Source organism: Clostridium beijerinckii (genome assembly GCF_036699995.1).
Lineage (GTDB): Bacteria > Bacillota > Clostridia > Clostridiales > Clostridiaceae > Clostridium > Clostridium helianthi.
Genome location: NZ_CP144906.1, coordinates 552,844 through 610,514, shown reverse-complemented (window position 1 = coordinate 610,514; position 57,671 = coordinate 552,844). Strand labels below are relative to the sequence as shown.

Genomic DNA, 57,671 nt, shown 5'->3' with positions numbered 1-57,671 from the left:
GTATTTCTTTTGCATTACTATTAATGAAGTATCTTTCTTAATATTCTCTGCAATAGTTACTGATTTATATCCTTTAAAACTTTGCATTTTTATAGCATCTTTTACAAGCATAAATTTTCTAATATCATTTAAAGAATACCCTTCTTTTAAAATCATATCTGTTAAATCCTTGCCTTCCATTTTAGAATAGACATTCTTCTTTTCTTTTGAGTCATAATCTGGATCTACAAGGCCAATTAAATTATACGATTTAACTAATGCATAAAATGCATCATCAGGAGTTATTTTCAGAAGTTCTTCATCTAGTTTTGCATTTTGTTCATCCGATAATTCTTCAACATCCTTGAACATTTTGTTTTTTAGAGTGTCATTCAGTCCCCTATCCTTTTTAAATCTCAATTCCTCTATATTTTGGGATTGTTTCTCATTAGTTTTATACTCAAAATATATATTATTATTACCATCAATTTTTAAAGGTAACGAATCCTGAATGCCTTCTCCATTTTCATCCAATATTTTAAAAAGTTCTTTCATAGTTATATAAAACTGTTTATCAGCATCTTTTGTTTCCGTATATGTAATAGTGTATGTTTGAATATTAGTTGCTAAAACATTTCCTTTGTCATCATATATTTTACCCCTTGGGGCTTTTTCTGATATAAATCTTGTTGATGTTACATCTGCTTTATCCTTATATTCATCATAATTAAATACTTGAATATATAACAATTTTAGAATGATCACTGAAAATATAGCTATCATAATTATAGATAAAACTGTATATCTAGAAATCTTCTTTTTCTTTTTATTAGTTGGTTTATTTACTATCATCTAAACCTCCATCTTTGCTTTGAATACTCATCATCATAAACATTCATTACTAATTTATACACAAAAAACATTATTACTCCGTTGTATACCCCCATAATGATACTTTTAGAAAATTGTATTTCAATATTAAAAAAATTAAATATCAACATAACTCCTGCGTATTTAATTATTGTTATAAAAAAAGCCGAGATCACAGGTATCAGTCTCTTAGTCTTTATTATTCCTGCTCCAATAAAACTTGCTAGAAGACATAGAAATAAATTCAATAATGAATTTACACCAAAACCATTAAAAAAGAAAATATCTTGAAGTATCCCACTCACAACACCCATAAATACAGCTCGTTCTTTCTTATTGACTAATGAATAAGCTATAGCAAAAGTAAATATTAAACTGGGATAAGCTCCCTTTATTGAAAAAAAAGGAATTAGTGAGTTATCTAATATAACCAATCCTATAGAAATCAAAATAATAATTAATTTTTCCATTATAAACCTCTAATTATATTTAATTTCTCTCGTATCCTTTGGAGAGACAATAAATAATTCTTCTAACTTATTAAAATCTACATATGGTTTTACAACTGCATTCTTCATTACTTTTACTTTATCTTCTTCTACTGAAATTACTTCACCAATTCTAATTTCCTTTGGATAAAGCATTCCTACTCCAGATGTCATTATTACATCGCCTTCCTTAACATCTGAATTCATTGGAAGATCATATACCTTAGCTAAGTTTTCTCCCGTACTATCTTTGAAACCTTTTATATAACCTGTAGCATCTCTAGTACTTTGATCCATAACACTTACTGCTATATTTTCATTAATCAGAGATTGAACTATGCACCAATTACTTCCAACACTGGTTACTTGTCCCACTAGACCTTGAGCCGCTATAACAATCATACCCTTTTGTATATTGTCATTTTTTCCTTTATTTACCACATAACCATCTAAAAAGTTTCCACCACTATATCCTATAATATCACATGCTACATAGTTATAATTGTTTCTTTCTTCCTGAAAATTCAACACTTGTCTTAATCTATCATTTTCTTCTTTTAAATCTGAATAACTAGCCAACTCATTTTCAAGTTCTTGATTTTCTTTAATTAATTCTTTATTTTGCGCTTTTACTTCTGAAAAATTCAAGAAAAAATCTAAGGTCTCTTTAATCCTACTAGTTCCTGAATATAAGAGACTTTGCACTGGATTTAAAGTACTACCGGCACCACTTTCAATAATACTTCTATTTTCCTTTCTAACTGTATAAACTATTAACCCTAAAAAGCTAACTGACAGTACTATAATAGTTACTGCCAGTTTATTCTTAAGAAGCTTCATATTTAACCTCTTTGATCTCTGCTAATTTTATCAAAATCTTCTAGTGCCTTCCCTGCTCCAAGTACTACGCAATCAAGAGGTGCCTCCGCAATATGTACAGGCATGTTTGTTTCTTTATTTATAAGTATATCTAATCCTTTTAGATATGCCCCGCCACCTGCTAACATTATACCTTTTTCCATAATATCTGCTGAAAGTTCTGGTGGAGTCTTTTCCAATGTTGTCTTAATTGATTCTATAATAGCATATACTGGTTCTTTTAAAGCTTCTCTAACTTGAGTTTCTGAAATTTCAACAATCTTTGGAAGCCCAGTAATCATATCTCTTCCTTTAATCTCCATGACTGTTTCTTCATCTGAAGTCCTATAAGCTGAACCTATTTCCATTTTAACTTGTTCAGCTGTTCTTTCTCCAACCATTAAGTTAAATTCTTTTTTAATATAAGATATTATTGATTGATCTAACTCGTCACCAGCTATTCTAAGTGACTTACTAGTTACTATACCACCTAATGAAATAATAGCAACTTCTGTTGTTCCACCGCCAATATCAACTATCATACTTCCTGTTGGTTCGCTTACTGGAAGCCCTGCTCCGATTGCTGCTGCCATTGGTTCTTCCATTAAAATAACATCTCTAGCTCCTGAAAGTTTTGTAGCTTCTTCGATAGCTCTTTTCTCAACTTCTGTAACTCCTGATGGATAACAAACTATTATTCTTGGATTTTTAAATGCATTCTTAGTTGATACTTTTTCTATTAGACTTTTCATCATTGTTTGAGCTGTATCAAAATCTGCAATTACTCCATCTTTTAATGGTCTTATAGCTACTATATTTCCTGGGGTTCTACCAATCATAAGCTTAGCTTCTGATCCAACCGCTAATGTCTTTTTAGTCATAGTGTTCATTGCAACAACAGATGGTTCTCTTAAAACTATTCCTTTACCTTTTACAAATACTAGGGTGTTTGCAGTTCCCAAATCTATCCCCATATCTTTTCCTGATCCAAAAAATCCCATTTATTTTTCCCCTTCCAATTCTATATTAGTCCTCTTTCTTTGAGGCTAACAAATTTATTATTTCCTATTATAATATGGTCTACTAATTGAATTCCTATAATATTTCCACATTCTTTAATTCTTAGTGTTATATTTATGTCTTCTCTGCTAGGCGTCGGATCGCCTGACGGATGATTATGACATATAATTATCGATGCGCTATTCTTACTTATAGCTTGCTTAAAAATTTCTCTCGGATGCACAACCGACGTATTTAAACTACCCTTAAAAACATCTTTAATACCAACAACTATATTCTTGGTATTTAATAAGACAACTTTTAATACTTCTTGATTTAATTCGTTCATTTCTCCCATGAGAAGACTTGATAAGTCTTTTGGTGAAGTTATTTTGATGTCATTATTTATTGCTTTCAATGTTCTAAATCTCTTAAAAAGCTCAGCTAAAGCTAAAATTTGTGAAGCTTTTCCTTGTTTAATACCTTTTATAGATACTATATCATCAAAACTTGCATCTAAAATACCATTTAGCCCTTCTAGCTCAGATAAAAGCCTGCTACACAATTGAAGAACATTCTCTCCTTGTGTTCCAGTCCTAATTATTATTGCTAATAATTCCGAATTACTTAAAGATTCTGCTCCATAAGTTAATAATTTCTCTTTAGGCCGTTCATTTTGTGGTATATCTTTGATTTTAAGGCTACTTTCCATATAATATATTACCTCCAAATATATGATTTCCCCTCTATCCCTAAAATATAATTATTGTATCTCTTTAAGCATAAACTTTAGCTTATTCAGTGGCAGTCCAACAACGTTGTAATAACATCCTCTTATCTCTTCAACAAATATTCCACCTATCCCCTGGATTCCATAAGCACCAGCTTTATCTAAAGGCTCACCAGTTTTTATGTATTCTAATATTTCATCGTCGCTTATTTCAGAAAAAGTAACTTCAGTAGATAAACTCTCTTGAATCGTCAAATTTTTAGCTGTATTAATCACAACAACACCAGAATAAACCAAATGTTTTCTACCTTGAAGTGATTTTATAATATTAAAAGCATCTTCTTCATCTCTTGGTTTTCCTAGTATCATATTGTCTATGGTGACTACAGTATCAGCTGAAATTATAATCGCATCCTCATCTAGCTTATTCTTAACATTCAGTGCCTTTCCTAAAGCTATGTCTTTAACATATCTATCTATAGAGCCCTCAAAAATAACTTTACTCTCATCAAAATTACTGACAATAACATCAAAATTCTTAATTAATCTACTTAAGAGTTCTTGTCGTCTTTCTGAAGCAGAAGCTAATATTACTTTCATATATTCACATCCTAAAATAAAGAATTTTGGCACATGAAAAATAATAGGCGAGCATAATGATCTCCCATTCTTTGAATGTACCTTATTATATATCATTGACAAATAATATATATTGTAGACATGTTAATTTTTTAACCAAAAACTATTAAATTTTAAAGGTGTAGAAATGATATTCTACCATTTCTACACCTTATAGTTTATCATTTAAGATGTTCTTAAACAAGTGTGTTATATTAAGTTATAAGTTTTTTTATATAAATGTAATTTTGTTGTAATAATTATTAACTAAATCTTTCAGTTTTTAATAAGTTTATATAACTCCTGCATATCATTGCTACTGTTCGTTTTATCCATTTCATCAGGCAGATTTTTTACATAATCATATAATTGGCTTATCTTATTTGATTTGGCTGTGCTTCCTTCATTTACAATTCCATCCGTCCAGGCTTTAAATTCTGCTGTTTTTATACTTTTCACCTGATTATCTTGTAACTTATTCACAATTGTCAAAAATCCATTCATAATTTCTATGAGCTTTTTATTTTCCAAGTCATCACTAGAAGCACCTAAACTAATTTTAGCGACATCAATATTATTGGACTTGAATTCTTCTATCTTTTTTAAGCCATCTTCCTCATTGTATATTCCTGCTAAAACTCTATATTTACCATCATCTTCTACTATAAATGGCTGACAGTATTTTGATATTGCAGATAGCGACTCTTTTGCATTCTCCTCTTTTGAATAATAACCACATTGCAGTGCGATGATATTTTTTATTGTACCGTTATAGTCACCTTGAGTTGAAGATTTTGAACTATTTATGCCTACGTTTTGTACACTCTTCCCATCAAAGATAACATTACTAATAAGCACGCCTCCAACTATAGATATCCCAACGATAACGACAACACTACATAAGAATTTCATCCTGCCTGATTTTTTATATTCATATCTTGTGTATCTCATAGTCTCCCCCCTTTTGAACATTCTAAAAATAGCGTGTCAAAAAGTTAAGTTTTATATGTTATCAAAACTTATAGAAAACATTATAAAACAGAATAATATTATATATATTTGACCTGCTATTTTTTCAGATTTCTTATATATTAATATTTATTCTGCAAGTTACACATATATGAATTATGTTAAATAAAAAAATATTATATAGGGCATATTTTAAAAATCTAAACTTATATATTTGCAATATTAAGGCTATAGAAAGTCATATTCCTACACTCCTAGGCATACTTCTATATCATTTCCAACTATATTATATTTACATTTAGCATCTTAAGTTAACTATATCCATTAGCAAAAAATTCTTCTTGCAGTAGCATATCTTTCTGAATAGTATCCATCACACAATGAACTTACCATTACTGGTTTTCCAGACCTTGGCGCATGTATAAATTCTCCGTTTCCAATATAAATTCCCACATGGCTAATTGATCCTTCTGTATTAAAAAAAACTAAATCTCCAGCTCTTAAATTACTTTTATCCACTTTAGTCCCTACATTTACTTGTGTATATGTAGTTCTTGATATATCTACACCAAATTTATTATAAACATATTGTGTTAATCCTGAGCAATCAAAAGCATTTGGACCAACCGCTCCATAAACATATGGCTTTCCTAAAAACTTATATGCATAATTTACGACTTCATTTCCCTTACTAATTGCTCCTCTTGATACTGAATCTTCACCATTTGATACTGTTTCTGAATCTGATGGTGCTTTTATCACTTTAGCTGTTTTAAGTTCACTAGTCTTAATTGTAATTCCTCTATTATGTGTTAATGTAGTATCAGCTTTGGCATGTTGCATATTAATAAGAAAAACTCCCGAAAAAATAAAAGTTGTAATTACACATTTCATAAGCCTATTATTTTTAATTTTCATCTTAAATTCCTCTCCATACCTAATCTATATTACCTTAAAAGGCACCTTAGTTATCGTTTACACTTTACTGTAAATTTTAAAACATGTATCTAGTATAGTGATAAGCTAGGTAAAGGTCAAACCTTTTATACTTTTATATTCTTATTTATACCGAAATATCTCTAATTTCCTCAATATTGCTATCAATAATGGTCATTTACTGTAAATTTATAATTTTCTGACTTTTGTTTTACATTTTGTTATTTCTTACTCATTATCTTTTTTATAAATAAACTTAAAACTCAAAATCCTGAGAATAATAAAAAAAACAGTAAGTTATCCAATAAATTTTCTGGTTAACTTACTGTTCTAATTAATTTTTTATACTAATTTCTAATTTCCTTAAGAACTTCTACTAAATATTCAAAGCATCTACAAGCAGAAGATATACTTAAATGTTCATTTGGAGTGTGTATATCAATGATATTAGGACCAAAACTAATCATATCTAAATCTCCAAGTCTTTCCTTAAGTATCCCACATTCTAATCCAGCGTGGATAGCTACAACTTCTGCTTCTTTTCCATACATTCTAAGGTATACATCTTTGCATATATCCCTTATTTTTGAATCACTTTTATATGGCCATTCTGGATATCCTGCGGCAGACTCAAATGTACCACCCATAATTTCAGTTAAACATTTATTTCTTTCAACTATTTCTTCTTTCAATGAAAACACAGAACTTCTAACAGCACTATGATATTTTATATCACTTTCATTGGTTGTTACCACTCCAAGATTTGATGAACTTTCCACTAATCCTTCTATTTCAGAACTCATTGTGTTTACACCATTTGGATACAAATATGATAAACTAATTGCTTTAGTTGTAGTATCATCTGAAAATACTTTTTCTATTTTATCTTTACTTTCAGATAATGTTATCTTAAGTCCTGGATCTTTTGTGCTCAATTCTTTAGAAATATCACTATCTATCTTTGTTTTAGCTTCAATCAGTTCTTTTTCCTTTGATTGATCAATTGAAATAACCGCCATAGCTTCTCTTGGTATTGCATTATCTTTTGCTCCACCTTTTAATGAAACTAAATTAAAAGATACCTTATTTAAGATTTCCCTTAATACTCTTGCCATTAATTTATTTGCATTTCCTCTTTCTAAATGAATTTCAGCTCCTGAATGTCCTCCAGCTAATCCTTTAACTTCAATCACATATTCTTTTGTATTTTCTTTTTTATTTGTCCATTCAATAGGCAAAGTAGATTCAGTTCTAATTCCACCAGCACAGCTGACCCAAAGTTTTCCCTCTTCTTCTGAATCTAAATTCAAAACAATTTTTCCATCTAAATCTTTTGATCGTACAGCTTTAGCTCCAGTCATTCCTGTTTCTTCATCTGTTGTTATTAATACCTCTATAGCAGGATGTTCTATCGATGTGTCCTCCAATATTGCCATCGCATAAGCAACAGCAATTCCATCATCTCCTCCAAGAGTTGTATTATCTGCATATATATAATCATCTTTGACCACTAAACTTATTGGATCTTTTTCAAAATCATGAATTTTATCGTTATTTTTCTCACACACCATATCCATATGACCTTGTATTATAACTGTTGGAGCTTTCTCATACCCTTTTGATGCAGGTTTTTTAATAATAACATTTAGGGCATCATCTTGAATACATTCTAATCCTAAACTCTTTCCAAAGCTCAATAAATAATCACTTATTTGTTTCTCATTTCCAGAACCTCTTGGTATCTTACTTATTTCATTAAAATGATAAAAAATTCTTTTCCCCGTAATATTCTCTAAATTTTTCATTCTACTCTCTTCCTTTCATCAATTATATGATAGAATATGATTATACATATCTTTTCTTAGTTTATCATAAAATATTGCTATATTATGTATATTTTTATTATTTTATGATTAATTATTTCACACACTATAATATATATACAAAATTTTAATGTGAGGTGTTTATATGCAAAAAACAAAAATGATTTTTACTATTGGTCCAGCAAGCGATAATGAGGAGACTTTAAGAAAGTTCATTGAAATTGGGATGAGCGCTGCAAGATTAAACTTTTCTCATGGTACACATGAAACACACAAAGAAAAAATCGAACTAATCCAACGTCTAAGTAAAGAAATGAATTCTGCAACAGCTATAGTTCTTGATATTAAAGGTCCAAAAATCAGAACTCATAACTTTGTAAACGATGGTGTAACTCTTAATGACGGTGACGATTTCGATTTCATATGTGGCGAAGAAATTCTTGGTGATGAGAAAAGATGCTCAATCTCATATGATGTGCTTTATCAAGATATAAAAGTTGGCGGAAAAATTCTTGTTGATGATGGTCTTCTAAAATTTAAAGTTACTGGTGTTGAAGGTAAAACAATTCATACAAAAGTTGTTGTAGGTGGTGAAATTAAAAATCATAAGGGTGTAAATGTACCTAATGTAGTTATTAAATTACCATCAATTACAGAAAAAGATATAGAAGATATAAAATTCGGATGCAAAATGGGCGTTGATTTTATTGCTGCATCTTTCATAAGAAAAGCCAGTGATATCTTAGATGTAAAGAAAGTTCTAAAAGAAAACCATGGGGAACATATAAAGGTAATAGCTAAAATTGAAAACCAAGAAGGTGTAGATAATATAGATTCTATCATCGAAGTAACTGACGCTGTAATGGTTGCCAGAGGAGATATGGGTGTTGAAATTCCAATTCAAAAAGTGCCTATAATACAAAAAATGATAATCAGAAAATGTAATGAAGCTGGTAAAGTTGTTATAACTGCAACTCAAATGCTTGATTCAATGATTAGAAATTCACTTCCAACTAGAGCTGAAGCAAGTGATATTTGTAACGCTATTTTTGATGGAACTGATGCAATCATGTTAAGTGGAGAAAGTGCTTCTGGTTGTTTCCCTATAGAAGCAGCAAAGACAATGTCAAAAATTGCTCAAGAAGCTGAAGAATACTTAGATTATAACCACTTAACTGCAAGACTTAGAGAACCATCACTTACTGACTACGCAGCTGCAATAAGTTATTCAGCATGTAGAACAGCTAACATATTACATGCAAAAGCTATAGTGGCAGCAACTAAGAGCGGTGCTACTGCAAGACTACTTTCAAGATACAGATCAAAGGCTCCAATCATAGCTATAACACCTTATGAACAAGTAAGAAAAGGATTAAGCTTAAACTTTGGAATCTTCCCAATGCCTTGTAAAATGTTTAACTCAACAGATGAAATATTAACAGAAGCTAAAAACACAGTATTTAGTCTAAATTTCACACAACCTGGAGACGATATAATAGTTGCTGCTGGAATGCCAACAACTCAAACTGGCGGAACTAATATGTTAAAAATAGAAAAAATTTAAGCAGAATACCCAAAAATAAAATAAGTATGGATAATTATCCATACTTATTTTTCATATTTAAACTTCTGTAAATCTACTCAAATTTAAATCCTTTAAGTAAATCTCCTAATGATGTTCCACTTTCATTACTGTTGTCAATGTAATCAAGATATTCTTTATTAGTTTCTACAGCTTCTTTTATGCTCAATGCTATTCTTTTTTCTTCCATATTGATACTTAGAACCTTAACCTTTACTTTTTGATTGGCTTCCAATACATCTGAAGGCTTTGCAATATGTTCGTCTGTAATCTCTGTTATATGAACTAAACCTTCTATACCATCAAATAACTCAACAAATGCACCAAATGTAGTAAGACGCACAACCTTTCCTTCAAATATATCGCCTTCATTAATATCTTTACCATGAACTGTCCATGGCTCTTTAGTTACATCTTTTAATATTAATGATAGTCTTTCATTTTTTCTATCTATATTACCTATAAATACTTCTACCTTATCTCCCTCTTTAACTATATCTTCCGGCTTATTTACTCTTTCCCATGATAAGTCCGAAAGGTGAATTAATCCTTCTACTCCCCCAATATCAACAAAAGCTCCAAACTTAACTATTTTCTTGACAACTCCGTTTCTTTTCTCTCCCTCTTTTAAATTATCCCATATATTTTTCTTATTTTTATTATATTCTTCTTCTTCAATAATTCTTCTTGATGCTATAACTTTTTTGTTCTTAAAGTCTAATTCAGTGATTCTAACATCTAAATCTCTTCCTATTAAATTATTAAGTTGAATTCTTTCTCTGCTTGCAAGAGAGCCTGGAATAAACACTCTTACGTTGCCATAGTATGCAATTACTCCACCTTTGGTTTCTTCTTTCACATGTACTTTAACATTCTTTTTTTCTTTGAAACATTCACTTAATTCTTCTCTTTCCTTTATTTCTAAGGCTTTTATTAAAGAAAGTTCAACATACCCCTCACCATCATTTGGAGATATTACATAAACATAAATTTCATCATCTTTGCTGACTACTTCCCTTGGATCCCTGCCATTTATAGATACTTCTTCTTTAGCTATTAATCCATCGAAAGCATAATCTATATTAACCGAAACCTCCTTATCGTTTACATCTATAACCTTACCTTTTAATACATCTCCTCTATTTAGTCTTTTTACATCGTATTGATTTAAAAGTTCACTCATATTGCTTTCTAATTCTTCATTGGACATAGTATAATTCACTCCTCATTATAATTTTTCTTACTTACAATAATAGTCTAATAGAATCTTTTACACAAGTACGGTTTGCTGTGCTACAAATATAATTATAATATATATGTTACCAAAATAATTCTTCATGATAATTCTAAAAATATTGCAAGAAATTTAGCCTTAATTGTTACTTGCAACATATATACAATCATTTTAAAATTTAATCCTCATATTATCTTAATATAAAAATACACATTGTTTTAATCTAATTATTATCAAAATTATTTACAATTTTGATATGTAGTATATAATACCATTTAAAAGGATAAGAAATAACCATTATAAAAGAGATATAATAACCTTTGTTGCGATATACAATTATAATCATCCTTTTTAGTCTTTTTTCATTGCTTTTCCATATTGTGTATAAGGAATCTTTTTTATATAATAAGTACATAATCTTTTAAGGGGTGATCACTATTCGTAAGATTAAAAAAAAATATGCTTTAACTATATTTTTAACATTCATATTTATATTTTCTAATTTATCTTTAGATGCTATGTCATTTATAGGTATAAATACATCTAACAATACTACAGTCGCCTTTGCTAAATCAACTGGTAGTAGCAGTCGATCAAGCTCTAGCGGCAGCAAATTTAGTTCTAGCAGTTCAAAATCAAGTAGTGGATTTAGTTCAGGATCTTTTAGTGGATCAAGTTCATCTAGTAAATCCTCAACAAGCACAAGTGGTGATTCAAGTAGTTCAAAGAGCGGTGAAGGATTTAAATCTGGTAATTTTTCGAATAGTGATTCTTCAAACTCAAATTCAAAGAATTCTTCTTCATCTTCAAGTAGTGGTGGATCACAAGGATTTAGTAGCGGTTCTTATTCTACAACTGATAAAAGTAGAACCACTGACCCCTCAACTTCTTCTAATACAAATGATAATAAAAATACTAATACTCAAACATATAATAGTGGTTCCAACAGACATTCATTCTGGCCGTTCTTTGGTGGAGGATACTTTTACAGACCATTTTATTTTGGTTCACCAACAAGCTCATTAATTAACACCTTAGTTTTAGCTGGAGTATTCGTACTAGCTATTATATTAATAAAAAAATATTTAAATAATAAAAGAAAATAATAATTATTTGGAGGTATAGGCATGGGAATTTTTTCAAGGATGTCAAATATGATCAAGGCAAAAGTAAACAACTCATTAGATGAAATGGAAAATCCAGTTGAATTATTAGATCAAAAACTAAGAGATATGGATGAACAATTCAATAAAGCAAAATTGAGTTCAGCTCAAATTTTAGGTAATGTTCATGAAATTGAGAAAAAACTAGATTCTGCTAAAAAAGAATCTGAAGATTATGATCAAAAGGTTAGATTAGCACTAAGCAAGGGAAATGAGGAATTAGCAAAAAGAGCATTAGCTAAAAAAGTTGAAACAGATAAAAAGGCTGCTTCTCTACAAGCAAGCTATGATAATGCTAAAATACAAGCAGATACTTTAAAGGCAAATTTACGTGCTTTGGAAGAAGAAATAACAAAGACTAGAAGTTACAGAGATGAGGCAGCTGCAAGATTTGCAAATGCTGAAGCCTCTCAAAAAGTAAATGAGGTTCTAGCTAATGTTCAAACTAAAAGTAACTCAATACAAATTGATAGTATAGAAAGAAAAATTCAACGTAAAGAAGCTCTTGCTCAAGGTTTAGGTGAACTAAGAGACCTAGATGATTTTGATAGTGAATTTAAGAAATTAGATGAAGTTGATTTAGATCTTGAATTAGCAAAATACAAATCTAATTAGGTGATAAAATATGGATAGTGATAAGGACCTAAATTTTATTAACGAAGAACGAAGGTATTGGGGAAAGATTTATACTGATATAGCTTATGCCATAAGTGAAATATCCCCATTTATTTCAGAAAGAGATTCAAAAATAAGAAAATATTTCTCTAAATCACCTATTCTTAAGGAATATATGAAGCTTTTGGATTCTGCAGAAACTGACTGTAAGAAAAAATCTTTATTTTCAATGTTCAAATCTAGTCCTAGCATAAGCTTACTTCAAGATTTCAAAACTAAAAATAGAGAAAACTTTAAACAGTTAGAAAAATGTTCTCATTGTGAATGCTTAAACTGTGCATTTGATTGCAATTTCAAAAAATGTTCAAGCTGTAGAAGCGGTTCTTTAATTTGCTCTTGTGATAAAGAAAGAGTCAATGTAAGAAAGTTTGATAATTTTACGCTAGATCTTACTAACAACGATACTCGAGTTTCTTCAAAATATAATGTTTTAGCTGTCGTTGAAGACTGTACTTTAGATAATTTATATATTCTTCTAGAAAATTTCAACAACTCTAATGATAAGCTAGTACTATACTATTACCCTGGAATAAAAGAAGATAGTTACGGAGAGATAACTGATCCCAACGAGTTTGATTTTGTAGTAGAAACTTATCAAAATGCAGAATAGATTATTAAAAACCTATTATCTAATAATATAAAAGTTATAGCCCGAAATTTATTCATAAAAGCAAATCTTTCTCAGAGTCAGAACCACCGGTCTAACCGGTGGTATTCTTTATACAAATAAAAGGAGATACGGATCTTTACTATAAAAGATGCGTATCTCCTTTTTTACCAGTTGAGTCGCTCATACATTTAAATTTTCAAAATAAATGCGATCTTATATTTATAATACTTTAACCTTCATCATACATTGAAAATTGTTGTATTTCTAATTCTTTTCTCTTTTCCATCTCATTGAAACAATAATTGATTATATCACTTCTTTTTATTATCCCTATAAAAGTACCATTATCATCGGTTACAGGCACAAAATTCTGACTTACAGCTAAAGATATTAAGCTTTCTATATTTGAAGTTATAGAAACAGACCTATGAGTTGTTTTTCTATAAATGTCTTTAACTTTAACAGATTCTATGTTTTTAAAATTTAGATTATGTGTATTTTTCAACTTCCACAATAGGTCGCCTTCTGTTAGCGTACCAACATATTTTCCTTCTCTATCTATAATAGGAATCGCTGTGTATCCGTAGCATTCCATTTTCTCCATAACTTGTTTCATAGTTGCATCTTGATTTTCACATACAACTTCATTTTTTGGTGTAAGAAAAAAGGCTATATTCATAAATAAAATCCTTTCATTCAATGTATTCGTTTTGTTCTTCTTCACAAAACTATTTTATCATATCTCGGATTAAATTTCTTTAACTAAATTCTTACTTATTTCTGAATATATACTGAAATCACCTTTTTTTCTCACTATTCTCTAACTTATAGATATAATTTAAGTACGCTTCATCTTTCAATACACTATTAACTTCGTTATATCCATTCTCTCCTTGAAGAGTCTTTTTAACCAAAACTTCGCATAAAACATTGCACTTACATTTCGGACAAGTGCCTACAGCTGCAAATCTCCAATTTAAAAGCTTTATAGGAGTTTGTAAATCAATTTTTTTTCCACACTTAGGACACTTTAGCATTAATTTTTCTTCTTCTATTTCTATACTCTCAAGATCTGATACCTGTATAGCAGGCATATTATATATATCTTTAACTATATAATTTTTTATCACTCTAGAATTATATACTCTCCTAAATACTTCGACGGTATATTTTGCATCATTTAAAGCATCATGTAATTTTGTATCATCTACTTTAATTTTTAATTCATCTAAAGCTGACTTAAGCCCCAATGCTTTTTTATGAGCTAAAATTTTAGTAACATATTCTTGAATATCGAGATATTCATTTAACCATCTTAAATCATTATAATTATAATAATGGGCGTTAATAATTAATTCTGCAACATCATCCTTTGCCCATGAGCATAAAACATCTCCATCTTCAAACATATCCTTTAATTTACTTATAGCATCTTCAAAAGACACTCCTTTTTCATTAAGTATATCCATATCTATTTTAGTGATTTCTGTTACTATTGGATTAATTACAGGAAATATTTTAGGCTTAATATACTCCCTAATTTCTTTTATAGGTTTCATATATTTATCTACTTTTACTGCACCTATTTCTATAATTTCATTTTCCAGACTTACTGAATCAAACTCGCCATATTTTTCAAAAAAATCTTTTTGATAATTAGTTATATTTTTTAAATTATTAAATTCTAAGTCAATAATAATGTACCCCATGCTTAATCCTTTCTAATGCTAATTTTAATTCTTTAAACTTAATTATTTATACTTCTATTCCTGCAAGCTTCATTAAATGAATTGCATTTTGTGTTGTACTTCTTCCTTCTCTAAGAATATAGTCAAATTTGATTTTATTATTTTCATAAAATTCTCTAAAATTATAATTTATTATCTCTTCACTTTCATTTTCTAAATCACATAATTCAAAGTCATGAGTAGAAACAAGCCCAACCCCTCCGTATTTAATTAACTGTTTAATCAATACAGAGGCACCAGTATGCCTATCTCTTGAATTAGTTCCCTTAAATATTTCATCTAGTAGAAAAAATGCACTTTCTCCTCTTTTACATGCCTCTATTAATATTTTTATTCTTAAAATTTCTGCGTAAAATGATGAAATATTCTCTTCTAAATTATCTTTTGTTCTCATGCAAGTGTATATCTTCATAATTCCACAAGAAAATTTATCTGCATGCACTGGTGCTCCGATGTAACTTAAAACCAGATTAGTACCAAGTGTTCTTAAAAATGTACTTTTCCCAGACATATTGGAACCTGTGATTAGAGAAACCTTTTGATTACCCGTCATTGAAAATGTATTTTTAACTGCTTTTTCTCCTAATAAAGGATGACCTATATTCACTGCACTTATTTCATTTTTATCTAAAATAACAGGATACGTCCAATTTTCATTTTCAAATGACAAATTACATACACTAGCTAATGCATCTATTTTATGCATTACTTCTAACCAGCCTTTAAGCTTATTCCCATTCTTTTCTCTCCACTTTTCTAAACTTCTTAATAGGAATACATCAGAAAATAATAGTATATTAAATAAGAGATAATATGCATTATATGAACTATTTCCCATCCAATCTAAGATATTAGAAAAAGCTCTCATCTCTTCCTTACAACTTAATTTATCACTTTTCAACTTTCCTTGTAAGTTCTTTAAATACTTTGAATCAAAATTTTCTTCTTCTATTAGAAATAAAATTTTACTATACCCATATATGCTATTCTTTATGGATTCAAATAACTTAATCTCTGAACCCATGCTTTTAGATAACACTTTAACAACGATAAAGTTCACCATAAAATTTAAAAGTAGAAATGATTGTGGTATTACCTTTGCTATTGCTAAATATATCGAAAAAATTGTTACTAAAATAAAAGTACATGCAATAACAATTCTCAGTGGACTTGATGATTCTGCATCTTCACTCCAATTAATTAAACTATCTAAGTCTATATCTTTTGATTTTTTCAAACTACCTTCAAGAATTAAACTTTGCCTCCATGCAGCTTTTTTGCTCAGTTCCTTTACAGCTTCTTGTCTTTCAGCAATATCAAGCTTATTCAAATTTCCTTCATTTTTTAATAACTTTACTAGTTCTTCTCTTCCTCCTTTAGTTACTGTATCATTAATATATTGAAAAATCGAGTTATTGCCAAATACATCCAAATCATCTACAAATGGATGCTTATAATCTAAATACTCTGAACCAGAATCCTCGAAACTCGTAAAATCTCCACTTAATCTTTTTATTCCCTTCTCATTAATTTTCATTATCATATTGATCTTTTCTCTGTATTGAATTATATTATTGTGATAAAATATCAAAACAATAAAGATACCAATAAAAAATATAGTTGAGATTAATATTAGACTTAATTTATTCTGACTATATAAAATGTAATCAGTTAATAAACCTAAAAATACTACAAACAACCTGCTCCATCCAATAATATTTACCTTATAGTTCAGGTCTTTTGTTTGTCTTAAACATCGTTGCATGTTCTCTTTATAAAATTCTTCTGCTAAACTCATAATTCCTCCTAACATAATAATTTTATTTTTATAAGCAATCTTCTTATTGACTATAAACTAAACTTCGTAATTTAAAATTAAACAAAGCTCAAATAATTAATATAAATTAAACTAATGTTCCAATTCTATATCATAAATAAAATAAAGTACATTAAGATATCTTATTTTTAATTCAGGATATTTTAATCTACCTTTTATCTTGTGTAATCTATTTTATTATTACCTTATATCTATTTTAGCTGTATGTAGTGAGTTCATCTATAAAATACATATTCTATAAGTATAATATTACCATAATAAATTCGATTTATATTCCTTTGTTTAAATTATTTTTTCATTAAACTTATATATATTGTTAAAACACTAAGATAATTTTTTTATTTAAGTCAGAGAAATCTACCTAATATGTGATTTTATTAACTCCAAGGATTAAAATTAAAAGGATTATTTCCAATATAACCTTGAAAATAATCCTTAATCTTTATTAAAATTAATCTAGTTTATTCTTTAGATAAGCACTTGTATATCTCATCCAAATTGTATCTCATAGCTTCTATATAATTTTTGTCATCTTCTTTTGATTCTAATGTAAGTATTGGAACTACATCAGCTTGAACTTCTTTTGCTAAAGTTTCCGAAACTTTAGGGCTCGCTAACGACTCTGAAAAAACAGTCTTTATATTGTTATCTTTACAAAAACTTACTAAGTCTTTTAATTGCTTAGGAGTTGGCTCACCCTCTGCAAATAAATTTTCTACTGATTTTTGAGTTAATCCGAAGTCTCTGCATAAATATCCAAATGCAGCGTGACCTGTTATGAAATTTTTCTTACTTAATGTATCAAATTTAGGTTTATATTCACTATATAAACTCTCTAATTCCTCTTTAAATTTATTGTAGTTTTCTTCATAATAATCCTTATTTTTCTCATCTAACTTTACTAGTGTATCTTTTATATTGCTTGATTGGATTTCAGCATTTTTTAAACTTAGCCAAGCATGTGGATCAACCGCATCCCCCTCTTGCCTGGTTTCTATACCAGTACTTGAATCTACAACAATTACATTAGTATTCTTAATAGCTTCATTTACTTGACCTACCCATTCTTCCATGCCTAAGCCATTATAAATAAACGCATTACTCTTTGTTAATTCCTGAAAATCTTTGGTTTTAGGCTCATAATCATGTGGCTCCATATTATCAGGAACTAGACATATAACATCAGCTTTATCACCAGCTATCTTCTCTGCGAATTCTTTTAATGGATATATTGAAACTGCAATTTTTAATTTATCTTCAGTTTTGTTTTGTATTCCAGTATTTGCATTAGCTCCACATCCTATTAGCATAAAACTTACTAATACCGCTAACGCTCCCGAAATTATTTTCTTCTTCATATTATACCTCCAGTTTGCATCTGATTTGCATTTGCAACTCTGTTTATAATATTACTGTTAAAGTTTAAATATGTCAAGATTAGTTAAATATTAATTTAGGATAGTATTATCAATTCAGATTAATTAAATTATAATCATACTTATTTCTATCAAGAATAAGCTTTTCTATTTTTTGACATGTAAAGAAAATTACTTGCTCAAAATTTTCATCCATAAGAAGATTTAATGCCCGCTCTCTTCTCTCATCATCATATTGGACAAGAGCATCATCTAAAAATATTGGGATTCTTTTATTTTTAAACAACATATTTATAAATGATAACCTTAATGCTAGATAAAGTTGATCTTTAGCACCATTGCTTAGTATTTCCCCTTCGAATAGTATTCCTTTATTTCTAATCTTTAGCTTATAGTCTTCTGATATCTTAGCTTCTTCATAATCATCATTTGTTAAGAAATTAAATTTCTTTATAATTTTCTTATTCATATCTGGTCCAATATTCTTTTTTATCTCATCAAATGCTTCTTGAATCAAATTACTAGCTAACTCTAATGCTTTAAATTCTTTCTCCAACTTTTTAGTTTTTTCTTCATTAATTAATATTTCTTCTTCTATCTCTGAAATTTCCCTTTTACCTAAATACCTTTTTTCTATAAGGTGTTCTAAATCCTTTATCTCCTTCTCGATTTTCAACAATTCATTAGACTTCGCTCTAATCTCTGAGTCTATTTCTTCTTCAGATTCATAGGAATAGTTTATGTCCTGACTAATAATTTGTTTCATCTCTTCCTTTATTTCATCTATATTTCTATCTTTTATTAGAACCTTATATGTTTCCTCTACACTTTTCAATGCATTTTTAATTTCATTCATTTTATTTATTTTTTCTTTATACTCTCTCAACTTAACATGCATATCTACTATTTCTATATTTTCTAATCCAAGTACATGAGTTTTTTTTCTTATCTCATCATCTTTATCGGCTAATTGTTCATTTGTATTTTCTATCTCCTGATTAATTGTATTAATCTCGTATTCCTTTATAAGTATTTCTTCTTTTTGTTTTTCATAGAATTCCAATTGTTCTAGCACCTCATCTAAAGACTTGCATCCTAAAACATTATACAAAGATGCTATCACACCTTTATTTCTATTATAATTTGATTTTAATTTAGTAATATCATATCTGTTAATCTCCTCTTCCTTATTTTTTATTAATAAAATCATATTATCTTTATAACCTATATACTTATCATATTGATTTATCTTACTAATAAAATCTTCATAAGATACTGAATTAGTTTTCTTTATATAAACATCTAATCTTTTTTCATATTCTTCTATTCTTTCTTTTAGCTCATCAATTGATATATTATTTTTCCTAACAATATCTGAACTTTTAATTAATAGCGAATATTTGAAATATACTATTCCTATTATAATAAATATAGGTATAAACATAATCATAATGGGAATTATTTGCTTCAACATACTGTATATAAAAGTAGAAATACAAATTGCTCCAATAAAATAAATACAATTTATTTTTTTATTTAAGCTATTTAAGTCTCCTTCAGACTTACTATAATCCTGATTCTCCATTTTATATTTTAATTCCTTTAATCCTTCTTTATAAGAATTAAGTAATTTCTCTATTTCTTCTCTATTATTTTTTATAAAATCTAAGTTGCTAATACTAGAGGCCTGCTTGTTTATATCCATCTTGAATCCAGCTATTGAATTTTTTATATTTATGATATCATTGAGTTTTTCTTCTAAATTCCTCTGGTCAACTTTTAATGTGTATATTTTTTCTTTTATATTACTTCCCATCGAAGAAAAAACTTTATAATTTATTATTTTTTCGTTTTTTACTCTTAATTCTTCTTCCAATTTATAAAGTTTATTTAACTTTTCTTGTTTTACATCTAATAAACTTAGATATCTAGCACACCTTTCATTAATTTCCTCCAAATATTCAGTTGTTATATATTCATCGCCCTTTTTAAGTTCTTCGATTATTGCATCCTGTTTTCTTTTAAGCTGCTCTCCCTTAACTAAATAACTACTTATTTCTTTGTAGTCTTTTTGAAGTTTTATCTTCTTAATATACTTTTTATATAAATCTAACTTTTGAATTTGTTCTTTTATACTACTTTTAATATCTTTCTTCCTTAATAAATTTTCCTCATTTTGCACGTTTTCTTCAGCTAATTTATATGCTTCCCATAACTCTGTTTTTAGTGAATTATTTTTCTCTTTTAATAAATCAATCTCTCCACCTTTTCTTATTCCTAGCAATTGCTTCTTTTTCTTTTCTAATTTCTCAATTACTTTTTTTACAGAAGTATTTTCATCTCCCACATTGTAGACATTAGTTAGCTTCTCCATTATCTCTTCTTCTTTATCTTTTGATATAACTACTCCTAATTGTCCTATAAATAATGTCTTTATAAAAGTAGATAAATTTATATCGAAGAAATACCTTCCAGGCTCATTTTTATATTCTATTTGCAAACTCTCTCCCGTTATTTCATCTAAAATTTCGCATTCATCTTCTTTTTTTGTTGTACCAAATCTTCTTTTTATAATATAGCTTTTTCCTTCATGTTCTATTATTAATTCTCCAGAAATATTCTCTCCAGATAGAGGCATGTATCTTTTTCTATCGTTTAGTTTACTTCTAGAATTTTCAATCCCATACAGCCATATCTTGATAAAATTCTCGATTGAGCTTTTTCCCTTTTCGTTTTTTCCATAAATTAAATTGAATCCTCTACTTAAATCTAAGCTTTTATCTTTAATCCCTGCAAAAGCTTTTATATTTATTTTTTTAACTATCAAAAGCTTTCACCTCTTTCATAAAATTTACTTGAATACAATTTCTTCCAATACTATTTTCGAATGTATTAGTTCTATAATATCTAACTCTCTCTTTTATCAATTTACATCTCATTAATTCTTACCTCTTCACCTGAGATGCTTTGAATTCCTATCTTTAAAGCCAAAGAAATAATTTCCCTTTCTTCCTCCGTTTTCACATTCTGTAGCTCCTCATATATTTTTTTTGCAAATATGCTTTTTAATGAGTATCCTTTTATCAATTCGGTTATATCTAACTTAATTTCACTTTTGTCAATAATCTTCACAAAATAGAATTCATCTTTAAGTAGTTCTTCTAGAAACTCTTCATTTAATGAAAATTCATCAGATATTTGTCCTTTTAGAATAATTTTATAAAAATTATTCTTTCTATCATCCTTAGGGATTTCTGATATAATTCTATTTTTTACTTCATTATATCCAAAGCACCCTTCAATATTTATTCCTTTCTCATAGTAATTTCTTACTGATGTTCTAATAAACCGACTTTCTACAAATCTATTCTTAATCTCTAATAATACTATCCCTTTATCTTCAAGCTCATCAAAACCTCTTCCTTGAGGACATCCGCTATAACTGTAATATGTATTACCTATCTTCTTAACTTCTGAAAACTTATGTCTATGTCCTAATGCTATATAATCTAGATCGCTTTTAATTATATCTTCTTCCGTAATTGGATTGTAATTATTTCCTTCCTTTACGCTAGAAACTTCTCCATGTATAACCATTATATTGTTATATTCGTTGATTCTCTCAACATCTTTTAATAAGGATTTACTAACATGTGTGGTATTAAACCCAGCTCCCCAAACAACAGTCTTTAAATCCTCTAATATTACTTTTTCAACACTTCCCTTAAAAATATGAACATTACTTGGCCAATCTACAATGTTATAAAAAGACTTTTCATTAAAAGGATCATGATTTCCAGGGCTTATAAAAACTTTTACCTTGCTAATATTTTCAAAACAGCTTTTTATAAAATGAAGTGTAGTTTTCTTTACAGATAAATTATCAAATACATCTCCTGCTATTAGTAAAATATCTATTTCTTCATTTAAAGTTATTAGCATTATGTTCTCAAAAACTTGTTTTAATTCTTCCTTACTCTTTAGTGCTAGCTTTGGTGTCATTCCACTAAAAGGAGTATCAAAATGTATATCTGCTATATGTAAAATTTTAATTTTTCTCATAATATCACACCTAAACTTTTTTATATAACGAACTTTTGTTCTAATTTTACCACGAAATTTGCGAACAGTCCAAAACGATTATTATGCACGTTTATAATTAAAACATCTATATAATATTAGGATAAAAAACAGGAGATGTACCATACCTTTGTATAATACATCTCCCATTTTTTAGAATATGATTAGACTATCCTAACATACATAGAAACAATATTAAATTATAAAATTTCATTAGATTCTATGTTCATATTCTTCTACCATTCTTTTTACCATTTCTCCGCCTACTGAACCACATTGTCTAGAACTCAAGTTACCATTGTATTCTTTAAATGGTATTCCTAGCTCTTGAGCTACTTCGTTCTTGAATTTTTCCAAGCCACGTCTTGCTTCTGGAACTAATGTCCTATTATTGTTGTTTGACATAACGATCCCCTCCTCGGCTAATTGGTAGAATCAGTAAACAAAACTCTAAAAATTTTATCTACCGATTAATAGTATTTTAACCTTCCGATTATTTATTATTCTCATTAATATAAGGACATTCTTCAATATTTATCCTCTTATTAAATATTAAAATCGAGATCTCTACGCAATATAAATTTATTCATTTTACTATTGCACTACAAAATTGAGTTTATTCTATACAACTATCTCTTTAAATGTTGTCTCTATATCTCTTTTTATATCAGCAAATATATCACTCTTATCTTTAATAAAAGAATTTAGTAAATCAATTGTTATTAAATTCAATTCACTAATATCTTTATCTGTAATTAAATTATCAGCCTTACCTCTTTGTAAATATTTATTCATATCCTTAAAGAATCTATACATTTCATCTTTAATTAAATCCTTTGACATTAAGTCTTCTTTCATATTTAATAATCTTTTTCTAATATCTAATGCTTTTAATGGAAATAATAAATACATATTTTTTTCGCTTAATTGCTTAAAATCATATTTCCATCCTTTGATTATATTAATTTTATAATCTAGACTTTTTTCCTTAGTTTCTGATTTAATTGGATACACATCAGGAACTTCAATATTAGAGTTCAGTATTATCATGGATTTAGAATAGTTCTCCTTCAAAGCATATTCACTTTTATTTACACTCTTCCTCTTTTTGGCATTAAGGCTTATTACATTGTGATTATTCGATAAATTTACCTTATTTATTATTATTGCTATATTTTCAGCATCGTTAACGTGAAACTGTACCCTGTATTCAAACTTCCTATACTCATCTTCTGCTAGTATCCTCAAATCATAATTTGAATCTTCTAACTTAATATCTTCATTTATATCTATATTTTTTTTAGTCTTATTATATTTCATTCTAGTATTAATATTTAAATCATCATTATATAATGAATTAACAAGCTCAATTATTGTTGTATTATTTAGCAAAAAAATTCTCTCAATAATTTTATTTAGGTTCTTTCTACCAGTATTCTTATTGAATTCCTCATTATATCTTATTTTTGAGTTATTAGCTTCATCATCTTCTTTGAAGCAATTAAACTTCTCTCTAAAAGATATATAGGATTTATTGCTTTCTTTTTCATTAATAGTATTATTAGTTGATTTTGCCAATCTATTTTTATTCTCTATTCCTTTTTTTCTAACTTCATTTAGCAAAACTAATTTATTCATATCGTATTCCACCTCACAATGGATTATTACCATAATATGTCTTCAATATTCAAATATTGAATGTATTTTATAATAGCTCATTCACAAGACACAAAATAGTTTTTATAAATACATAATTATTTATGTTTACATATAATTCATTATATTAATAAAATTATATACTTTTTCTGGGAAAGGTCAAGTTATTTTCCACATTTTATACTAAATTATTCTCTTTTTACTTATTTTTAGCTAATTATTTACACAGATATATAAACCAATCAGATACATTTCTGTAACTCTAAAATATATTTTTTTATAAGCCATACATTTTTGTACATAAAAAAGCCGTAGTACAACGTACTACGACCTTTGTGGCAGGGGCAGTAGGATTTGAACCCACAACCAATGGTTTTGGAGACCACTACTCTACCGTTGAGCCATACCCCTAAGACATTAAGTATTGTATCATGTGTTTATCATTTATGTCAACAATTTTATTATTTTAATTTTTAGTAATCATTCAAATGAGTAAATTATTATAATAATCTTAACACCCCAATGCAATAAACAAACTTAACTGAATAGTAGTTTTTTTAAATACTTCTTGTTTAACTACTCATATTATTTTATAATAAAATATAATACTTTGATAGTCAAAATATTTTATTGTCGAATTTTTCGTGAAAGGATATATGTAAAATGAATTTTAATTCTCTTAAAATTGGAAATTTAGTTGCTCCTATTCCTATTATTCAAGGGGGTATGGGAATTGGTGTTTCATCTTCTAATTTAGCTGCTGCTGTTGCTAATGCTGGTGGAATTGGAATCATCTCTGCTGCGCAACTTGGTTATAATGAAGATGACTTTGAAAAGAACCCTTTAGAGGCGAATTTAAGGGCTTTAAAAAAACATATTACTATTGCTAAAGCTAAAGCGGTAAATGGCATTATAGGTATTAATGCTATGGTAGCAACTAATAATTATGAAGATCATATAAAAACTGCAATAGAAGCTGGAGTTGATTTAATAATCTCTGGTGCAGGACTTCCTACTATGTTACCTAAAATAGTAAAGAATTCCTCTGTAAAGATTGCACCAATAGTTTCTTCTTTAAAAGCAGCAAAAGTAATTTTGAAACTTTGGGATAAGCACGATAATGTAGCTCCAGATCTTGTTGTAATTGAAGGACCAAAAGCTGGTGGTCATTTGGGCTTTAAAGTTGAAGAGTTAGAAGATGAAAATTTAGATTTTGATAAATCTGTTGTAGATATAATAAACGAAACAAAGAAGTACGCTGAAAAATATAATAAAGAAATCCCAGTAGTAGTTGCTGGCGGTGTTTTTGATGGATATGATATTGCTAAATATTTAAAATTAGGTGCTAGCGGCGTTCAAATGGCAACGAGATTTGTAGCAACTGAAGAATGTGATGCTTCGGATGAGTTTAAAAATGCCTATGTTAACTGTAACAAAGATGATATTCAAATAGTAAAAAGTCCCGTTGGAATGCCAGGTAGAGCTATGAAGAATACATTTGTAAAAAGAACTAGCTCTGAGAGAGAGAAAATAACTCATTGTTATAATTGTTTAACACCTTGTAACCCTGCTAACACACCTTATTGCATAAGCAAAGCTTTAATAAATGCAGTAAAGGGTAACCTTGATGAAGGTCTAATATTCTGTGGCGAGAATGCAAGCAGAATAACAAAAATCACAACGGTGAAAGAACTTATGGATGAATTAGTATCTGAAATTAAGAAAGCTTAAAAAATAGACTATTTCAAAGAACTTCCTTATTACGAGGATATCTTTGAGATAGTCTATTTTATTTACAATAATATTATTTTAGCATTTCATCTATAAACTATACATTTTTGAAAGCTATTGCTTCAACCTCGCATAATACTCCTTTAGGAAGCTCCTTTACGGCAACGCATGAACGTGCTGGATTACTAATAAAATACTTAGCATATACTTCATTAAAGCTAGCAAAATCACTCATATTTGCAATAAAACAAGTAGTCTTAATTACATTTTCAAAATTAATATCATTAGCTTCTAATATAGCTGATATATTTTTCATTACCTGAGTTGCCTGCTCTTCTATATTACTTCCTACAACCTCACCAGTTGATGGATCTAACGGTATTTGTCCTGATGTAAATAATATATTTCCAAATCCTATTGCCTGAGAATATGGCCCAATTGCTGCTGGTGCCTTTTTTGTATTTGTTACTTCTAACATTTTTAATTCCTCCACATCAAATTAATTTAATAATTTATTTATTTAAAACCTTAAAAGAAAATTTAAGAATGATCTTACATTTTCCTTAAGTTTTATCTCTTATTTACAATTAAACTCATATTATGCTATGCGTTTAATATATACACTCTTAATACATATGATTAGCCCATACTCAACTATTTTGTTATAGTCAAATCAACAATATTATTATCACATAAGTTTTGTATTTCATCACGTAAAACTTTTTTGTTCATCTGTAAGGATTTTATAAACTTTAATCCTATATCCTTATTTCTTTATTATTTCTGCAGTGGCTTTTCCACTTTTATCTTCTCTCTGACCAGTATATCCTTTGTCACTTGAAGTTATTATTCCTACTCTATACAACCTTCATCTCATCTCCACATCTTATTTTTCCTCCAACAATAACTTTTGCAAACACACCATTTCTAGGCATAATACAGTCTCCCATTTTCTTATAAATCTCGCAGTGATTGTGACACTCTTTCCCTATTTGAGTAATTTCTAAAACAACATCGTTGCATCTTAATATTGATCCAATAGGCAGCTTAATAAATTCAATTCCTTCTACCACAAGATTTTCACCAAAGGCCCCATCTATTACGTTGGCCCCCTTATTATTAAATTCTTCTATTTTTTCATAAGACAATAAGCTTACTTGCCGATGCCAATTTCCAGCATGAGCATCACTTTCTATTCCAAAGTTTTCTATAAAATTTCTCTCTTGAATATTCTTCTTTTGTGTGCCACGTTTTTCACTAATACATACAGCTACTACTTTCCCCATAATTATCCTCCAATCTGTGACATTTTCTTTATTTCAATGTTACTAGATTTCTTTTCTTTGTTAAACTCATGCTTTTCTGGTTTACTTAATATGCCTTTTCTTATTGCATCTATTAATTCTTTTTCATTAATTCCATTTTTGATTAAACTTTTTAGATCAATTCCAGTACCATAGCATAAGCATGGCTTCAAGAAACCATCAGCGGTAATTCTAATTCTATTACACTTTTCACAAAACTCGCTACTTACCGCACTTATAAATCCTATATGCCCCTTAAATTGTTCATTCTTATAATATAACGCTGGTCCATTTCCATTATCACCTTTTAATTCATGGAATTTTCCATACTTCTTCTCAAGTATATCTAATATTTCTCTGCTTGATATTCCTTTAAAAGATTCTCCTAATCCAATAGGCATCATTTCAATGAATCTAACATCTATATTTTTATCTTTACTTATCGCTGCAATATTTGCTATTTCATCAAAATTAAAATTCTTAATTGGAACACTATTTATTTTTATTTTTATTCCTACTTTTATAGCCTCTTTTATACCTCTAATAACTTCATCAAATTTATCTCTTCTAGTTATATCGTTGAATCTGTCTTTTATTAACGTGTCTAGACTAACATTTATGCTATCAATTCCTGAACTTTTTAATTCATGAATTTTATCGTAAAGAAATACTCCATTTGTAGTTAATGTAACATTTTTTACAAGCGGTAGCTCCTTTATTGATTTTATTAAATCTGTAACATCATCTCTAAGTAACGGTTCTCCACCAGTTACTTTAATCTTTTCAATTCCTAATTCGGAGGCACTTTTGCAGATTTTAATAATTTCATCAAAAGTTAAAATCTCATTATTCATCAAAGTGTCAACTCTTTCTTCTGGCGTACAATATTTACACCTAAAATTGCATTTATCAGTTATAGATATCCTAAGATAATCTATATTACGTCCATATAAATCTAACAAAATCAGTATACCTCCTTATATACTTAAATTGACCCTATACTTAATTATCTTTAAAATTTTATCTATCTATTGTTTTCTATATCTCCACTTTTCCCTCCTGTTTTTTTATGTAAATAAACTTGATTTATTTCCATACTCTTATCCATGGCCTTACACATATCATATATAGTAAGAAGTGCTACAGATACTCCTGTTAATGCTTCCATTTCAACTCCTGTTTTGCCACTTACCTTAACAGTGCATGTAGCTTCAACTTCGAATCTTTCTTCAAAAATTTCAAAATCAATACTACTTTTTGTAATCATTAGAACGTGACACATTGGTATTAACTCTGATGTTCTTTTAGCTGCCATTATTCCCGCAACTCTTGCAACACCTAAAACATCTCCTTTTTTAGATGTCCCATTTTTTATTGCTTCAAATACATCTTTATTTACTTTGATTCTTCCTTTCGCAATAGCTGTTCTTTCTGTCACTTCCTTATTTGTTACATCTACCATTATTGCATTTCCCTTATTATCAAAGTGAGTTAAATTCATTAGTATTCTCCTCCTTTTTTATATTCCCTTTCCGAATCCACAATTAGGATAAGTACATATATCACATGATAAGCACAAACCGCCATGACCCATTAAAGCTAAATCCTTACTACTTAACTTTATATCTGCCATTATTCTTGGTAGTACTAAATCAAAGATAGTTCGCTTAGAATACATTACACAACCTGGTAGTCCAATTATAGGAATATTATCTTTATAATATGACAATAGGAACATTGCTCCTGGCAACACAGGTGCTCCATATGATATAATTTCAGCTCCTGTATTTTTTATTGCACTTGGTGTTAGATCATCAGGATCCACGCTCATACCTCCTGTACAAACTATCATATCTGCACCTTTTTCTATAAATTTGTTTATGGCTTTACCAATATTTCGAAGATCATCATTGACAATCTCTTGTCCTAAAATCTCAACATCATATTCTGATAATTTTTCTATTATAACAGGCCCAAAAGAATCCTTAATTCGTCCATAATGCACTTCATTCCCTGTTGTAACAATTCCAACTTTCTTACGCTTAAACTTTATAATATTGAGCAGCGGCTCATTTCTTCCTATTTTTATAGCTTCATCCATCTTTTCTTTTTCTATAATTAATGGAATAATTCTAGTTCCAGCTAATTTATCTCCTTTTTTAACCGAAAAATTATTATGACGTGTGGCTATCATCATTTCGCCTAATGAATTAACCATATTTAATCTATCCACATCAACCCGTAGAAGTCCATCAACGTCTGCTATAAGATCAACTTTTCCTTCCCTAACATCACTTCCACTTATGTTCTTTCCTTTACAGATGTTGAATAAAATATCTGCTGCTTCATTTTCATGAAGCATATCTTCACTTTTTTCCCATATATAAATATTATCCTTACCTAGTGAAAGCAATATTGGTACATCTTCTTCCCTAATGATATGCCCTTTTTTAAAAGCAATATCTTTAGTTACATCTTTTATTATCCTAGTAATATCATGACATAAAACATGCCCAACAGCCTCTATAGTTTTTATCATCTTCATTGCTATGCTCCTCCTCTCCAATCACATTTCTTATATATAATAAATCTAATTCACTTTCTTTAGTTTTGTATTATAAATAAGTATTTTATATATCAATAAACTCAAATAAAACTTTTATTGTTCCTCCACAAGCCATACCAAGTTTTGAAGCAGCTGAATTTGATAAATCATATTTCTCTACTAATGACTTTTTACATTTAACTAAATCTAACGCTTGTTCATACACTGCATTTTCTACGCTTCCTCCACCTACGGTCCCTATGAATTCTCCATTCTCATATACAAGCATCTTAGCTCCAACCCCTCTTGGAGACGACCCATGTTTTTCAATTATTGTCGTAAGAACCATAGATTCTTTTCTATTGAGTATTTCATTTAAAATATTATCCTCTATATTGCTGCTTTCTTTTTTATTCTTCTCTAAAATTATTTCTCCAGCTATACTTACAGCTATTTCAGCCGGAGTTTGTCCTCCTAAACTAAGTCCAATTGGGGTATGAACTTTGTCTATTTGTTCCTTTGTATATCCACTTTCTAACATATTATTGATAACAAAAGCAACTTTACTTTTACTTCCGATCATACCAACATAAAAGAAATCATTTTGTAGTATCTTTTCCAAACATTTTCTATCATCTTTATGTCCTCTAGTAATAATCACAAAGTAAGTACTTTTATTAGGCTTTATTTCTTCTATTGCTTCATTGAAATCATTACAAAAGACTTTATCTGCTATTGGAAATCTTTCATTATTCGCAAATTCAATCCTATCATCTATAATAGTCACATTAAAATCTAGCATCTTAGCAATATTGCATAAAGGTAATGCAATATGTCCACCACCGCAAATAACTAAATGAGGTTTACCTACAACATACTCTATAAACAATTCTATATTGTTTTCTAATTTGACTACACAAGTTCCTTTAGTAAAATCTAATGTTTTCAACACAAAATCCCAAAAATCTTTTAAACTCTCATCCTCTATAATAATGTCATTCTCACTTTTAAGAAGCTTCTGACCCACAATATCTTTCCCATTGTAAATCCCGTTAATTATAGTAACTACATTGATTCCGCCTCTTTCATGTAGTACATTGACTAAATTACCATAAAAAATTTTTTTCATATTAGATCACCTCATATCTTTATTTATTATGCTTAGTTAATTGCGTTAAATATCCACAAAAGTTCAACTTACACTGAACGCATACTTTTATTAATATTTTTATCCTTATAAAAAATTCTTTAATTCTTCTCTAGTATCGATATCTTTCAATTCAATTTCATTCATTATTCTAACCCGCTCTAAATCATCAAGGTGTTTTTTCATAATGGACTTACCTCCAACATCTCCATTTAAACTTAGTAGCTCATTTTTATATTTCTTAGAGAATATAGTTGGATTTCCGAGGTTGTCCTCATATTCTAAACAGGCCATTCCCTTATTACTTTTTATAAATCTATTAATTAATATTTCAATACTCCGCAATGATATAAACGGCTGATCACATACCATAAACATATAAGCATCAGCTTCCATATCTTCTTCAATTCCAAGTCTTATAGAATGAGATATTCCAAGTTCACTATTCTTATTCATAACAACTTCAATTTTTTGCTTCAATAAATCTTGCACTATTTCTTCATATTGGGTAACTAAAATTATCTTATTAAAATTTATTCCTAATACTTTTTCTACCACATTCATGTACATAGGCTTATTGCTTACTATAGCTAATAATTTATTTCCTTGAAATCTACTACTATTTCCTGCAGCTAGTAAAATTAAATTTATCTTCATAACTTCCATTCTCATTTATACCTATGATTTTTTTGCATAACTTTCCTTTCATTACTTCATTTAATTTTTTTATATCCAATTGCAGCCGCTCCAATTGCACCTGCATATTGACACAACTCATTAGTTATCACTTTTTTGTTAAGATAACTTTCAAGAGTTGTTCTAAATGTTTCCGATAATGCTAATCCTCCGCTAAAAAATATGTCTCCTTGCAAATTTAATTTTTGTGCAAAGTTAGCTGTTCTTTTGGAAATTGAATGAATTATTCCAAGGGCAATATCACCTCTATGAATATCTTTTGCAAGAAGACTAATAATTTCACTTTCAGCAAAAACAGTACACATGCTAGATATACTTACTGGATTTCTATCTCTTACAAAATCATCGATATTCTTCATATCTTCTTCTAAAATTCTCATCATAACGTCAACAAATCTCCCCGTCCCAGCAGCACATTTATCATTCATTAAAAAATCCACAACATTTAATGAGTTATCTAATAAAATAACTTTAGAGTCCTGCCCTCCTATATCTATAACTCCTCTAATAGTAGGATTAAGAAATACTGCACCTTGCGCATGACAAGTTATTTCAGTGATGGTTTTATCTGCTTCCTCTAATAAACCTCTACCATACCCGGTAGTTATAGTATATTTCACATTCTTAGAATAGAGTTCATCATAGACTTTACGAATGCTATCTTTTGGTTTTGCAGATGTCTTTATAATCATAGTCTTAACAATTGTTTTGCCATCAAATAATACACCTTTTGTAGTTGTGGAACCAGAATCAATTCCTAAAGTATATTTGCCCATAATCTACCACCTTATATTCTTAGCTATGCTTAAAGCATCTCTATAAACGCCGCCATTCTTGTATTTAATTGTCCTATATCATTAATAGAAAAATCTGTTTCAACACTCATATATGGTATATTTTTTTCATTGTTTACAAATCTCTTAATTGATAAAGTTTCTACACTATACGTATGACAAGCTGTTAATATTATATCAATTACAGCATCTATTTTATAATCATCAATCATTTTATTAAGAAGTTTAATTCTATTAGGATTAGGACTCATACAAGAACAACCAATTGATAAATATTTATCTGAAAGAGCATCGTAAACATCAGCATTTTCTTCATCTACTAACTCATCAACTGCTTTCGCAACACTGCAATTTTCAAAAGCAACTACGTACGCTCCATTATCTTCAATCGCTTTAATAACTTTTTCTGCTGCACCACCAATAGGACAACCAGTAATTAATATACGCGGTCTAGATTCATATTTTCTTTCCATTTCATATTCAGATTTAATCTTTTCAATTAATTCATCCATTTGTTTTGGAATTTGTTCTTTATCAAAACTAAAAGTTGTCCCATTTATAACCTTAAATATATCTTGACCAAGTATTGCAACCGGTTCTTTTTTACCTAATTCATAAAACTTCTTTAAGGCTTTACGTTCGTTATTTTTTATCCTGATGGCTTTTCTTATATCATCTTCACTTATTTCCACATCAAACATTTCTTCTAAATTCGACTTTAATTTTATAATTTCATGCCTCCACAATTGAAGTCCTGATTCACTTTGAGAATTTGGAAGCTCCATAACATGTACTGGTTTAAAATCTGAAAGATATTCATACATTTTCTTTTTCCCATCACAAGTTGTCTCACCAACAATCAAATCTGAAAAGAAAAAGAATGGACATTTATCGGTTTTAGCAAAACCATAGCTTGATTTAATTAAAGGACATAAATTACGTGGGAGATCTTGTTCAGCATCGGCAATAGTTTCATCTGATGTTGCACATAATGAAACAGTAGCGGCCCCCATAGCTAATGCTATTTCTTGTGGAAAGTAAGTACAAAACACACCTATTAGTGGTACATCCTTATCCTTAAGCTCCTTAGCTTTAATAAAGGCATTTCTCCTTCCTTCAGCAAATTCTTCAAATATTTCAGGTAATTTCTTTTGTAATTCCATAATTGCCTCCATTTATTTTATATAACTTCTAAATAAATACTTTTCCTTTAAATAAAGCACCTACTTAATCACTATAGATTTATCGCCTTTATCAATTACTTGGCCAATAACTCTCGCATATGGCGTAAACTCTTCAATTCTTGATAAAAATTCTTTAACATTTTTTTCTGGAATTGAGAGTAGCAATCCACCTGATGTTTGTGGATCTATCAACACATCTTGCAGCTCCTGTGCAACTTTTGAAGCTAAAGTGAATTTATCTTTTAAATAATCAAGATTATTGTACATCCCTTCAGGTATAATTCCCATTTTGGCATAATCTAACGCTCCATCTATAATAGGTACAGACTGACTAAAAATCTCTATTGTTTTGTTGCTGCCACTTGCCATTTCATAACTATGACCGATTAAACTAAAGCCAGTTACATCAGTACATGAATGTATATCAAGTTTAGAAGTACATTCTTTAGCATACTTATTTAATGTAGACATTATCCATGTAACTTCTTTAATCTTACTTTCATTCAATAATTCTGCTTTGGCAGCAGTATTCATTATTCCAATACCTAAGGGTTTTGTAAGCACAAGCATATCTCCAGTTTTAGCATTACTATTTGAAAGAATATCACTTGGATGTGCAAATCCACTTACGCAAAGACCATATTTAGGAGTTGGGTCCGCTATTGTATGACCACCAGCAATTACTGCACCAGCCTCTTTAACTTTGTCATATCCGCCAGCAAGTATATCATGCATGATTGATATATCTAAACAAGAAGGAAAGCAAAGTAAATTCATAGCCGTTGCAGGATTTCCACCCATTGCATAAATATCACTAAGGGCATTAGCAGCTGCAATTTGACCAAATATATATGGATCATCAACCATTGGTGGAAAAAAGTCTACTGTTTGAATTGCTACTGTATTATCATTAATTTTATATACACAAGCATCGTCATTAGTATCAAATCCAACAATCAAATTGGGATTTTCAAACTTAGGTAAACTATTTAAGACATTATGAAGTACACCAGGTCCTATTTTTGCAGCACATCCTGAAGTTTTAGTTAAACTAGTAAGTTTTACATTTCCAGGCAAATAAATCTCCCCCTTCTTAATTAGTTGACAATTAAGAGTTAACTATAAATGTTTATAAAATTAGTTGTCTTTATATATTTTAATTCCTTTAAAGCGTAATAACCTTTGATGCCTCTTTCATGCAGTTTGTTATGTAATACATGTTACTTACTTTTCCTACCTTTAACTTTTCTTCAAGCCCGTAAAAGTTCAGGCATGCGCCACAAACTAGTATTTCAACACCTTTGGTTTCTAAATCTCTTAAGTGCTCTGCTGCTTGATGATTTAATGTTGGTACCTTTACACCATCATTCATAAACAAGATTGATTTTGGTAAATTATCAGACTCTGAAATTGTATAAAGATACATTTTTATTAGAGACTTTCCAAGCTCTTCATTACCTGCTCCAATAATTTCTTTTCCAATAAATACTGACCAGTTGCCTATTTCCGTTTTATTTTCTTCTAATTTGTCAGATGTTTCATTAAACACTTCAACTTCACTCAACTTATCTAAATCTTTTGAGAAATATACTTTAAATAAAGAATTCTCTTCTTCAACTGATACTGCAAAACCTTGATTATTAGCTAATTTCTTAAGATTTTGCACAGCAATATCGTTGTCTACCTCAACTACAAAACTATTATTTCCACTATCTATCTCTTTCTTTGCCATTATTACTGGCATTGGGCATTCTTTTCCTTTTGCATCAAGCACTTTATTCATTTAACATTCTCCTTAATCATTTATGATAATTCAGTATTTTTTAATATTCATAAATAAACATTCTATACTTTCTTATAACTCTACCTGAAATGACACGTACTCTTTTGTGCAGAGTTACACTGAGAAAATTGGTATAGAATTTTTCTTTATTAGAAATTCATAGCCATTTTCTCTATCAATCGAAACAATAGAGTATTTGTTATTTCGGCTAATTAACCATAAAGCCCAAATATACATTGTTTATCTATAACATGGATTTTAAATATAAAATTGCTTCCAGTACGCCTCCCCCAATAGATCTGGCTTTATCTGAAATTGTAAAACAATGATTTTTTTCACACCTAGGATCAATATCTCCACTTTTCATTCCTTTAAATACATTAACATCCTTTTGAAGCATTCCACGAACTATCCCGCTTATTTCCGCAAATATTGGAATTCTATTTACATAAGCTACAATATCACCTTTTTCCACATAGTCTCCTATTTTATATACCGGAAATATCTTTCCATCACTTATAGCTCTAATTATTCTTTCACTAGTATATCCTCCAATATCTCCTGGTACACCAGTATTAGGAATAGCACTTCCGCTATATATTGCCTTTCCTAAATAATGACCTCTTTGAGTCTCAACAACACAGTGACAATCAAAACCAGCTGTAAATCCTGGTCCGAGGGCAATAACAATCGGAGCATCATTAATCCTTGTTCCTAAATTTTCTTTCGCAATTATAGCATCCACTACTACATCTGGATTAAGATCCTTTATAATTTTTGCTTTTTCATCTACTAATACAGGAATATTCCCTTCCTTAATAACCTTGTTGGTTTCTTCCATTTTAGAGACAAGGATTGCTTTTATCCCTTCAACTTCTACAGTATTATCATATACGGCTTGTGAAAATGCTACTGTTCTTCTGACTGTAGTAGGTTCTGAAATCTCTGTCATAACTATGTCTAATCCACATCTTTTCAATCTATGAGCTACCCCTGTTGCTATATCTCCAGCACCTTTTATTAATACAATCATTATTACTCCACCTTCTCATTTAAGACATATAAAATACTCTCCAATGATGACTTGTTATTTTTCAATATGCCTAAAGTAATTATTGACTTTATATTATAATTTATCTTTAAATGTTGTTATTATTGTTTCATTTATTCCTAAATCAGATAATTCCTTAGATATTTTCTTGGCATTCTCCAGCTCCATTATTGTATCTGCTTTATTTATAATAACTTTGTAAGAACATCTTACATCTTTCCTTTGACCTTTAGTACTTGCTAATATTTTCGCAACATCCCAAGCATTAATGATATGTTCTTCATCTGTATTCAAAAATCTTGAAACTAAATTTGACCTATGGCATATTTCTTTAATTTTCTTTCCTACTGCATCAATGCCACATACTCCTATAACTAAATTACTTTTTGTTAAAATTACAGGCTCATGCTCAGCTGGAACCTTTAATGGTAATCCTTTTGCTCCATCAGCCTCCACTAGTACGAAATCAGCTATTTCTATAAAACTCTCAGCTATTTCTTTTGATACTCCACTTATTTTTCGTGGAATATGTTCTTCACAACTCTCTAGACTACCCCTATCTTTCAATTTATTATAGTCAAATTTTTCATTCTTATCGTCACATAACAACCCAACTGTAATCATATCTTCATCATTTAATAATCTAATAATGTCCTCTTTTTTCCCCGTAATAACCGTATTACTCTCAGGCATAAACATACGAGTGGTAGTAGTTATAATAACTTTCTTACCTAACGCTTTTAATTCTTCACCTAATTTATATATTGAACTTGTTTTACCTCCTCCTCCAACAAATGAAATTATGTTCTTCTTATTAATGTCTATTTTTAACGCCTCTATTAATAATATTTGTTCTCCTATTTTTCCATTACTATATTTTAAAATCTTCATAGATTAACCTCAGCAACTTTTGAAGCAAAGTCTACATTTTAACTTTGCTTCATGATATACCTTTCAAAGTCAATTCTTATTTTACTTTTGAAGCAGCAGGTTTTGGTTTACGGTAATAAGTATTTTCCAAAGGATAACTATATCTGAATATACCATCTTTTTTGTAGTATGCATTTTGACATGCTGGCGCGCCCATCACGCATACTATCTCACCAATTCCTTTAGCGCCAAAGGCAACACTGTCAGGATTATTCTTTTCTATTAAGTGCACTTCAACGTTCGGCATTTGATTTGCTCTGAAAACTCCTAAAGTACCAAGCTTTGCTTGTGGAATACCATCTTTCAGTGGAAAATCTTCTGTTAACCCATATCCAAGTCCCATTGCTACACCACCCTCTACTTGACCTGTAGCAGAAAGAGGGTTAATTATCCTGCCAATATCATGAGCCGCAACAACTTTTACTAATTTACCATCCTTATCAATAACAACTAATTGTGTTGCATATCCATACGCAATATGACTCACTGGATTTGGTTTTGACGAACCAATTGGATCTGTCTTAAATTCAAATTCTCCGATATACTCTTTTCCTTCTAATTCTTCCAATGTATGTCCATTATCTAAATCAACTTTTAATTTTAATGATGATTGACGTGCTGCCTCCCCAGCAAATGTTGTTTGGCGAGATGCTGTCGTTGTTCCTGAGTCAGGTGTATATTTAGTATCTGGATGCTCAACAATTATCTTATCTGGTGTTAACCCAGTTGTTTCACATATTATCTGAAGCAGTACAGTTTGTATTCCTTGACCTATTGCACCAGCAGAGGACCTAGCATGAACTTTTCCTTTTACTATCTTTAAATTACAACGTCCTATATCTTGAACCCCTACACCAACACCAGCATTTTTCATTGCAGATGCTATGCCCACATAGTAATTAGTATCTGATTCATATTTTTCGAATTCTCCTTTAACTGCTTCTAAAGTTTCTACCATGGCGGTCCCCTCATCTGCAAGTTGTCCATTTGGTAGTGATTGACCAGTTCTTATGGCATTACGGTAACGAATTTCCCATCCTGAAATACCGACTTTTTCAGCCAATTTATTTATCAGAGGTTCCACAACAGCACAGGATTGTGTTACTCCGAAGCCACGAAATGCACCAGCTGGTGGATTATTTGTGTAATAAGCGTTTCCTTCAATATCTACATTTTGATAATTATAAGGACCTCCAGCGTGTGTGCAAGCTCTTTGGAGAACAGGCCCTCCTAAGGAAGCATAGGCACCAGTATCAGAAGTAAGCCTAGCTTTCATCCCTTGTAATATACCATTTTCATCGCATCCTATTTTGCAATAAATCTCCATGGCATGGCGTTTAGGATGATAATTAATACTTTCTTGACGACTAAAAAACACTTTTACTGGTCGTTTGGTTAGATATGCACAGAGAGCTGCTTGATGCTGCACGCTCATATCTTCCTTGCCTCCAAATCCACCTCCAACAACTGCACTTTGTATTCTAACCTTTTCCATTGGAATTCCTAGGTAATTACTAATCTCATGATATTCATCATATATACCTTGAGCCCCAGTAATAACAATTACTCCATCTCCATCAGGCAGCCCAATAGCAGTTTCAGGTTCCATGAAAGCATGTTCAGTCGGCGGAACGTAAAAAGTGCCTTCTACTATAAATTTAGAATTTGCAAGTGCAATTTCTGCATTACCTCGTTTTACTTCCTCATGATCAAATACATTGTTCTCTGGAATTCTAAACTTTCCAAATTGCATAAAACCTTCCCCATGGACTTGGTGTGCACCATCAACTGCAGCCTCTTTCGGATTACGAATAGGCTCTAATTCCTCATATTCTATTTCAACAGCCTTTACTGCAGCCATAGCCTCTTCTCTTGTTTCCGCCACAACCATTGCAAGAGTATCTCCACAACACTTTGTTTCTTCTCCCACATCAATCATTCCTGGCCAATCTTGTGCTAAGTGGCCAATATATCTCTGACCTGGAATATCCTTTGCAGTATATATGGCAACAACTCCTGACATTGTTAAAGCCTTATTTATATCAATAGATAATATTTTTGCACGCGCATATTTACTAAATACATTCTTTCCATATAGCATATCATCAAAAGTATAATCATCTACATACTTTGCTGTTCCTAGTGTTTTATCACGAGCATCCACTCTACATGTTCTCTCTCCAACCCTACCAGTTTGCTTTAATTCAGGTATTTCTAAGTTTTCTCTTAGCATTTTTGCTGCTAAAAGAATGCCATCCTCAATCTTTGCATAACCCGTACAACGGCAAATATTAGTACGGATTGCTTGCTTTATATCTTCTCTTGATGGATTCGAATTTTGGTCTATTAAACATTTACCACTAATAACCATTCCCGGAATGCAAAACCCACATTGTACAGCTCCTGCAGCTGCAAAAGCATATGAAAACACATCCCTTTCTCTCTCTGTAAAGCCCTCTATAGTCTGTACCATTTTTCCTTCAAGTCTAGAAAGTTTTTGGATACATGCACGTGTTGTCTTTCCATCAATAATAACAGTACACGTTCCGCATGCACCTTCTTTGCATCCGTTTTTCACTGACGTTATCTTAAGCACATCTCTTAGAAAGTCCATTAATGCCATATCCGTTTGCGACTCATATTCTTTTCCATTTATACTTACTTTAAACATTTAAAGCACCTCTCTCATAAAACATTGATAATTCAACAGCTATAAATTCATACAGATCAAATTGGATTAAACTCTAAACGAAACTTCTAATTATGTATATTTAAAGAAAAGCCCATATAGGCTTTTCTTCATTTATTATTAACTGTTAGTTATCAGATTCTAACTTGATTTTTTACCTGTCTTCTCTAAAGTATGCTTCTCCGAGAGCCTGTGGTGATGAATTTAAATTATTCTTCTTTAATCCGCCTAAGACCAATACTATTATTGTAGTTGCATACGGAAGCATTGTTATAAAATATTGGTTTACTTCTATTCCTGTTCCTTGCAATCTTAGCCCTAGTATATCTAATCCACCAAACAAAATAGCCCCAAAAATAGCTTTTACAGGACTCCATCCGATAAAAATTACTAATGCTACAGCAATCCACCCTCTACCTGCTGTTACATTTTCCTGCCATGAAGGTATGTAAACTAAAGATAAAAAGCTTCCACCAAGTCCACATAAAGCCCCACCAATTAATAAATTAATATATTTATATAGTGAAACATTTATTCCAGCTGCATCTGCTGCATAAGGATTTTCTCCAATCATTTTCATATTCAGCCCATACTTTGTAAAATTAAGATAAAAATAAATTAATATAGCGCATATATATCCTAAGTACACAAACATGCTTTGATTAAATAAAGCTGACCCTATAACAGGTATATCACTTATTAAAGGTATTTTTATAGGTGCCAAAATATTTTTAAGATTATCTGATAATACTTGTCCAACATAATCTTTTCCAATAAAACTTGAAAATCCACTCCCGAATATTGTTAATGCAAGACCTGTAACAACTTGGCTTGCTCTAAGCGATACTGTAAGAATAGAGTATATTAGTGATCCAATAGCACCAAGTAACATACTAAATAAAAGTGCTAAAAACACATTTCCTGTTGTGTAACCCAATATAAATCCGCCAATAGCACCCATTAACATCATGCCTTCAATTCCTAAATTTAAGTTTCCAACCTTTTCTCCCAAAATACATCCAAGTGTGGCGAAAAGCAATGGTGTTCCTGCTATAACCGCTGATGATAAAAACAAACTAATGTCCATATGTTTCACCTCCCTTAGTCACATCTACTTCACTTTCGGATTTAGTTGAAATTTCAATTACAACTTTATATTGTAAGAAGAATTGACATCCTAATACACAAAACAAAATCATAGCTTGTATGATATCTGCTGCAGCTTGAGGTATTTGAAATGCTGTTTGTATATAAGATGCCCCCTGAATCAAAACAGCAAAAGCTACGGAAACTAATAGAGTCCATATAGAATTAAGCCCTGAAAGCCAAGATATTATTATTGCAGTGTTACCTACATTAGAAGTCAATTGGGTACTAAGTGTATTTGTAACAGCAGAAGCTTGGATAACACCCGCAAGTCCAACTAATGCACCACTTATAAAAGTTGTTAATAGTATTATCTTTTTTACACTCATTCCAGAATATTTAGCGGTATTTTCACTTTCTCCAAGTACAGAAATTTCATATCCCTTCTTTGTGTAATTCAAGAATGCATGTACTACTATTACTAAAATAAGCGCTATTACCCACCCTATATGAATGCCAAATACCTTTGGCAAGGTTGCATTATCACTAAAATTAGCTATCTTTGGAAACCCGAGTGATGCTGGATCTTTCCAAAGTTCATATTGAAGATAAACAATCCATTTTAAAGCAATATAGTTCAACATTAGTGTTATTATAGTTTCATTTGTATTAAATCTTGACTTTAAAATTCCTGCAAATAAAGCCCATAAACCTCCGCAAATCATCCCCACTATTATCATTAAAATTATTACTAGAAATTTAGGAGAATCCTTAAAATTTAAAGCTATAAAAGTTGCGCCAAATCCTCCCATGAGCATTTGTCCTTCTCCTCCAATATTCCAAAACTTCATTTTAAATGCTATTCCGATACCTAATCCAGCTATAACGAGAGGTATTGTTTTTACAATCGTCTCCTTAATTCTATGTCCACTTCCAAAAGATCCATCTAACATTGACACATAAACTTTAATAGGATCATGACCCATAAGCAAAATGAAAATACCAGTTAATACTAAAGCCAGTAAAACTGCAAATACTTGAAGCAATATCTTCTTTTTCTTACTTAGCTTCTTTGCTTTTACTATTCTCATTCTAATCATATAAGCCTCCTCCTTTCACACTCGTTACTTTTTCAATTTTATTATCTTTAAAATCCAAAGCTGCTTCTTCCATATGTCCTGCCATCATCATACCAATTTGTTCTTTTGTTGCATCTTTTGTATTTACAATACCTATTAATTTTCCGCCACATAAAACCATTATTCTATCACATAGTTCCAAAAGAACATCTAAGTCTTCTCCCACAAATAATATAGATACTCCTTTTTCCTTTTCCTTATTTAAAAGATCATATATCTGATATGTAGCCCCAATATCTAATCCTCTTACTGCATATGAAGTAATAAGTATATCTGGGCTTAAACTTATTTCCCTACCTAATAATATTTTTTGTATATTTCCACCTGATAATTGCTTTACTGGATGGTCTATGCCTGGCGTTTTTATCTCTAACTGTTCAACCATACTTGTAGCAATATCTGTTAATTCATTTCTTTTTAAGAACAATCCTTTTTGATCATAATATTTTCTAAGTAATAAATTATCAACAATACCCATACTTCCAACTAAACCCATACCTAATCTATCTTCTGGTATAAGTCCCATTTTAATTCCCTTTTTATAAACTTCTCTTGGAGATTTATTAGTAATATCTTCTCCTTTAAATATAAGATTTCCACTCTCTACTTTCTGTAATCCAAATAAAGCTTCGCAAAGCTCTTTTTGACCACTTCCCGCAACTCCAGCTACTCCTAAAATTTCTCCTTCATTCATACTGAAGCTAATATTTTTAAGTACTTGTACTCCTAATTTATTTCTGACTGAAATATTTTTTACATCGTATATCAATGTATTTTTATTTGATGATACTTTATCTATCTTCAAATCGCTTTTATACCCTACCATAAGCTCTGTTAATTCATTTACGTTTGTATCAGCTATATTTAAAGTCTTTATGTTTTTTCCTTTTCTTAATACTGATACTTTATCACATATAGCCATTACTTCATGCAGCTTGTGAGTTATTATTATAACTGCACATCCTTGTTCTTTCATTCGTTTTACTATATTAAATAGTCTACCTACTTCTTGAGGCATTAGTACCGCTGTTGGCTCATCTAGTATTAAAATATTTGCACCTTTATACAATACTTTAATTATTTCTAGCATTTGTTTTTCAGCTATAGACATTTCACTTACTCTTTTTTTTAAATCTATTTGTAGATTATATTTCTCGCATAAGCTTAGTATGTTTTGATCTACTTCTTTATTTTTGGTAAAAAATTTTCCCTTATTACCAGCAATTATATTCTCTTTTGCCGTAAATCTCTCAACTAATTTAAAATGTTGGTGAACCATACCTATTCCACATTCAATGGATTCCTTTGGAGATTTAAACTGAACTCTTTTTCCTCTTATATAAATTGAACCACTATCAGGATTGTAAATTCCTGATAGCATGTTCATTAGAGTACTCTTTCCAGCCCCATTTTCTCCGAGGAGTGCATGAATTTCTCCACTTTGTACCTTTAAATCTACATCTTCATTAGCTATGACAGATCCAAAAGTCTTTGTTATTTTTTTTAGTTCAACACTCACACATTGTTCCATAAAGAGACCTTCTTTCCTCATTATTATTTACTAATTTGACCTTCTACTCCTTCAACAAGCCAGTCAAAGCTTAGCAATTCCTTATCTGTCATTTTTTGACCTTCAGCAACCTTTATAGCTCCTGATTGATCTTTGATTGGTCCTGTAAATACATCCCAAGATTTGCTTACCATTTTTGCTTTAGCTTCGTCAACTTTTGCTTGTGCTCCTTCTGGTGCATTCTTAGTTAATGGTGCTATGTCAACTATTCCTGTATCTATACCACCCCAGTAGCTTTCTGATTTAAACTTTCCATCCATAACAGTTTTAACAGCTTCTACATAATAAGTACCCCAATTCCAAACAGCACTTGTCATATTAGCCTTTGGCGCTGATGCTGACATATCTAAATCAGATCCAATAGAGAACGCGCCTCTTTCTTCTGCTGCTTGTTGTGCAGCTGTAGTATCTTGGTATTGCCCAATTACGTCTACACCTTGATCAAGCAATGATATAGCAGCTTCTTTTTCTTTTGCTGGATCATACCATGTGTTAGTCCAAGTTACCTTTACTACTGCATTTGGATTTACTGATCTTACCCCTAAAGCAAATGCATTCGTTGCTCTAACAACTTCTGGAATAGGGAATGCTGCTACATAACCAATTTTACCGTTTTTACTCTTCATCCCTGCTACGATTCCTGTAAGATATCTAGCTTGATATTCTCTACCAAAATATGTGCTCATATTATCAGTTGTCTTATACCCCGAGCAGTGGAAAAACTTTACGTCTGGATATTCTTTTGATACTTTTTCTATATAATCCATATATCCAAAAGAGGTTGCAAAAATCACCTTAGCACCTTGATCAATCATATCTGTAGCAACTTTTTCTACTTCTTGACCTTCCGGTACAGATTCTTTAACTATAGTCTCAACATTTGGAAGCTTTTCTTCTAAATATTTACGACCATTATCGTGTGCTTGGCTATACCCTCCATCCGAAGCTGATCCAATATAAATGAATCCTACCTTAAGCTTTTCGCCCGAAGCCTCTGTCTTTGTTTCCTTTCCATCATCTTTTGAAGTTTGTGTAGATGCTGACCCACATCCAACTAGCAGCATAGTAGAACATGCTACTGCAGCAATTACTGTTAGTAATTTCTTTTTGATGTTCTTATTCATAACTATTTCCCCCTTTAAAATTAATTTGCTCTATATCCTAATATTTAAAAAATATTGAATAAGCCTTAAAGCTACTGTTTTTCTATAAACAGCTGTGGATCTTTGATCATCAATAGGGATTATTTCTTTAGAATAAATGTTGCGTATTTCTTCCATCTCTGATTTTATATCCTCTAGATTTTTTTCTTTTATAAAATTTTCTGCCTCTATTACTCTGACTACCTTAGGAGCCACTGAACCTATTGCAATTCTTATGTCTTTTACTTTTCCATCTTTTACTTCTGCAAGACCAATAAAAGAAAGTTTTGATATAGCAGAAGCTTTTCTAGCTCCAACTTTTTCATAATATACTTTATTGAATTCTGCTTTTGGTATAATTATGCTTTTTAAAATTTCAGTTCTTTCAAGGATAATTTTCCTTGGTCCTAATATAAAATCTTCTATATGAACTTCTCTTGATGAACTTTCGCCAACCAATTTAAGCTTCGCATCTAATGCATATAGTATAGGTAAGGTATCCCCAGCCGGAGATGCATTACATATATTTCCTCCAATAGTCCCCATATTTCTTATAGCTGGTGATGCTATTTGTCTTATGGACTCTTTTAACACTTCTGGAATCCCTTTTGCTCTTAAAAGCGCTGATAGAGTACAGGCTGCTCCTATTTCTAAGCTATCATCCGACTCTTTAATTCCTTTTAGTTCTTTTAAATCTCCTATATATAACAAGTCTTTATTAAATTTTGGGAGAAGTGATGCAGCATTTTTATTCCTAACCATTAGGTCAGTTCCTCCGGCATAAATAGTTACATCTTTTTCATTTAATATTTTTAATGCTTCATCCAAATCTTTTGGTAAATATCCATTTACCATAACCCATCACCTCTTTTAGATGCCATAAGTATTGCATTAATAATCATGTTATATCCTGTACATCTGCATAAATTTCCTGAAATTCCATTTCTGACATCATCTTCTGTTGGCCTTGGAATTTTAGATAACAGTGCATGTGCTGCCATTATCATTCCTGGTGTACAGAAACCACATTGTACAGCCCCTGCTTCTGCAAAGCACCTTTCCAAGACACCGAATTGTTTTGTCCCTTTTAATCCCTCAACCGTTATAATCTCTTTTCCTTGTACAGAGCCAATTGTTACTAAACAAGAATTAATTAATTCTTTATCTATAATTACAGCACAAGCACCGCATTCCCCTTCACCACAGCCTTCCTTTGGACCCGTTATATCCAAATCTTCTCGAAGGAAATCTAAAAGTCTCTTTGCAGAACTCTCTTCTGTAGCTATTGTTTTATTATTTATCTTTAATGTAATTGTATTACTCATTTACTATCGCCTCCATTATCCATTCTGGAGTTACAGGCAATCTATTCACTTTTACTCCTAGTGCATTTTCTATTGCATTTGCATAAGCTGGCGCAGTTCCTACTAAAGTTAGCTCCCCAGCTCCCTTAGCTCCAAATGGGCCAAGATCACATGGATTATCTACTAATTCATTTTTAATATTTACAACATCCTTTGCAGTTGGGATAATATAGTCAGTTATGCTATGTTGCCTAACTTTTCCCACCTTGTCGTATTCCATGTTTTCGCAAGAACCATACCCAAGGCCTTGTATAACTCCCCCTTGTATTTGTCCTTCCATTATAGTTTCATCAATTGGAATTCCAATATCAAAAACTGTATATATTCCAGTTACTTCAGTAACAGCTGTTACCGTATTAATCTCAACTTCTACAACATTTATTCCCCATGAATAACTTGGATAAGCATCACCATTAAATTTCGTTATATTCCAAGGTATTAAATCTGGGTGTTTATAATTTTCTTCTATTATTTGTTCTTTTCCATCAACCCAATTTTCTTTTAGTCTTAAAGCAGCTCTTTCAAGCAGCTTACCTACTACCATAATTGATCTTGAAGCTACAGTTGGCCCTGAATCTGGCACTCTATCTGTATCTGGATTTTCATAAATTATATCTTGATAATTCTTATCAAGAGCCTTTGCTACAATTTTCTTAAATGTTGTTTGTAGACCTTGTCCCATATCTGTGTTAGATACTAGAATCTCAATAACTCCACTTTCATATTTTAATAACTTTACCTTGGCTTTAATAAAATCCCTCTCTCCGCTTCCAGTAAACCCGCATCCATGTAGAAATATTGACATTCCTATTCCCTTTCTCATAATCCCTTGTTCACTTGAATACTTTTTATATTTTCTGCTAAAATCACTTATTTTTTCAGCTTTTTCTAACATTTCTTCAAGCTTTACATCATAAGTAAACTTTCCGCCAGTACAAGTATCATCACCAGTTTTTACAAAATACTTATTCTTTAACTCTAAAGGAGTGAATCCTAATTCTTTAGCTATATGAGCCATATGTGTTTCAATTCCAAATATACTTTGTGGACCACCGAAGCCTCTAAATGCTCCGGTAGGCACAGTATTTGTTTTAACTACGCGTCCTTTAACTCTGATATTAGGTATGTTATAAACCCCTATAGCACATAACAAAGCTCTTTGGAGAACCACACTAGAAACAGTCGCATATGCCCCACCATTTAATATAATATCTACATCCATCCCAATTATTTTGTTATTTTCATCAAGGAGCGTTTTGTATTTCAGTAAAGCTGGATGCCTCTTAGTTGTAAATGCCATATCCTCAACTCTATCTAAAATTAACCTAACTGGTTTTTTAGCTTTATAAGCTGCCACTGCAACCTGTGCTCCGAGTAGAGAAGGATAATCTTCTTTACCACCAAAGCCACCTCCAGTTGTAGTTTGTACAATTCTTACTTTATCTTCCTCAAATCCTAATGCTTGAACAACAGCACCTTTAACGTAATATGGGCATTGCATAGTTCCATATACCGAAATCTTGTCATCTTCATAATCTCCAACTAATCCTTGAGTTTCTAAGTAAGCCTGTTCTTGATATCCTGTATAAAATTCTTCTTCTATTACTTTTATAGATTTTTTAATTGCATCTTCTATATTGCCTTTTTCGTATTCATATTTATCAAATATTTCCGTTGAATTTCTCATGTCAAAAACAGGAGTGCCCTCTTCATACTCAACCTTAATATCATTTAAAATACTTATAACTTCTTCAAGATCCGGCCCTAACACTAAAAGGATCGGTTCTCCTATATAATTAACTTCTTTGTCGGAAAAAACCGACATGTCATTTTGAATTATCTTCACCTTGTTTAAGCCAGGAACATCTTTTCCTTCAACTACATAATAACCATCTTTTAACTCAGGAATAAAAATTCTTTTTATAACAGCCTTTGATTTTTCTGAACGAAGAGTCTTAGCATATAAACTATTTTTAAATTTAATATCCGCAATATATTTAGCACTTCCGTCTACCTTAATTTTATGATCAGCTTTTATAACTGATTTTCTTATACTATCCATAATCTTTCCTCCATTTCATAAGGAGCTAAAATTAAAATACGTTTTTGATTGCTTTCTTTGGACATTTAGATTCACATAATCCACATCCAAAACATTTACTCTTGTCCATTTCTACTTTTTCATTTTTACTGCTAATTGCAAAGTATGGACATATATTTTCGCATAATTTGCAGTTAACACATTTGTCGTAATCAATAGATGGATAAATAGGATCATACTTTACATTACCAGTTTGTAATTCAGTATTTAATACTTCTTCAATAGAGTTAAATCCATACTTTTCTAAAGCACTTGGAAGATCTTCAACTATCTTTTTATATAAATCCTTTCCTTTAAGCATAGCAGCAGACAACATTTGAACTGCAGTTGCTCCAGCAAGTAAAAATTCTATTACGTCTTCTGCTGAAGCTACCCCGCCTACACCAATTATTTCACATTGTGGAAGGGCTTTCTTAATTTTGTTGATAAGTGCTAAAGCTATTGGTTTTATTGCTGGCCCTGAAGTCCATACTTCTCCTTCTTTATTCCCTATTAATACTTTTCTTGATGCTACATCTATTTTCATAGTTGGTCCTAGAGAATTAATCGCTACAACTCCATTACCACCGTTTTCTATAACCATTTTCGCAAATCCTACTGGATCAGGTATATGTGGACTCATTTTCATATAAACTGGCTTTTTGGTATGCTTTCTTATAGTCATTAACGTTTCTTGTATTGCTGATAAATCTTTTCCTACATAATGAGTTGATATTTCAAAAGCATCAGCATACTTATCTAGCTTTGGAATTAAGTTTTCCATGTCCTCTTTTGAATACCCTACACTTATAAATAATGGTTTATTTATCTCTGCCTTTATTTCTGGTAGAAATTTATCTAACCATACTTCTGGCTCATATTCTGACCATAGCTCAGCATTCATAACAAAGTCTTGTCCACCATATATGCATGGCCTAACTACTTCTGCCCCTTTGCTAGATATTGTTTTTGTGACAATTCCTCCAACTCCAAAGTCAGATATTATTTTCATTTTTTCGCAATCTCCAACTAATGGGCCTGATGCCGGCATTAATGGATTTTCCAAATATATTCCGCTTAAACTTGTACTTAAATTCATATATTATTTCTCCTTACACTTTTCCCAAATCTCATGTGCTATTTGAGTTGATTCTTTGTATATTTTCTCTTCATCCTGCAATACCTTATAATCTTTTAATCTAATTTCACCATTGCACCAAACATTCTTAGGCTTAAAATTATCTAACATTCCATAAAAAAAATGACCGAATAAATTATTTTCTGTTATTGGCGTAGGTGCATTATATTCTAAAGTCAAAAAATCTGCTTCGTACCCTTCTTCAATTTTTCCAAGCTTGCAGCCTAAAATGTTGCTTGCATACTCGTAGTTGTTCTCTATAATCTTCTTAATGTTCCCTAAAGCATATGCTGTAGGATTCTTATACTTTAAATGCATTCCAAACATTAAATTAATCATGTCTCTAGTTAAATTAAATCCAAGCCCATCATTACCTAAAAGACATTTTATTTCCCTCTTCTCAAGTTCCAATACATCTGCTAAACCCACCGCATTATTAAAATTGGAAGTAGGATTTAATGCTACATAAACCTTATACTTTTTTAAAATATCCATATCATTTTCACTTAAATAGATACAATGTGATAAAATCGAGTTTTCTCTAAGCAATCCATGTTCCTCTAATCTTTCGATAGGTGTTTTTTTAAATTTCTCAATACTTTCTATATTATCCTCATCACTTTCACCAACATGAATGTGTATCGGCATTCCTTTACTTCTATCTGCTATTTTCTTCAAAGACTCATCACTTAATGTCAAACATGCATGCATTCCAAATAATCCACTTGTCATAGTTGAATGAATTTTACTAAACTCGATGTTTTCTTCGATACATTCATCTATTGGGAATCTATCGCTACTTTCGAAGCAAAATACTCCTCGAATTCCTATATAATCACATAAAGCCCTTTTTAATAAATTTAAGCTGCCTCTTATTTTTCTCCCACTAGCATGATGATCTACTACTGTAGTTACTCCATTTTTTATAAATTCAATTCCACTTACAAGAGCACTATAATAAATATCTTTTTCATCAAGAACCTTATCTAATTTCCACCACATTTGCTCTAATAAATCTACAAAACTTTTGGGATCAAATTCGGTAATCCACCCTCTAGCAAAGGTTGAATATATATGGCTATGGCAATTTACAAGTCCGGGCATTAATATTTGATTATTACAGTCATATACTTCATCTGCTCCCTTAAAGTTTTCCATGGAACCCACTTCAATTATTTGTTTATCAAATAACACATAAGATTTTTCCTTTAATGAATCAAAATTAAATATATTGACATTTATTAATGCTTTAATCATACTTGTAACCTCCTTGGTAAATACTCACCTTGTCCGCCTAAAAACTCACCTTCACTAACTACAATCTTTCCTTTAGATATAGTTGCACTTATTTCACCTTTCAAAATTTCGTCATGATAAACAGAATTATCATCCGCTATTTTAGTTGTCTTATTTGGGTCAAAAACCACTATATCTCCATCACTTCCCGGCATTATCGTTCCTTTTTTAGGATATAATCCATGAATCTTTGAAGGTTCTACTGTAAATTTAGAAATTATACTTTCTCCAAAAAGAGTAAACATATTTAAAAATGAATATTTTACTCCATCTATTCCCATGGGAATTTCACTTGTATATTTCTTATTTTTTAATCTTTTAGAAAACGGACAATGATCTGTACCTATTACATCAATTGCATCTATATTATTAATCATCTTTAATCTTTCTTCTTCACTTCTTAAAGGTGGCGTCATAGTATATAAATATCCATCTTCTTTTTCATATAATGAAGAGCTAAATCTAAAATAATGAGGTGCGCTTTCTAATACTATCGTTGAATGTAATTCATCTAAATAAACTTCCTTTAGTCTTTCAAGGGTAGTTCCACAATTGGTATGAACAATATATAAAAGGCCATCTCTATATCTTGCCATTTCAGCTAATTTTAAAACTTCTGTAATTTCTGATAGTGCTGGTCTTGCTTTTTCATGATCTTTTACCAAAATATTTTCTTCTCTTATCATGTCATTATTTTCTGCATGAACTAATACTCTAGTTTTCGTTTTCTTTGAATACTTTAGTAATTCATCTATGTAATAATCCTTTGTTTGTCTATTAGTTGATGCATATGTTGTAAATAATTTTATAGTTGGCATGCCAAGTAAAGAACTTTTGTTTAGGAGTTCTTTAACATCTCCATCTGGATTTCCAAGTGTCACATGAAAACCATAATCAACAACACTTTTTTTTGCTAGTTCATATCTTTTATTAAAAGCTTCATCTAACTGATCAACATTATTAATTGGATCTAAAAAATCTATAAATGTTGTTATCCCTCCCATAGCTGCCTTTTTTGAACCTTCAAAAAAATCATCAATTGAAACATTTTCTCCAACACCTAAATTAAAATGTACATGTGCATCTATGAAACCTGGTAAAACCATTTTTCCTTTAGCATCATATTTTTCTTTACAATCTAAAATTGATGTAGATACTGTATCTATAATTCCATTTTTTATATATAAATTGCTGTATATAAAATTTCCTTCTAAATATAATCTTCCATTTAATATCCCCAAATCAAAAATAAAATCTCCTCCTTTTAGATAAGTTTAAAATTTTCTTTTCATATCTGTTATCCTTTTAAGTAATAATTAGCCTATAAATTTTCCATATATTTAATATAACTTTTTGAATTTAAATTCTAAATTTTTATATTATACTTATCTAAAATTCTTCTTAATTTAGCCTTATTAGAATTTTTTGAGTAATAAAAACAAAAAGAGGCCTTACTTCTGATTTTGAAATAAGACCTCTTTGTCTATGCTTAACTTTTATTAAATTTTTTTATTTTTATTAAATATTATATATCGCCCTTCTCTAATAAGTCAATAATATTGAAAATAATTTATTATTATAATTATTTTTCAATAATATTTTTCACATTTTCGTAATCTTCCATAGTATCAACATCCAACAATATTCCTTTATCATCTATATTAAGGTATGAGCACTGCTTCTTACTCAAATATTTTTTTAAATTAGAATCATCAGGTTCTTGTAATATTTCTCTTATTAGATTTCTACCTAATAAAATCGGATGTCCGCCTCTCATATTAAAGCTTGGTATAACTATTTCCTTCTCTTCACTTAGTAATTTCTCTATTATATCTTTATTTATTAACGGATAATCTCCAGGAGTAAGTAAGAATTTTGATGCTGTAACATCTCGTATTCCCTTTTTTATAGAACTAAACATTCCTTTATGAAATTCATCATTATATACTACTTTTGCCTTTGTATAATTTTCTACCAATCTATTTATCTTCTCATGCTTATACCCACTAACTACTATTATATTATTACAGTTATCATATAAAGCCTCTATGCATCTCTGTAAGATTGGCTTATTATTAATTTCAAGTTCCATTTTAAAAGCATTAGCTCTACTTGAATATCCCGCTGCTAGTATAACTCCATCTACATCCATCATTCTTCGACCCTCTTCATCTAATATGTATCATTCTTAGCATATTAATAATATAATGAAAGTTCATTCTAAGTTTCTCACTTTATAATAGCTCCATAGTTGCCAGGAGAGTAATTTTCATTTTCTACAACAATATTTCCATTTACAATTACATATGATATTCCTTCTGGATATTGCTCAGGTTCTATAAATGTACCTTTATCCATTATCTTATCTTTATCAAATATTACTATATCTGCCTTAAATCCGACATCAAGGCATCCTCTATCCTTTATTCCCATTGTGACCGCAGATTTACTAGTCATTTTATATATTGCTTCTTCCAATGTTAAAGCATTAAGCTCTCTGACATATCGACCTAATACTCTTGGGAAAGCCCCATATACCCTTGGATGTGGCTTTCCTCCAAGCAAACCATCAGTGCAAAAATTTTGTTCTGGCCTTTTCATAAATTGGATTATATGATCTTCTGATCCGTAATAATCAATCATGCCAACTGCATTTTCTTCTTCTATTAATAAATCTAACGTTGCTTCTATCGGATCTTGATTCCTTATTTCACCTAGTTCTTTTAAGTTTTTCCCTATTATCTCTTTATTCTTATATGTTTTTACTGAAGTAATATATATTCCATCTATACCTGCAAATTCAATAAAATTATCCCAATTACAATTTGTTTCATATATTTCATTAATAATCTTTTGCCTTAAATCTTTTGATTTTATTCTTTCCAGCATTTTATTAGTTCCACCATTATGAACCCATGGCGGGATTATGACACTAAGCATCGTACTTCCAGCATCATAAGGGTATTGATCAAAAGATATTTTTACTCCTTCTTTTTCTGCTTCTTCTATAAGAGAAACTATATCATCTATTTTATGCCAATTATTTTTCCCACAAATTTTAAAATGAGAAAAATGTATTTTTACACCACTTTCTTTACCAATCCTAATTATTTCTTTCATTGAATCAATAATTTCATTTGCTTCACTTCTTTGGTGTACTACAAAAATCTTATTATATTCCGCAACTACTTTGCAAAGCTCAATTAACTCTTCTGTATCACCATAAGCGCATGGAATGTATATAAGTCCTGAAGATAGTCCAATAGCACCTGACTCAAGCTCTCTTCGTAGAATTAATTTCATACTTTCTATGTCCTCTTTGTCCGCTTTATTTGAAGAAAGCCCCATTGCCTCCATTCTAATATTGCCGTGAGGCACAAGATAACATACGTTAGATACTAATCCTCTATCTTCAATTGCATTAAAATAATCTTTTACTGTTTTATAATCCCACGAAATCTCATCACTGTCACCCTCAAGGCCACTTAGATTTTTTCTCCAATCCTTAACGAATTTACTTGGTAGCGGGGCCATAGATATACCATCTTGTCCCAAAACCTCAGTTGTTATCCCTTGGTAAATCTTAGGCCTTATATTTTGATTACTTAAGATTTCTAAATCTGAATGACTATGTGTATCAATAAATCCTGGAGCAACAGTCAAGCCACTTGCATCCAATACATAATCCATGACTTCCCTTTTACTTTCTAAATCACCAATTTCTATAATTGTATCGTCACTTATTATTAAATCTCCACTGTATGCTGGTTTATTAGTTCCATCAACTATAGTTCCATTACTTATCATCCATTTCATTTTCTTATTCCTCTAATCCTAATAATGTTTCCATTATCTTATAATAACCTTCACATGACTTGGATAACTGTTCTATTTCAATATATTCATCAATAGTGTGTGCTATGTTTTCTTTTGATGGACCAAATCCTATAGTTTTTATGTTAGCTTCTCCAGCATAATGACTTCCATTTGTGCAGAAAGAATAGTTAGTTATCTTTGGATTCAACCCCATATCACATAAACCTTTGAAAGTTTTTTGTACAAATGCTTCATTCTCTTTATAACACCATGCTGGAAAGAATCTCTCTCCTTCAATCACTTCTCCTGTATGACATTTCTCTGTTCCTTTAGCATAGGAGACCTTGTAATTAATATTAGATGATTCATTTTTCAACTCATCTATTAATTTTATTATTGGGTCTAAAACACCTTCTTTAGTTTCACCAACTAGTAACCTTCTATCATAGGTTGCCTTACAATAACTTGGCACAACAGATGCTCCCGGATAAGGTGATGATTTAATATCTGTAAGTTCTAGAATTCCTTTTCCTAAAAACTCATCTTCCTCATATTTAATTTCTTGAAGCTTATTTATTATTTTAGATATGCTATAAACTGCATTTACTCCTTTTTCCGGATTAGCTGAATGAGCAGGAACTCCAAAGGTCTCAACTAAAATTTCAGCACGTCCACGTTGCCCTATTTTAAGATTAAGCTCAGAGGCTTCCCCTATTACCACATAATCTGGCTTTACAAGTTCGCTTATATTTCTCGCTGCAACTCCTTCGAAACATTCTTCATGGACTACTCCAGCAATATATATTTCTCCTGGGAAATCCCTGTTATTGTCCTTGGCGAAATATTCTGCTGCAATTATCATAGCTGCTAAAGAACCTTTCATATCAGACGTGCCCCTTCCATAAATCTTATCTTCATCTATTTCAGCTCCAAAGGGATCATGTTTCCATTCTTCTGGATTATTTACTGGAACTGTATCAATATGGGCATCAAAAAGTACTTTGTTCCCTGGTTTGTTCCCTTTTATTTTTCCAATTATACTTCCATACTTATCTATAATAATTTCATCGAAACCAATACTTTTCATATTCTCTTCCAAGCATCTAACTACCTCTCCTTCGTTACCTGAGTAACTTTGAATTCTAATAATATCTTGGCAAAGTTTTATTAATTTTTCTTTTCTATCCTTATCCATAAATAACCTACCTTTCTTATATTTCATTTCCGCATACGTATCTATTTGTTATATTTTTCTTATCACCTAGATATACTAATCTTTCTAATCTTTCTTCAATTGTTCCTTTATCAATTTTCCATAAGTTATCATCATCTATTACTAAGGCATCAAATTCATATCCTTTTTCAAAACTTCCAACCTTTCCGAAAAAACTTCCTCCACCTTTTGTTGCTAAATAAAAAACTTCTTGAAGTGTTAAAGATTTTTCATCTTCCATAAAGCCTGCTTTTTTTATTTTTGATATTTTAATTGCGCATGCCATTACAGAAAACATACTTAAACTTTCTCCACCAGCTATATCTGATCCAAGTCCTATTTTAACTTTTCTCTTTAATAGTTTATTTATTGGAGATATTCCACTTGATAAATTTACATTAGAAGTTGGGCAATGTGCTACCATAACATTATTTCTTTCAATTGTGTCTATCTCTTCTTCTGTTAAGTGAACACAATGAGCCATTATAGTTTTAGTTTGTCCAAAAAGATTTGATTGATTATATACATCACCATAGTTTTTACATTCTGGGTGTAATTCCCTTACCCATTTAATTTCTGATAAGTTCTCTGATAGATGTGATTGAACTGGCATATTTCGGTTTATTGCGATATTACCTAACGCTTTCATTAGGTATCCTGTACAACTTGGCACAAATCTTGGTGTGATTATAGGTCTTACGAATTTATATTTTTTGCTACAATTCTCCAACCACTTTATAGTCATTTTTATTGACTCTTCACTGTCTTCTCTTAATATATCAGGACAATTTCTGTCCATATTCACTTTTCCCACATATGATATTATTCCTTTTTCTTCAATTAAGCTCATTAAAACTTCTGTAGCTTCAGGGTGAATTGTTGCAAAAATAACAGCTCTTGTAGTTCCTTCTGCATATAGGTCATCAGTAAATTCCTTATACACCTTTTTAGCGTAAGATAAGTCTTGAAATTTTGCTTCTTCTGGAAAAGTATATGTTTTAAGCCAAGGCAACAATTCTTTATCATACCCAATACCTTTTATGGCAAATTGAGAAGCATGAGTATGCAAATCTACAAAACCAGGAATTATAAGTTTGTTTCCATGATCATCAATCTTTATATTTTTATATCTTTCTGGCAACTCCTTATATACTCCCTCAACAAAATTCCCGCAAACTACTATATATCCACTTTCGACTATATTAAACAATTCACTTGTTTCTGTATATACTATATTTCCTTTTAAAATTTTAATATCATTTTTGCAACCTTTCATCTCATTCCACCCTCCTTAATTTTCCGGAATAAAAATTTTATAATTTCGGTAAGCGTCACATGAGTCTAAATTATATATTGTTTATCTATGGCTTGGGTACTTTCCATTCCATACTATATCTCTATAGCTTTCTTTATCTGTATTTCCTTCAGTGCTGAAGCAAAGTATTCTTGAATTTTCATCAAGCTTTAATTCTTCTTTTAACCATTGTAAATCCTTATTCTCGAAAATTTCTGCAATAAGCCCAATGGTAACTGCTCCGCTTTCTCCTGAAATAATCTTTTTATCACTCTCAACAGGATTTCCCATAACTCTCATGCCTTTTGCTGTTACATAGTCTGGACATGATACAAAATTATCACTATAGTCGCGTAGAACTTCGTACCCTATTCTGCATGGTTCTCCACAAGCAAGTCCTGCCATTATTGTATCCATATCACCTGTCACAAAATGGAGCTTTCCATCA

Annotated in this window: 53 protein-coding genes and 1 tRNA gene (2 of these 54 only partly in view); 5 read left to right on the top strand and 49 right to left on the bottom strand. The window is 30.4% G+C overall.

Going from position 1 to position 57,671, the window contains the following annotated elements; all coding sequences use genetic code 11:
* The 9 genes from PZA12_RS03030 to PZA12_RS02990 form a co-directional block, all read right to left on the bottom strand.
* On the bottom strand, window positions 1-831 hold the beginning of the coding sequence (locus PZA12_RS03030) for a penicillin-binding transpeptidase domain-containing protein (protein ID WP_103697893.1). It extends 2,064 nt beyond the left edge of the window; only the first 831 of its 2,895 coding nucleotides appear in the window; it begins with the start codon at window positions 829-831; its stop codon lies off the left edge, out of view.
* Window positions 828-1,319, bottom strand: coding sequence for a rod shape-determining protein MreD (gene mreD / locus PZA12_RS03025; RefSeq protein WP_103697894.1), 492 nt, complete (start codon window positions 1,317-1,319; stop codon window positions 828-830). The genes PZA12_RS03030 and mreD overlap by 4 nt, the downstream gene beginning before the upstream one ends.
* Window positions 1,320-1,328: 9 nt before the next feature.
* Entirely contained in the window at window positions 1,329-2,177 is an 849-nt protein-coding gene (gene mreC / locus PZA12_RS03020) for a rod shape-determining protein MreC (protein ID WP_077868989.1), read from the bottom strand.
* Window positions 2,178-2,179: 2 nt separating this feature from the next.
* On the bottom strand, window positions 2,180-3,196 hold the full coding sequence (locus PZA12_RS03015; RefSeq protein ID WP_011967840.1) for a rod shape-determining protein: 1,017 nt from the start codon (window positions 3,194-3,196) through the stop codon (window positions 2,180-2,182).
* 20 nt (window positions 3,197-3,216) lie between these two features.
* On the bottom strand, window positions 3,217-3,906 hold the full coding sequence (gene radC, locus PZA12_RS03010; RefSeq protein ID WP_077868990.1) for a RadC family protein: 690 nt from the start codon (window positions 3,904-3,906) through the stop codon (window positions 3,217-3,219).
* A gap of 51 nt (window positions 3,907-3,957) precedes the next feature.
* A complete protein-coding gene (locus PZA12_RS03005) occupies window positions 3,958-4,524 on the bottom strand; it encodes a Maf-like protein (protein WP_077868991.1) in 567 nt (188 codons plus the stop codon).
* A 294-nt stretch (window positions 4,525-4,818) separates the two neighbouring features.
* Window positions 4,819-5,493 carry a sporulation-associated protein gene (locus PZA12_RS03000; RefSeq protein ID WP_103697895.1) on the bottom strand — a complete coding sequence of 225 codons (675 nt, stop codon included), beginning with the start codon at window positions 5,491-5,493 and terminating at the stop codon, window positions 4,819-4,821.
* Window positions 5,494-5,835: 342 nt separating this feature from the next.
* Window positions 5,836-6,429: a C40 family peptidase gene (locus PZA12_RS02995; RefSeq protein ID WP_011967836.1), complete on the bottom strand. Its 594-nt coding sequence runs from the start codon at window positions 6,427-6,429 to the stop codon at window positions 5,836-5,838.
* A gap of 365 nt (window positions 6,430-6,794) precedes the next feature.
* Entirely contained in the window at window positions 6,795-8,252 is a 1,458-nt protein-coding gene (locus PZA12_RS02990) for an aminoacyl-histidine dipeptidase (RefSeq protein WP_077304128.1), read from the bottom strand.
* A gap of 163 nt (window positions 8,253-8,415) precedes the next feature.
* Between PZA12_RS02990 and pyk the strand changes: the two genes are divergently transcribed.
* The gene (gene pyk, locus PZA12_RS02985) at window positions 8,416-9,834 is read left to right on the top strand and encodes a pyruvate kinase (protein WP_011967834.1); all 1,419 of its coding nucleotides are present in this window, start codon (window positions 8,416-8,418) and stop codon (window positions 9,832-9,834) included.
* Between the two features lie 73 nt (window positions 9,835-9,907).
* On the opposite strand, the gene rpsA is transcribed toward pyk, so the two are convergent.
* Window positions 9,908-11,062: a 30S ribosomal protein S1 gene (rpsA, locus tag PZA12_RS02980; protein WP_103697896.1), complete on the bottom strand. Its 1,155-nt coding sequence runs from the start codon at window positions 11,060-11,062 to the stop codon at window positions 9,908-9,910.
* Between the two features lie 542 nt (window positions 11,063-11,604).
* Here rpsA and PZA12_RS02975 point away from each other — a divergent pair.
* From PZA12_RS02975 to PZA12_RS02965, 3 genes are read left to right on the top strand one after another with little or no spacing between them, the layout of a single operon-like run.
* Window positions 11,605-12,192 (top strand): hypothetical protein, encoded by a 588-nt coding sequence (locus PZA12_RS02975; RefSeq protein WP_192927455.1) that lies wholly within the window; start codon window positions 11,605-11,607, stop codon window positions 12,190-12,192.
* Window positions 12,193-12,213: 21 nt separating this feature from the next.
* Window positions 12,214-12,864, top strand: coding sequence for a PspA/IM30 family protein (locus PZA12_RS02970; RefSeq protein ID WP_077839239.1), 651 nt, complete (start codon window positions 12,214-12,216; stop codon window positions 12,862-12,864).
* Window positions 12,865-12,874: 10 nt separating this feature from the next.
* On the top strand, window positions 12,875-13,534 hold the full coding sequence (locus tag PZA12_RS02965; protein ID WP_078115853.1) for a DUF1292 domain-containing protein: 660 nt from the start codon (window positions 12,875-12,877) through the stop codon (window positions 13,532-13,534).
* Between the two features lie 229 nt (window positions 13,535-13,763).
* Here PZA12_RS02965 and PZA12_RS02960 read toward each other — a convergent pair whose 3' ends face one another.
* The 10 genes from PZA12_RS02960 to PZA12_RS02915 all read right to left on the bottom strand — a co-directional run bounded on the left by PZA12_RS02960 (window position 13,764) and on the right by PZA12_RS02915 (window position 24,642).
* Window positions 13,764-14,213 (bottom strand): CBS domain-containing protein, encoded by a 450-nt coding sequence (locus tag PZA12_RS02960; protein WP_077839237.1) that lies wholly within the window; start codon window positions 14,211-14,213, stop codon window positions 13,764-13,766.
* A 118-nt stretch (window positions 14,214-14,331) separates the two neighbouring features.
* Complete coding sequence (locus PZA12_RS02955) at window positions 14,332-15,243, bottom strand: 3'-5' exonuclease (protein ID WP_078115852.1); 912 nt, start codon at window positions 15,241-15,243, stop codon at window positions 14,332-14,334.
* A gap of 46 nt (window positions 15,244-15,289) precedes the next feature.
* The gene (locus PZA12_RS02950) at window positions 15,290-17,080 is read right to left on the bottom strand and encodes a MutS-related protein (protein ID WP_103697897.1); all 1,791 of its coding nucleotides are present in this window, start codon (window positions 17,078-17,080) and stop codon (window positions 15,290-15,292) included.
* A 500-nt stretch (window positions 17,081-17,580) separates the two neighbouring features.
* Window positions 17,581-18,477, bottom strand: a complete 897-nt coding sequence (locus tag PZA12_RS02945; RefSeq protein ID WP_011967826.1) for a metal ABC transporter solute-binding protein, Zn/Mn family — start codon at window positions 18,475-18,477, stop codon at window positions 17,581-17,583.
* A gap of 109 nt (window positions 18,478-18,586) precedes the next feature.
* On the bottom strand, window positions 18,587-21,322 hold the full coding sequence (locus PZA12_RS02940; protein ID WP_078115850.1) for an AAA family ATPase: 2,736 nt from the start codon (window positions 21,320-21,322) through the stop codon (window positions 18,587-18,589).
* Window positions 21,312-21,434, bottom strand: coding sequence for a hypothetical protein (locus tag PZA12_RS02935; RefSeq protein ID WP_274596966.1), 123 nt, complete (start codon window positions 21,432-21,434; stop codon window positions 21,312-21,314). The genes PZA12_RS02940 and PZA12_RS02935 overlap by 11 nt, the downstream gene beginning before the upstream one ends.
* Window positions 21,424-22,557: a metallophosphoesterase family protein gene (locus PZA12_RS02930; protein ID WP_078115849.1), complete on the bottom strand. Its 1,134-nt coding sequence runs from the start codon at window positions 22,555-22,557 to the stop codon at window positions 21,424-21,426. The genes PZA12_RS02935 and PZA12_RS02930 overlap by 11 nt, the downstream gene beginning before the upstream one ends.
* A gap of 231 nt (window positions 22,558-22,788) precedes the next feature.
* Window positions 22,789-22,980: an alpha/beta-type small acid-soluble spore protein gene (locus tag PZA12_RS02925; protein ID WP_077839231.1), complete on the bottom strand. Its 192-nt coding sequence runs from the start codon at window positions 22,978-22,980 to the stop codon at window positions 22,789-22,791.
* Window positions 22,981-23,196: 216 nt separating this feature from the next.
* Window positions 23,197-24,213: a hypothetical protein gene (locus tag PZA12_RS02920; protein ID WP_078115848.1), complete on the bottom strand. Its 1,017-nt coding sequence runs from the start codon at window positions 24,211-24,213 to the stop codon at window positions 23,197-23,199.
* A gap of 354 nt (window positions 24,214-24,567) precedes the next feature.
* Window positions 24,568-24,642: transfer RNA gene (locus tag PZA12_RS02915), tRNA-Trp, on the bottom strand.
* Between the two features lie 252 nt (window positions 24,643-24,894).
* Here PZA12_RS02915 and PZA12_RS02910 point away from each other — a divergent pair.
* The gene (locus PZA12_RS02910; protein WP_039770335.1) at window positions 24,895-25,962 is read left to right on the top strand and encodes an NAD(P)H-dependent flavin oxidoreductase; all 1,068 of its coding nucleotides are present in this window, start codon (window positions 24,895-24,897) and stop codon (window positions 25,960-25,962) included.
* 97 nt (window positions 25,963-26,059) lie between these two features.
* On the opposite strand, the gene PZA12_RS02905 is transcribed toward PZA12_RS02910, so the two are convergent.
* The 29 genes from PZA12_RS02905 to dpaL form a co-directional block, all read right to left on the bottom strand.
* Window positions 26,060-26,440: a RidA family protein gene (locus tag PZA12_RS02905; protein WP_077839229.1), complete on the bottom strand. Its 381-nt coding sequence runs from the start codon at window positions 26,438-26,440 to the stop codon at window positions 26,060-26,062.
* Window positions 26,441-26,819: 379 nt separating this feature from the next.
* Window positions 26,820-27,248, bottom strand: a complete 429-nt coding sequence (locus tag PZA12_RS02900; protein WP_078115847.1) for an MOSC domain-containing protein — start codon at window positions 27,246-27,248, stop codon at window positions 26,820-26,822.
* A gap of 2 nt (window positions 27,249-27,250) precedes the next feature.
* Window positions 27,251-28,228 (bottom strand): GTP 3',8-cyclase MoaA, encoded by a 978-nt coding sequence (moaA, locus tag PZA12_RS02895; protein WP_078115846.1) that lies wholly within the window; start codon window positions 28,226-28,228, stop codon window positions 27,251-27,253.
* Between the two features lie 62 nt (window positions 28,229-28,290).
* Window positions 28,291-28,767, bottom strand: coding sequence for a cyclic pyranopterin monophosphate synthase MoaC (gene moaC / locus PZA12_RS02890; protein ID WP_078115845.1), 477 nt, complete (start codon window positions 28,765-28,767; stop codon window positions 28,291-28,293).
* A gap of 18 nt (window positions 28,768-28,785) precedes the next feature.
* Window positions 28,786-29,811: a molybdopterin-binding protein gene (locus tag PZA12_RS02885; RefSeq protein ID WP_078115844.1), complete on the bottom strand. Its 1,026-nt coding sequence runs from the start codon at window positions 29,809-29,811 to the stop codon at window positions 28,786-28,788.
* An 85-nt stretch (window positions 29,812-29,896) separates the two neighbouring features.
* On the bottom strand, window positions 29,897-30,940 hold the full coding sequence (locus PZA12_RS02880) for an XdhC family protein (RefSeq protein WP_078115843.1): 1,044 nt from the start codon (window positions 30,938-30,940) through the stop codon (window positions 29,897-29,899).
* A 105-nt stretch (window positions 30,941-31,045) separates the two neighbouring features.
* Complete coding sequence (locus PZA12_RS02875) at window positions 31,046-31,615, bottom strand: nucleotidyltransferase family protein (RefSeq protein WP_078115842.1); 570 nt, start codon at window positions 31,613-31,615, stop codon at window positions 31,046-31,048.
* A 56-nt stretch (window positions 31,616-31,671) separates the two neighbouring features.
* Entirely contained in the window at window positions 31,672-32,430 is a 759-nt protein-coding gene (locus PZA12_RS02870; RefSeq protein ID WP_078115841.1) for an acyl-CoA dehydratase activase, read from the bottom strand.
* A gap of 29 nt (window positions 32,431-32,459) precedes the next feature.
* Entirely contained in the window at window positions 32,460-33,611 is a 1,152-nt protein-coding gene (locus PZA12_RS02865; RefSeq protein WP_078115840.1) for a double-cubane-cluster-containing anaerobic reductase, read from the bottom strand.
* A gap of 60 nt (window positions 33,612-33,671) precedes the next feature.
* Window positions 33,672-34,709, bottom strand: coding sequence for a selenide, water dikinase SelD (selD, locus tag PZA12_RS02860; RefSeq protein ID WP_078115839.1), 1,038 nt, complete (start codon window positions 34,707-34,709; stop codon window positions 33,672-33,674).
* A gap of 88 nt (window positions 34,710-34,797) precedes the next feature.
* Window positions 34,798-35,415 (bottom strand): sulfurtransferase-like selenium metabolism protein YedF, encoded by a 618-nt coding sequence (gene yedF / locus PZA12_RS02855; RefSeq protein ID WP_078115838.1) that lies wholly within the window; start codon window positions 35,413-35,415, stop codon window positions 34,798-34,800.
* Window positions 35,416-35,659: 244 nt separating this feature from the next.
* Complete coding sequence (yqeB, locus tag PZA12_RS02850) at window positions 35,660-36,448, bottom strand: selenium-dependent molybdenum cofactor biosynthesis protein YqeB (protein WP_078115837.1); 789 nt, start codon at window positions 36,446-36,448, stop codon at window positions 35,660-35,662.
* 93 nt (window positions 36,449-36,541) lie between these two features.
* The gene (gene yqeC / locus PZA12_RS02845) at window positions 36,542-37,357 is read right to left on the bottom strand and encodes a selenium cofactor biosynthesis protein YqeC (protein ID WP_078115836.1); all 816 of its coding nucleotides are present in this window, start codon (window positions 37,355-37,357) and stop codon (window positions 36,542-36,544) included.
* A gap of 76 nt (window positions 37,358-37,433) precedes the next feature.
* Complete coding sequence (gene xdh, locus PZA12_RS02840; protein WP_078115835.1) at window positions 37,434-40,067, bottom strand: selenium-dependent xanthine dehydrogenase; 2,634 nt, start codon at window positions 40,065-40,067, stop codon at window positions 37,434-37,436.
* Window positions 40,068-40,239: 172 nt separating this feature from the next.
* Window positions 40,240-41,172 (bottom strand): ABC transporter permease, encoded by a 933-nt coding sequence (locus tag PZA12_RS02835; protein WP_078115834.1) that lies wholly within the window; start codon window positions 41,170-41,172, stop codon window positions 40,240-40,242.
* Complete coding sequence (locus PZA12_RS02830) at window positions 41,162-42,271, bottom strand: ABC transporter permease (RefSeq protein ID WP_078115833.1); 1,110 nt, start codon at window positions 42,269-42,271, stop codon at window positions 41,162-41,164. Before PZA12_RS02830 ends, PZA12_RS02835 begins: the two co-directional genes overlap by 11 nt.
* On the bottom strand, window positions 42,264-43,841 hold the full coding sequence (locus PZA12_RS02825) for an ABC transporter ATP-binding protein (protein ID WP_078115832.1): 1,578 nt from the start codon (window positions 43,839-43,841) through the stop codon (window positions 42,264-42,266). Before PZA12_RS02825 ends, PZA12_RS02830 begins: the two co-directional genes overlap by 8 nt.
* Before the next feature lie 23 nt (window positions 43,842-43,864).
* The gene (locus tag PZA12_RS02820) at window positions 43,865-45,004 is read right to left on the bottom strand and encodes a BMP family ABC transporter substrate-binding protein (RefSeq protein ID WP_078115831.1); all 1,140 of its coding nucleotides are present in this window, start codon (window positions 45,002-45,004) and stop codon (window positions 43,865-43,867) included.
* Between the two features lie 30 nt (window positions 45,005-45,034).
* Window positions 45,035-45,877 carry an FAD binding domain-containing protein gene (locus tag PZA12_RS02815; protein ID WP_078115830.1) on the bottom strand — a complete coding sequence of 281 codons (843 nt, stop codon included), beginning with the start codon at window positions 45,875-45,877 and terminating at the stop codon, window positions 45,035-45,037.
* On the bottom strand, window positions 45,871-46,347 hold the full coding sequence (locus PZA12_RS02810) for a (2Fe-2S)-binding protein (RefSeq protein ID WP_078115829.1): 477 nt from the start codon (window positions 46,345-46,347) through the stop codon (window positions 45,871-45,873). The genes PZA12_RS02815 and PZA12_RS02810 overlap by 7 nt, the downstream gene beginning before the upstream one ends.
* The gene (locus PZA12_RS02805) at window positions 46,340-48,448 is read right to left on the bottom strand and encodes a xanthine dehydrogenase family protein molybdopterin-binding subunit (RefSeq protein WP_078115828.1); all 2,109 of its coding nucleotides are present in this window, start codon (window positions 48,446-48,448) and stop codon (window positions 46,340-46,342) included. The genes PZA12_RS02810 and PZA12_RS02805 overlap by 8 nt, the downstream gene beginning before the upstream one ends.
* A 31-nt stretch (window positions 48,449-48,479) precedes the next feature.
* A complete protein-coding gene (locus PZA12_RS02800) occupies window positions 48,480-49,565 on the bottom strand; it encodes a 4Fe-4S binding protein (RefSeq protein WP_078115827.1) in 1,086 nt (361 codons plus the stop codon).
* Between the two features lie 3 nt (window positions 49,566-49,568).
* Window positions 49,569-50,861, bottom strand: coding sequence for an amidohydrolase family protein (locus tag PZA12_RS02795; protein WP_103697898.1), 1,293 nt, complete (start codon window positions 50,859-50,861; stop codon window positions 49,569-49,571).
* The gene (locus PZA12_RS02790) at window positions 50,858-52,141 is read right to left on the bottom strand and encodes an amidohydrolase family protein (RefSeq protein ID WP_192927421.1); all 1,284 of its coding nucleotides are present in this window, start codon (window positions 52,139-52,141) and stop codon (window positions 50,858-50,860) included. Before PZA12_RS02790 ends, PZA12_RS02795 begins: the two co-directional genes overlap by 4 nt.
* Before the next feature lie 341 nt (window positions 52,142-52,482).
* Window positions 52,483-53,055 (bottom strand): nucleotidyltransferase family protein, encoded by a 573-nt coding sequence (locus PZA12_RS02785; RefSeq protein WP_242964437.1) that lies wholly within the window; start codon window positions 53,053-53,055, stop codon window positions 52,483-52,485.
* Between the two features lie 74 nt (window positions 53,056-53,129).
* Complete coding sequence (locus PZA12_RS02780; RefSeq protein WP_078115825.1) at window positions 53,130-54,716, bottom strand: N-acyl-D-amino-acid deacylase family protein; 1,587 nt, start codon at window positions 54,714-54,716, stop codon at window positions 53,130-53,132.
* 4 nt (window positions 54,717-54,720) lie between these two features.
* On the bottom strand, window positions 54,721-55,911 hold the full coding sequence (locus PZA12_RS02775) for a YgeY family selenium metabolism-linked hydrolase (protein WP_103697900.1): 1,191 nt from the start codon (window positions 55,909-55,911) through the stop codon (window positions 54,721-54,723).
* Between the two features lie 16 nt (window positions 55,912-55,927).
* Window positions 55,928-57,205: a guanine deaminase gene (guaD, locus tag PZA12_RS02770; protein ID WP_078115823.1), complete on the bottom strand. Its 1,278-nt coding sequence runs from the start codon at window positions 57,203-57,205 to the stop codon at window positions 55,928-55,930.
* An 81-nt stretch (window positions 57,206-57,286) separates the two neighbouring features.
* Window positions 57,287-57,671, bottom strand: the 3' end of a protein-coding gene (gene dpaL, locus PZA12_RS02765) for a diaminopropionate ammonia-lyase (protein ID WP_078115822.1). 830 nt of this gene lie beyond the right edge of the window; only the last 385 of its 1,215 coding nucleotides appear in the window; its start codon lies beyond the right edge, outside the window; it ends in the stop codon at window positions 57,287-57,289.

What these genes read in the sequence shown, in the direction of transcription:
- PZA12_RS02775 (WP_103697900.1), bottom strand. Translation starts at nt 55,911, where the DNA reads ATGGATAAGGATAGAAAAGAAAAATTAATAAAACTTTGCCAAGATATT.
- PZA12_RS02815 (WP_078115830.1), bottom strand. Translation starts at nt 45,877, where the DNA reads ATGGTAAATGGATATTTACCAAAAGATTTGGATGAAGCATTAAAAATA.
- PZA12_RS02990 (WP_077304128.1), bottom strand. Translation starts at nt 8,252, where the DNA reads ATGAAAAATTTAGAGAATATTACGGGGAAAAGAATTTTTTATCATTTT.
- pyk (WP_011967834.1), top strand. Translation starts at nt 8,416, where the DNA reads ATGCAAAAAACAAAAATGATTTTTACTATTGGTCCAGCAAGCGATAAT.
- mreD (WP_103697894.1), bottom strand. Translation starts at nt 1,319, where the DNA reads ATGGAAAAATTAATTATTATTTTGATTTCTATAGGATTGGTTATATTA.
- PZA12_RS02885 (WP_078115844.1), bottom strand. Translation starts at nt 29,811, where the DNA reads ATGAAGATGATAAAAACTATAGAGGCTGTTGGGCATGTTTTATGTCAT.
- PZA12_RS02800 (WP_078115827.1), bottom strand. Translation starts at nt 49,565, where the DNA reads ATGAATTTAAGTACAAGTTTAAGCGGAATATATTTGGAAAATCCATTA.
- PZA12_RS02870 (WP_078115841.1), bottom strand. Translation starts at nt 32,430, where the DNA reads ATGGGCAAATATACTTTAGGAATTGATTCTGGTTCCACAACTACAAAA.
- mreC (WP_077868989.1), bottom strand. Translation starts at nt 2,177, where the DNA reads ATGAAGCTTCTTAAGAATAAACTGGCAGTAACTATTATAGTACTGTCA.
- PZA12_RS02965 (WP_078115853.1), top strand. Translation starts at nt 12,875, where the DNA reads ATGGATAGTGATAAGGACCTAAATTTTATTAACGAAGAACGAAGGTAT.
- PZA12_RS02905 (WP_077839229.1), bottom strand. Translation starts at nt 26,440, where the DNA reads ATGTTAGAAGTAACAAATACAAAAAAGGCACCAGCAGCAATTGGGCCA.
- PZA12_RS02830 (WP_078115833.1), bottom strand. Translation starts at nt 42,271, where the DNA reads ATGATTAGAATGAGAATAGTAAAAGCAAAGAAGCTAAGTAAGAAAAAG.
- PZA12_RS03000 (WP_103697895.1), bottom strand. Translation starts at nt 5,493, where the DNA reads ATGAGATACACAAGATATGAATATAAAAAATCAGGCAGGATGAAATTC.
- PZA12_RS02875 (WP_078115842.1), bottom strand. Translation starts at nt 31,615, where the DNA reads ATGAAGATAAATTTAATTTTACTAGCTGCAGGAAATAGTAGTAGATTT.
- moaC (WP_078115845.1), bottom strand. Translation starts at nt 28,767, where the DNA reads ATGAATTTAACTCACTTTGATAATAAGGGAAATGCAATAATGGTAGAT.
- yqeB (WP_078115837.1), bottom strand. Translation starts at nt 36,448, where the DNA reads ATGATTGTATTAATAAAAGGTGCTGGAGATATAGCAACAGGGGTAGCT.
- yedF (WP_078115838.1), bottom strand. Translation starts at nt 35,415, where the DNA reads ATGAATAAAGTGCTTGATGCAAAAGGAAAAGAATGCCCAATGCCAGTA.
- PZA12_RS02920 (WP_078115848.1), bottom strand. Translation starts at nt 24,213, where the DNA reads ATGAATAAATTAGTTTTGCTAAATGAAGTTAGAAAAAAAGGAATAGAG.
- PZA12_RS02930 (WP_078115849.1), bottom strand. Translation starts at nt 22,557, where the DNA reads ATGAGAAAAATTAAAATTTTACATATAGCAGATATACATTTTGATACT.
- PZA12_RS02785 (WP_242964437.1), bottom strand. Translation starts at nt 53,055, where the DNA reads ATGATGGATGTAGATGGAGTTATACTAGCAGCGGGATATTCAAGTAGA.
- PZA12_RS02810 (WP_078115829.1), bottom strand. Translation starts at nt 46,347, where the DNA reads ATGAGTAATACAATTACATTAAAGATAAATAATAAAACAATAGCTACA.
- PZA12_RS02910 (WP_039770335.1), top strand. Translation starts at nt 24,895, where the DNA reads ATGAATTTTAATTCTCTTAAAATTGGAAATTTAGTTGCTCCTATTCCT.
- PZA12_RS02835 (WP_078115834.1), bottom strand. Translation starts at nt 41,172, where the DNA reads ATGGACATTAGTTTGTTTTTATCATCAGCGGTTATAGCAGGAACACCA.
- PZA12_RS03005 (WP_077868991.1), bottom strand. Translation starts at nt 4,524, where the DNA reads ATGAAAGTAATATTAGCTTCTGCTTCAGAAAGACGACAAGAACTCTTA.
- PZA12_RS02880 (WP_078115843.1), bottom strand. Translation starts at nt 30,940, where the DNA reads ATGAAAAAAATTTTTTATGGTAATTTAGTCAATGTACTACATGAAAGA.
- yqeC (WP_078115836.1), bottom strand. Translation starts at nt 37,357, where the DNA reads ATGAAGATTTTAAAATATAGTAATGGAAAAATAGGAGAACAAATATTA.
- xdh (WP_078115835.1), bottom strand. Translation starts at nt 40,067, where the DNA reads ATGTTTAAAGTAAGTATAAATGGAAAAGAATATGAGTCGCAAACGGAT.
- PZA12_RS02995 (WP_011967836.1), bottom strand. Translation starts at nt 6,429, where the DNA reads ATGAAAATTAAAAATAATAGGCTTATGAAATGTGTAATTACAACTTTT.
- PZA12_RS02950 (WP_103697897.1), bottom strand. Translation starts at nt 17,080, where the DNA reads ATGAGTTTAGCAGAAGAATTTTATAAAGAGAACATGCAACGATGTTTA.
- PZA12_RS02780 (WP_078115825.1), bottom strand. Translation starts at nt 54,716, where the DNA reads ATGAAATGGATGATAAGTAATGGAACTATAGTTGATGGAACTAATAAA.
- PZA12_RS02795 (WP_103697898.1), bottom strand. Translation starts at nt 50,861, where the DNA reads ATGATTAAAGCATTAATAAATGTCAATATATTTAATTTTGATTCATTA.
- PZA12_RS02945 (WP_011967826.1), bottom strand. Translation starts at nt 18,477, where the DNA reads ATGAAGAAGAAAATAATTTCGGGAGCGTTAGCGGTATTAGTAAGTTTT.
- PZA12_RS03015 (WP_011967840.1), bottom strand. Translation starts at nt 3,196, where the DNA reads ATGGGATTTTTTGGATCAGGAAAAGATATGGGGATAGATTTGGGAACT.
- PZA12_RS02820 (WP_078115831.1), bottom strand. Translation starts at nt 45,004, where the DNA reads ATGAATAAGAACATCAAAAAGAAATTACTAACAGTAATTGCTGCAGTA.
- PZA12_RS02865 (WP_078115840.1), bottom strand. Translation starts at nt 33,611, where the DNA reads ATGGAATTACAAAAGAAATTACCTGAAATATTTGAAGAATTTGCTGAA.
- PZA12_RS02805 (WP_078115828.1), bottom strand. Translation starts at nt 48,448, where the DNA reads ATGGATAGTATAAGAAAATCAGTTATAAAAGCTGATCATAAAATTAAG.
- PZA12_RS02970 (WP_077839239.1), top strand. Translation starts at nt 12,214, where the DNA reads ATGGGAATTTTTTCAAGGATGTCAAATATGATCAAGGCAAAAGTAAAC.
- PZA12_RS02960 (WP_077839237.1), bottom strand. Translation starts at nt 14,213, where the DNA reads ATGAATATAGCCTTTTTTCTTACACCAAAAAATGAAGTTGTATGTGAA.
- PZA12_RS02955 (WP_078115852.1), bottom strand. Translation starts at nt 15,243, where the DNA reads ATGGGGTACATTATTATTGACTTAGAATTTAATAATTTAAAAAATATA.
- PZA12_RS02825 (WP_078115832.1), bottom strand. Translation starts at nt 43,841, where the DNA reads ATGGAACAATGTGTGAGTGTTGAACTAAAAAAAATAACAAAGACTTTT.
- PZA12_RS02900 (WP_078115847.1), bottom strand. Translation starts at nt 27,248, where the DNA reads ATGGGGAAAGTAGTAGCTGTATGTATTAGTGAAAAACGTGGCACACAA.
- PZA12_RS02975 (WP_192927455.1), top strand. Translation starts at nt 11,605, where the DNA reads ATGTCATTTATAGGTATAAATACATCTAACAATACTACAGTCGCCTTT.
- radC (WP_077868990.1), bottom strand. Translation starts at nt 3,906, where the DNA reads ATGGAAAGTAGCCTTAAAATCAAAGATATACCACAAAATGAACGGCCT.
- rpsA (WP_103697896.1), bottom strand. Translation starts at nt 11,062, where the DNA reads ATGTCCAATGAAGAATTAGAAAGCAATATGAGTGAACTTTTAAATCAA.
- PZA12_RS02935 (WP_274596966.1), bottom strand. Translation starts at nt 21,434, where the DNA reads ATGAGATGTAAATTGATAAAAGAGAGAGTTAGATATTATAGAACTAAT.
- PZA12_RS02925 (WP_077839231.1), bottom strand. Translation starts at nt 22,980, where the DNA reads ATGTCAAACAACAATAATAGGACATTAGTTCCAGAAGCAAGACGTGGC.
- guaD (WP_078115823.1), bottom strand. Translation starts at nt 57,205, where the DNA reads ATGAAAGGTTGCAAAAATGATATTAAAATTTTAAAAGGAAATATAGTA.